The 55,479-nt window shown below is 72.2% G+C and carries 53 protein-coding genes (2 of these 53 running past the window's edge); 26 read left to right on the top strand and 27 right to left on the bottom strand.

The features are described 5' to 3' along the window. On the bottom strand, positions 1–853 hold the 5' portion of the coding sequence (locus EFL26_RS14755; RefSeq protein ID WP_123223588.1) for a glycine hydroxymethyltransferase. Its footprint begins 629 nt before the window's first position; only the first 853 of its 1,482 coding nucleotides appear in the window; the start codon lies at positions 851–853; its stop codon lies off the left edge, out of view. A 285-nt stretch (positions 854–1,138) separates the two neighbouring features. Between EFL26_RS14755 and EFL26_RS14750 the strand changes: the two genes are divergently transcribed. The 3 genes from EFL26_RS14750 (at position 1,139) to EFL26_RS14740 (ending at position 4,450) form a co-directional block, all read left to right on the top strand. Next, a complete protein-coding gene (locus EFL26_RS14750; RefSeq protein WP_123223587.1) occupies positions 1,139–2,872 on the top strand; it encodes a nitrite/sulfite reductase in 1,734 nt (577 codons plus the stop codon). Beyond that, complete coding sequence (locus tag EFL26_RS14745; protein WP_123223586.1) at positions 2,869–3,615, top strand: phosphoadenylyl-sulfate reductase; 747 nt, start codon at positions 2,869–2,871, stop codon at positions 3,613–3,615. The genes EFL26_RS14750 and EFL26_RS14745 overlap by 4 nt, the downstream gene beginning before the upstream one ends. Positions 3,616–3,706: 91 nt before the next feature. Continuing rightward, positions 3,707–4,450, top strand: a complete 744-nt coding sequence (locus tag EFL26_RS14740) for a sirohydrochlorin chelatase (RefSeq protein WP_123223585.1) — start codon at positions 3,707–3,709, stop codon at positions 4,448–4,450. A 316-nt stretch (positions 4,451–4,766) separates the two neighbouring features. Here EFL26_RS14740 and egtD read toward each other — a convergent pair whose 3' ends face one another. After that, entirely contained in the window at positions 4,767–5,771 is a 1,005-nt protein-coding gene (gene egtD, locus EFL26_RS14735; protein WP_221176961.1) for an L-histidine N(alpha)-methyltransferase, read from the bottom strand. Then, positions 5,768–7,099: an ergothioneine biosynthesis protein EgtB gene (gene egtB / locus EFL26_RS14730; RefSeq protein WP_123223584.1), complete on the bottom strand. Its 1,332-nt coding sequence runs from the start codon at positions 7,097–7,099 to the stop codon at positions 5,768–5,770. Before egtB ends, egtD begins: the two co-directional genes overlap by 4 nt. 87 nt (positions 7,100–7,186) lie before the next feature. Here egtB and EFL26_RS14725 point away from each other — a divergent pair, with 87 nt between their 5' ends. Then, positions 7,187–8,368 (top strand): aminotransferase class V-fold PLP-dependent enzyme, encoded by a 1,182-nt coding sequence (locus EFL26_RS14725; RefSeq protein WP_221176960.1) that lies wholly within the window; start codon positions 7,187–7,189, stop codon positions 8,366–8,368. A 1-nt stretch (position 8,369) separates the two neighbouring features. Here EFL26_RS14725 and EFL26_RS14720 read toward each other — a convergent pair whose 3' ends face one another. Genes EFL26_RS14720 through EFL26_RS14705 form a run of 4 tightly spaced genes read right to left on the bottom strand, consistent with a single transcriptional unit; the run spans position 8,370 to position 12,218 of the window. Beyond that, positions 8,370–10,190, bottom strand: coding sequence for a M1 family metallopeptidase (locus EFL26_RS14720; RefSeq protein ID WP_221176959.1), 1,821 nt, complete (start codon positions 10,188–10,190; stop codon positions 8,370–8,372). Further along, entirely contained in the window at positions 10,187–10,570 is a 384-nt protein-coding gene (locus tag EFL26_RS14715; protein WP_123223837.1) for a DUF3037 domain-containing protein, read from the bottom strand. The genes EFL26_RS14720 and EFL26_RS14715 overlap by 4 nt, the downstream gene beginning before the upstream one ends. A 2-nt stretch (positions 10,571–10,572) precedes the next feature. After that, on the bottom strand, positions 10,573–11,355 hold the full coding sequence (locus tag EFL26_RS14710) for a HipA family kinase (RefSeq protein WP_123223582.1): 783 nt from the start codon (positions 11,353–11,355) through the stop codon (positions 10,573–10,575). Next, positions 11,352–12,218 carry a PPK2 family polyphosphate kinase gene (locus EFL26_RS14705; RefSeq protein ID WP_123223581.1) on the bottom strand — a complete coding sequence of 289 codons (867 nt, stop codon included), beginning with the start codon at positions 12,216–12,218 and terminating at the stop codon, positions 11,352–11,354. Before EFL26_RS14705 ends, EFL26_RS14710 begins: the two co-directional genes overlap by 4 nt. 53 nt (positions 12,219–12,271) lie before the next feature. On the opposite strand from EFL26_RS14705, the gene EFL26_RS14700 reads away from it, so the two are divergent. After that, on the top strand, positions 12,272–13,396 hold the full coding sequence (locus EFL26_RS14700) for an ATP-dependent DNA ligase (RefSeq protein ID WP_123223580.1): 1,125 nt from the start codon (positions 12,272–12,274) through the stop codon (positions 13,394–13,396). Then, positions 13,396–13,932: a hypothetical protein gene (locus EFL26_RS14695; RefSeq protein WP_123223579.1), complete on the top strand. Its 537-nt coding sequence runs from the start codon at positions 13,396–13,398 to the stop codon at positions 13,930–13,932. Before EFL26_RS14700 ends, EFL26_RS14695 begins: the two co-directional genes overlap by 1 nt. A 15-nt stretch (positions 13,933–13,947) precedes the next feature. On the opposite strand, the gene EFL26_RS14690 is transcribed toward EFL26_RS14695, so the two are convergent. From EFL26_RS14690 to EFL26_RS14675, 4 genes are all read right to left on the bottom strand, one after another. Next, complete coding sequence (locus EFL26_RS14690; RefSeq protein WP_148046724.1) at positions 13,948–14,313, bottom strand: DUF6221 family protein; 366 nt, start codon at positions 14,311–14,313, stop codon at positions 13,948–13,950. A 122-nt stretch (positions 14,314–14,435) separates the two neighbouring features. Then, the gene (locus EFL26_RS14685) at positions 14,436–14,954 is read right to left on the bottom strand and encodes a mycothiol transferase (RefSeq protein WP_123223577.1); all 519 of its coding nucleotides are present in this window, start codon (positions 14,952–14,954) and stop codon (positions 14,436–14,438) included. Between the two features lie 6 nt (positions 14,955–14,960). Then, entirely contained in the window at positions 14,961–15,347 is a 387-nt protein-coding gene (locus EFL26_RS14680; RefSeq protein WP_281273745.1) for a YchJ family protein, read from the bottom strand. Beyond that, positions 15,344–16,429, bottom strand: coding sequence for a DNA polymerase domain-containing protein (locus EFL26_RS14675; RefSeq protein WP_123223576.1), 1,086 nt, complete (start codon positions 16,427–16,429; stop codon positions 15,344–15,346). The genes EFL26_RS14680 and EFL26_RS14675 overlap by 4 nt, the downstream gene beginning before the upstream one ends. 95 nt (positions 16,430–16,524) lie before the next feature. On the opposite strand from EFL26_RS14675, the gene msrB reads away from it, so the two are divergent. Beyond that, positions 16,525–16,932, top strand: a complete 408-nt coding sequence (gene msrB / locus EFL26_RS14670) for a peptide-methionine (R)-S-oxide reductase MsrB (protein ID WP_123223575.1) — start codon at positions 16,525–16,527, stop codon at positions 16,930–16,932. An 89-nt stretch (positions 16,933–17,021) separates the two neighbouring features. Here msrB and hemQ read toward each other — a convergent pair whose 3' ends face one another. After that, positions 17,022–17,732, bottom strand: a complete 711-nt coding sequence (hemQ, locus tag EFL26_RS14665) for a hydrogen peroxide-dependent heme synthase (RefSeq protein ID WP_123223574.1) — start codon at positions 17,730–17,732, stop codon at positions 17,022–17,024. Positions 17,733–17,754: 22 nt separating this feature from the next. After that, positions 17,755–19,173 (bottom strand): protoporphyrinogen oxidase, encoded by a 1,419-nt coding sequence (hemG, locus tag EFL26_RS14660; protein WP_246000202.1) that lies wholly within the window; start codon positions 19,171–19,173, stop codon positions 17,755–17,757. A 67-nt stretch (positions 19,174–19,240) separates the two neighbouring features. Here hemG and EFL26_RS14655 point away from each other — a divergent pair, with 67 nt between their 5' ends. Continuing rightward, the gene (locus EFL26_RS14655; protein ID WP_123223572.1) at positions 19,241–20,155 is read left to right on the top strand and encodes a DUF4349 domain-containing protein; all 915 of its coding nucleotides are present in this window, start codon (positions 19,241–19,243) and stop codon (positions 20,153–20,155) included. Between the two features lie 28 nt (positions 20,156–20,183). On the opposite strand, the gene hemE is transcribed toward EFL26_RS14655, so the two are convergent. After that, a complete protein-coding gene (hemE, locus tag EFL26_RS14650) occupies positions 20,184–21,269 on the bottom strand; it encodes a uroporphyrinogen decarboxylase (protein WP_123223571.1) in 1,086 nt (361 codons plus the stop codon). Positions 21,270–21,338: 69 nt separating this feature from the next. On the opposite strand from hemE, the gene EFL26_RS14645 reads away from it, so the two are divergent. Together EFL26_RS14645 and EFL26_RS14640 are read left to right on the top strand one after the other, a co-directional pair. Then, on the top strand, positions 21,339–21,938 hold the full coding sequence (locus EFL26_RS14645) for a DUF3000 domain-containing protein (RefSeq protein WP_246000201.1): 600 nt from the start codon (positions 21,339–21,341) through the stop codon (positions 21,936–21,938). After that, the gene (locus EFL26_RS14640) at positions 21,938–23,248 is read left to right on the top strand and encodes an HRDC domain-containing protein (RefSeq protein WP_123223569.1); all 1,311 of its coding nucleotides are present in this window, start codon (positions 21,938–21,940) and stop codon (positions 23,246–23,248) included. The genes EFL26_RS14645 and EFL26_RS14640 overlap by 1 nt, the downstream gene beginning before the upstream one ends. A 6-nt stretch (positions 23,249–23,254) precedes the next feature. On the opposite strand, the gene EFL26_RS14635 is transcribed toward EFL26_RS14640, so the two are convergent. Then, complete coding sequence (locus EFL26_RS14635) at positions 23,255–24,664, bottom strand: ABC transporter substrate-binding protein (protein WP_183408193.1); 1,410 nt, start codon at positions 24,662–24,664, stop codon at positions 23,255–23,257. A 170-nt stretch (positions 24,665–24,834) separates the two neighbouring features. Between EFL26_RS14635 and EFL26_RS23900 the strand changes: the two genes are divergently transcribed. From EFL26_RS23900 to EFL26_RS14615, 3 genes are all read left to right on the top strand, one after another. Beyond that, positions 24,835–25,581 carry a hypothetical protein gene (locus EFL26_RS23900; protein WP_148046723.1) on the top strand — a complete coding sequence of 249 codons (747 nt, stop codon included), beginning with the start codon at positions 24,835–24,837 and terminating at the stop codon, positions 25,579–25,581. Positions 25,582–25,645: 64 nt separating this feature from the next. After that, entirely contained in the window at positions 25,646–26,266 is a 621-nt protein-coding gene (locus tag EFL26_RS14620; RefSeq protein WP_123223565.1) for a hypothetical protein, read from the top strand. A gap of 187 nt (positions 26,267–26,453) precedes the next feature. Then, entirely contained in the window at positions 26,454–26,897 is a 444-nt protein-coding gene (locus EFL26_RS14615) for a type II toxin-antitoxin system PemK/MazF family toxin (protein WP_123223564.1), read from the top strand. On the opposite strand, the gene hrpA is transcribed toward EFL26_RS14615, so the two are convergent. Continuing rightward, positions 26,888–30,664 carry an ATP-dependent RNA helicase HrpA gene (gene hrpA / locus EFL26_RS14610; RefSeq protein WP_123223563.1) on the bottom strand — a complete coding sequence of 1,259 codons (3,777 nt, stop codon included), beginning with the start codon at positions 30,662–30,664 and terminating at the stop codon, positions 26,888–26,890. The two genes, EFL26_RS14615 and hrpA, sit on opposite strands and share 10 nt — an antisense overlap. A 112-nt stretch (positions 30,665–30,776) precedes the next feature. After that, entirely contained in the window at positions 30,777–31,244 is a 468-nt protein-coding gene (locus EFL26_RS14605) for a hypothetical protein (protein ID WP_123223562.1), read from the bottom strand. A 129-nt stretch (positions 31,245–31,373) separates the two neighbouring features. On the opposite strand from EFL26_RS14605, the gene EFL26_RS14600 reads away from it, so the two are divergent. From EFL26_RS14600 to EFL26_RS14585, 4 genes are all read left to right on the top strand, one after another. Beyond that, positions 31,374–32,123 (top strand): response regulator transcription factor, encoded by a 750-nt coding sequence (locus EFL26_RS14600; RefSeq protein WP_123223561.1) that lies wholly within the window; start codon positions 31,374–31,376, stop codon positions 32,121–32,123. Continuing rightward, positions 32,120–33,577, top strand: a complete 1,458-nt coding sequence (locus EFL26_RS14595; RefSeq protein ID WP_246000200.1) for a sensor histidine kinase — start codon at positions 32,120–32,122, stop codon at positions 33,575–33,577. The genes EFL26_RS14600 and EFL26_RS14595 overlap by 4 nt, the downstream gene beginning before the upstream one ends. A gap of 166 nt (positions 33,578–33,743) precedes the next feature. Continuing rightward, entirely contained in the window at positions 33,744–35,834 is a 2,091-nt protein-coding gene (locus EFL26_RS14590) for a mannosyltransferase YkcB-related protein (RefSeq protein ID WP_123223560.1), read from the top strand. Beyond that, complete coding sequence (locus tag EFL26_RS14585) at positions 35,831–37,096, top strand: bifunctional glycosyltransferase family 2/GtrA family protein (RefSeq protein WP_123223559.1); 1,266 nt, start codon at positions 35,831–35,833, stop codon at positions 37,094–37,096. The genes EFL26_RS14590 and EFL26_RS14585 overlap by 4 nt, the downstream gene beginning before the upstream one ends. Before the next feature lie 125 nt (positions 37,097–37,221). Here EFL26_RS14585 and EFL26_RS14580 read toward each other — a convergent pair whose 3' ends face one another. Further along, a complete protein-coding gene (locus tag EFL26_RS14580; protein ID WP_123223558.1) occupies positions 37,222–37,827 on the bottom strand; it encodes a TetR/AcrR family transcriptional regulator in 606 nt (201 codons plus the stop codon). 71 nt (positions 37,828–37,898) lie between these two features. On the opposite strand from EFL26_RS14580, the gene EFL26_RS14575 reads away from it, so the two are divergent. From EFL26_RS14575 to EFL26_RS14560, 4 genes are all read left to right on the top strand, one after another. Then, positions 37,899–39,446: a flavin-containing monooxygenase gene (locus EFL26_RS14575; RefSeq protein ID WP_123223557.1), complete on the top strand. Its 1,548-nt coding sequence runs from the start codon at positions 37,899–37,901 to the stop codon at positions 39,444–39,446. After that, complete coding sequence (locus tag EFL26_RS14570) at positions 39,443–40,294, top strand: SDR family NAD(P)-dependent oxidoreductase (RefSeq protein ID WP_123223556.1); 852 nt, start codon at positions 39,443–39,445, stop codon at positions 40,292–40,294. Before EFL26_RS14575 ends, EFL26_RS14570 begins: the two co-directional genes overlap by 4 nt. 219 nt (positions 40,295–40,513) lie before the next feature. Next, positions 40,514–41,551, top strand: a complete 1,038-nt coding sequence (locus EFL26_RS14565) for a hypothetical protein (RefSeq protein ID WP_123223555.1) — start codon at positions 40,514–40,516, stop codon at positions 41,549–41,551. 31 nt (positions 41,552–41,582) lie between these two features. Then, complete coding sequence (locus EFL26_RS14560) at positions 41,583–42,125, top strand: DUF402 domain-containing protein (protein ID WP_123223554.1); 543 nt, start codon at positions 41,583–41,585, stop codon at positions 42,123–42,125. Here EFL26_RS14560 and EFL26_RS14555 read toward each other — a convergent pair. From EFL26_RS14555 to EFL26_RS14545, 3 genes are read right to left on the bottom strand one after another with little or no spacing between them, the layout of a single operon-like run. Continuing rightward, on the bottom strand, positions 42,091–42,777 hold the full coding sequence (locus EFL26_RS14555; protein WP_123223553.1) for a VOC family protein: 687 nt from the start codon (positions 42,775–42,777) through the stop codon (positions 42,091–42,093). The genes EFL26_RS14560 and EFL26_RS14555 overlap by 35 nt on opposite strands. Before the next feature lie 9 nt (positions 42,778–42,786). Further along, positions 42,787–43,455 carry a response regulator gene (locus EFL26_RS14550; RefSeq protein ID WP_123223552.1) on the bottom strand — a complete coding sequence of 223 codons (669 nt, stop codon included), beginning with the start codon at positions 43,453–43,455 and terminating at the stop codon, positions 42,787–42,789. Between the two features lie 7 nt (positions 43,456–43,462). Beyond that, positions 43,463–44,632: a sensor histidine kinase gene (locus EFL26_RS14545; protein ID WP_148046722.1), complete on the bottom strand. Its 1,170-nt coding sequence runs from the start codon at positions 44,630–44,632 to the stop codon at positions 43,463–43,465. Positions 44,633–44,779: 147 nt separating this feature from the next. Here EFL26_RS14545 and EFL26_RS14540 point away from each other — a divergent pair, with 147 nt between their 5' ends. Next, positions 44,780–45,451, top strand: a complete 672-nt coding sequence (locus tag EFL26_RS14540) for a hypothetical protein (RefSeq protein ID WP_123223550.1) — start codon at positions 44,780–44,782, stop codon at positions 45,449–45,451. A gap of 49 nt (positions 45,452–45,500) precedes the next feature. Then, positions 45,501–46,613 carry a glutamate--cysteine ligase gene (locus tag EFL26_RS14535; protein ID WP_123223549.1) on the top strand — a complete coding sequence of 371 codons (1,113 nt, stop codon included), beginning with the start codon at positions 45,501–45,503 and terminating at the stop codon, positions 46,611–46,613. A gap of 53 nt (positions 46,614–46,666) precedes the next feature. On the opposite strand, the gene EFL26_RS14530 is transcribed toward EFL26_RS14535, so the two are convergent. The 3 genes from EFL26_RS14530 to EFL26_RS14520 are packed head-to-tail and all read right to left on the bottom strand — an operon-like array spanning position 46,667 to position 50,872. Continuing rightward, positions 46,667–47,797, bottom strand: a complete 1,131-nt coding sequence (locus EFL26_RS14530; protein WP_123223548.1) for an FUSC family protein — start codon at positions 47,795–47,797, stop codon at positions 46,667–46,669. Then, complete coding sequence (locus EFL26_RS14525) at positions 47,775–49,295, bottom strand: aldehyde dehydrogenase family protein (RefSeq protein ID WP_123223547.1); 1,521 nt, start codon at positions 49,293–49,295, stop codon at positions 47,775–47,777. The genes EFL26_RS14530 and EFL26_RS14525 overlap by 23 nt, the downstream gene beginning before the upstream one ends. Further along, positions 49,292–50,872: a GMC family oxidoreductase gene (locus tag EFL26_RS14520; RefSeq protein WP_123223546.1), complete on the bottom strand. Its 1,581-nt coding sequence runs from the start codon at positions 50,870–50,872 to the stop codon at positions 49,292–49,294. The genes EFL26_RS14525 and EFL26_RS14520 overlap by 4 nt, the downstream gene beginning before the upstream one ends. 125 nt (positions 50,873–50,997) lie before the next feature. Here EFL26_RS14520 and EFL26_RS14515 point away from each other — a divergent pair, with 125 nt between their 5' ends. Beyond that, a complete protein-coding gene (locus EFL26_RS14515) occupies positions 50,998–52,404 on the top strand; it encodes a WS/DGAT/MGAT family O-acyltransferase (protein ID WP_123223545.1) in 1,407 nt (468 codons plus the stop codon). A 39-nt stretch (positions 52,405–52,443) separates the two neighbouring features. Here EFL26_RS14515 and EFL26_RS14510 read toward each other — a convergent pair whose 3' ends face one another. The 3 genes from EFL26_RS14510 to EFL26_RS14500 all read right to left on the bottom strand — a co-directional run bounded on the left by EFL26_RS14510 (position 52,444) and on the right by EFL26_RS14500 (position 54,223). Further along, positions 52,444–52,752 (bottom strand): helix-turn-helix domain-containing protein, encoded by a 309-nt coding sequence (locus tag EFL26_RS14510; RefSeq protein WP_123223544.1) that lies wholly within the window; start codon positions 52,750–52,752, stop codon positions 52,444–52,446. Positions 52,753–52,909: 157 nt separating this feature from the next. Further along, entirely contained in the window at positions 52,910–53,407 is a 498-nt protein-coding gene (locus EFL26_RS14505; protein WP_123223543.1) for a flavin reductase family protein, read from the bottom strand. A gap of 24 nt (positions 53,408–53,431) precedes the next feature. Beyond that, positions 53,432–54,223 (bottom strand): lysophospholipid acyltransferase family protein, encoded by a 792-nt coding sequence (locus tag EFL26_RS14500; RefSeq protein WP_123223542.1) that lies wholly within the window; start codon positions 54,221–54,223, stop codon positions 53,432–53,434. A 130-nt stretch (positions 54,224–54,353) separates the two neighbouring features. Here EFL26_RS14500 and EFL26_RS14495 point away from each other — a divergent pair, with 130 nt between their 5' ends. Further along, a complete protein-coding gene (locus tag EFL26_RS14495) occupies positions 54,354–55,121 on the top strand; it encodes an alpha/beta hydrolase (protein ID WP_123223541.1) in 768 nt (255 codons plus the stop codon). Next, a protein-coding gene (locus EFL26_RS14490) for a hypothetical protein (protein WP_123223540.1) crosses the window boundary here: on the top strand, positions 55,118–55,479 show its 5' portion. The gene runs 130 nt beyond the window's last position; only the first 362 of its 492 coding nucleotides appear in the window; its start codon is at positions 55,118–55,120; its stop codon lies beyond the right edge, outside the window. Before EFL26_RS14495 ends, EFL26_RS14490 begins: the two co-directional genes overlap by 4 nt.

The following is a 55,479-nucleotide window of genomic DNA, read 5'->3' as shown; positions in this document are numbered from 1 at the left end:
TCGTGGTGGTGATGTGGGCGAACGGCACGGGGTTCTCGTCGCCGGTGAAGACCTTGCCGGCGACCAGACCGGCGAAGTGCGCCATGTCGACCATCAGCGTGGCGCCCACCTCGTCGGCGATCTCGCGCATCTTCGCGAAGTTCACGCGGCGCGGGTACGCCGAGTAGCCGGCCACGAGGATCGCCGGCTTGAACTCACGCGCCTTGGCAGCGACCAGGTCGTAGTCGAGCAGTCCGGTCTCGGGGTCGGTGCCGTACTGCTGCTGGTGGAACATCTTGCCGCTGATGTTCGGCCGGAAGCCGTGGGTGAGGTGGCCGCCCGCGTCCAGCGACATGCCGAGCAGGCGTTGGTTGCCGAACTCGTGGCGCAGCGTCTCCCAGTCGGCCTCGGAGAGCTCGTTGACGTTCTTCGCCCCGAGCCGCTCCAGGGTCGGCGTCTCGACCCGGTGGGCCAGGATCGACCAGAACGCCACCAGGTTGGCGTCGATACCGGAGTGCGGCTGGGCATAGGCGTACGGCGCCCCGAACAGCTCGCGCGCGTGCTCGGCGGCGAGCGACTCGACCGTGTCGACGTTCTGGCAGCCGGCGTAGAAGCGGTGGCCGACCGTGCCCTCGGCGTACTTGTCGGAGAACCATGTGCCCATGGTCAGCAGCACCGCCGGCGAGGCGTAGTTCTCGGAGGCGATCAGCTTGAGCGAGGCCCGCTGGTCGGCGAGCTCCTTGCGTGTGGCCTCCGCCACACGCGGCTCGACGGAGGCGATCACCTCGAGCGCCGCGTCGTACGCGGTGGAGGCGGTCTTGGCGAGGGTTTCCGCGCCTGACGCGGGGGGATTCGCGGGGTTCACGTCGCTCATGCGCCCAGCCTAGAGCCGGGCCTGCGCCGTGTCCGGGCCACCTCACCGTGTACCAAATCGCGGACGGCCGTCTCATGACATGAGATTCCGGTTTGTGGAAGCGGTGTCCGGAACCTGAGACTTGTCCGCATGATCAGCGCTGCCACCTCGACCTGGCTCGTGACGCGTCGTCACGTGGACCTCGGTCGTACGCGCAGCATGATCTGTTGGCCCCGCTGAACGCCCGCCCGTTCACCTCGCGCGCAGCGTCGCACGCGACCCCTTCAGCGAAGGACCACCCCACCCATGCCTGATCTGCGCTTCCAGTCCGAGCCCCCGCGTCACACCGACGTGCCCCGTCCGCGGCGGGCCGAGGGCCAGTGGTCGTTCGGCTACACCGAGCCGCTCAACAAGAACGAGCAGTCCAAGAAGGACGACGACCCGCTCCACGTCCGCGACCGGATCGTGCACATCTACTCCAAGCGCGGGTTCGACTCGATCGACCCGGCCGACCTGCGTGGCCGGTTCCGCTGGATGGGCCTCTACACCCAGCGCAAGCCGGGCATCGACGGCGGCAAGACCGCCGTGCTCGAGGAGGAGGAGCTCGACGACCGCTTCTTCATGATGCGGGTCCGCTCCGACGGCGCGCTCCTCGGCGCCCCCCAGCTGCACGCCCTGGGCAGCATCTCGACCGACTTCGCCCGCGGCACCGCGGACATCTCCGACCGGGAGAACATCCAGTACCACTGGATCGAGATCGAGAACGTCCCGGAGATCTGGGAGCGGCTCGACGCGGTCGGAATGACCTCGCTGGAGGCCTGCGGCGACAGCCCGCGCCCGTTCCTCGGCTCCCCCGTGGCCGGAGTCGCGGCGGACGAGATCATCGACGCCACGCCGGCCCTGCAGGAGATCAAGCGCCGCTACATCGGCGACCCGGCGTTCTCGAACCTCCCCCGCAAGTTCAAGACCTCGGCCAGCGGACACCCGAGCCACGACGCGGTCCCGGGTATCAACGACGTGTCGTTCGTCGGCACCGTGCACCCCGAGCACGGCCCCGGCTTCGACCTCTGGGTGGGCGGCGGCCTGTCGGTGAACCCGCGCTTCGCCGAGAAGCTCGGCGTCTGGATCCCGCTCGACGAGGTGCCCGACGCGTGGGCCGGTGTCGCCGGCATCTTCCGTGACTACGGCTACCGCCGGCTCCGCTCGAAGGCGCGGCTGAAGTTCCTGGTCGCCGACTGGGGCGTCGCGAAGTTCCGCGAGGTCCTCGAGAACGAGTACCTCGGCAAGAAGCTCGTCGACTGCCCCTCCCCCGAGCCGACCCTGCGCGGCGCCGACCACGTCGGCGTCCACCCGCAGAAGGACGGGAAGTTCTACATCGGGGCCGCCCCCGTCGTGGGTCGCGTCAACGGTGAGATCCTCACCGGCCTCGGTGACCTGGTCGAGCGGTACGGCGCGGCCGGCGTACGGCTCACCGCGCACCAGAAGCTCGTCGTGATCGGCGTGGCCGAGGCCGACGTCGAGGCCGTCGTCGCCGGTCTCGGCGAGCTCGGTCTCGAGACCGAGCCCTCCAACTGGCGCCGGCTCACGATGGCCTGCACCGGCATCGAGTTCTGCAAGCTCGCGATCGTGGACACCAAGGACCGCGCCCGCTCGCTCGTCGCGGAGCTCGAGGAGCGCATCCCGGACCTCGACACCCCGATCACCATCAACGTCAACGGCTGCCCGAACGCCTGTGCCCGCACCCAGGTCGCCGACTTCGGCCTGAAGGGCCAGCTCGTCCTCGACGACCACGGCAACCAGGTCGAGGGCTTCCAGGTGCACCTCGGGGGCTCGATCGGCTTCGAGGGCGAGGTCGCCGACAACTTCGGCCGCAAGCTGCGCGCCCACAAGGTCACCAGCGTCGCGCTGGGCGACTACGTGACCACCGTGGTCCGCAACTACCTCGTCGACCGCAGCAGCAGCGCCGAGACGTTCGCGCAGTGGGTGGCGCGCGCCGAAGAGGTCCTTCTCTACGGCGACAAGCAGCTGGACCCCGCATGACCGCCCCCAACACCCTCGCCGCGCGGGCCCGCCGGGGCTCGCTCACCGAGGGGCGCAGCACCGAGGAGCTCAAGGAGATCGTGCTGCACGTCGGGGCCGAGCTCGAGCTCGCGCCGGCCGAGGACATCATCGAGTGGGCGGTGGCCACGTTCGGCGCCCGGTTCTGCGTGACCTCGTCGATGGGCGACGCGGTGCTGTCCCACCTCGCCTCCACCGTCGCGCCCGGCGTCGACGTGGTCTTCCTCGACACCGGCTACCACTTCGCCGAGACGATCGGCACCCGCGACGCCGTCGCCGCGACCCTGCCGGTGAACCTGCTCACGATCACGCCGGTGCAGACCGTGGCCGAGCAGGACGCCGAGCACGGCCCGGAGCTCTACAAGCGCGACCCCGACCTGTGCTGCGCGCTGCGCAAGGTCGCGCCCCTCAAGGACGCTCTCGCCGAGTACGACGCGTGGGCGACCGGCCTGCGACGGGCGGAGACGCATAACCGCGTGATCGCACCGGTCGTTGGGTGGGACGAGAAGAAGCAGAAGGTGAAGGTCTCGCCGCTCGCCCGCTGGAGCGACGAGGAGGTCGAGCGCTACATCGTGGAGAACGGCGTCCTCGTCAACCCTCTGGTGTACGACGGCTACCCCTCGATCGGCTGCTGGCCCTGCACCCAGCGGGTCGCGCCAGGCGAGGACCCCCGCAGCGGACGATGGGCGGGAACCAACAAGACCGAGTGCGGCATCAACCAGTAACCAGGAACAGACACAGCTCCGACCACAGCGACACACACCCATCGCAAGCGACAACGGCGTCAGCGCGATCGAAGAGAAGGGAGGCCGGTCCATGACCGCCCCAGCCCTCATCGCCCTTGCCCACGGCAGCCGCGATCCCCGATCGAAGGCGACCATCGAGGCGCTCGTCGCCGAGACCCGCCAGATGCGTCCGGACCTCCGGATCGAGGTCGCCTTCCTCGACCACGTCCGGCCCTCCTTCGAGACCGCGGTCAACAAGCTGGTCCGCGCGCGGTTCGAGGAGATCGTGGTCGTGCCGCTGCTGCTCAGCGAGGCCTTCCACGCCCGGGTCGACGTGCCCGACGCGATCGCGCAGGCCACCGCGCGGCACCCCGGCCTCCAGATCCGCGCCACCAAGGTGCTCGGGCTCGAGCACTCCTTCCTCGAGGTGCTCGACAAGCGGCTCCGGGAGGCGCTCCGCGCTGCCCGCGTGCGCGAGCTGGACGCCCTCGTGCTCGCCGCAGCCGGCTCCTCCGACCCGCTGGCCAACCAGGCGGTCGGCCGCCTCGCCCGCGTCTGGGGCGCCCACCACCGGCTCCCGGTGACCGCGGCGTTCGCCTCCGCGACGCCGCCCGCCACCGGCGAGGCCGTGCGGGCGTTCCGCGCCGAGGGCCGTCGGCACGTCGCGGTCGCCTCGATGTTCCTCGCCCCGGGCTTCCTGCCCGACCGGGCCGCGGAGCTCGCGCTCGAGGCCGGTGCGGTCGCCGTCTCCGAGCCGCTCGGCGCCGACCCCGAGGTCGCCCGCACGATCCTGGCCCGCTACGCCGTCGGAGCCGTCGAGCTCGTCCCGGTCTGACGCGAGCGGGCACTCCAGCTGGTTCCAAGGACGCCGAGCGGGCACTCCTGCTGGGAGCAAGGGCGCCGAGCGGGCACTCCCGCTGCGACCTAGGACGCCGAGCGGGCACTCCCGCTGGATCCAAGGACACCGATCGGGCACTCGCGCTCACCGCACCCCGCGCCAGTAGCGCTGCCCGCTGACCGGACGCCACGCCAGCAGCGCTGCCCGCTCACCGCATCCCAGGCCAGCATCAGTGCCCGCTCGCGGCGTACCAACCCAGCTTCAGCGCCCGCTCGCGGCGTACCAACCCAGCTTCAGTGCCCGCTCGCGGCGGTCACTTGGTCGCGAGCGTGAGCGCGAAGTCGCCGGGGTCGTCGGTCCAGACCCGAGTGACGCCCAGGCCGGCCGCCTCGAGCTCGGCGGCGACGGTGCTGACCCGGAACTTGGTGGAGATCTCGACGCGGATCTCCTCGCCGCTGGCCAGGTCGAGGACCAGGTCGGCGCCCGGGATCGACACCCGCTGCGGCATCTCCGAGCGCAGCCGCAGGTCCATCCGCTCCATGTGGGCGTCCCAGAACGGGATGTAGGAGAACCCGTCCAGGTCGAAGTCGGCGTCGAGCTCACGGTTGAGCACGCGGAGGGCGTTGAGCACGAACTGCTCGGTGACCCCGGCCTCGTCGTCGTACGCCGCGATGAGGCGGTCGGCGCTCTTCACCAGGTCGGTGCCGAGCAGCACCGAGTCGCCCGGCTCGAGCACGTCGGCAAGCGCCCCCAGGAAGGCGCGGCGCTCCTCGAGGTAGAGGTTGCCGATCGTGCCGCCGAGGAAGGCGACCATGCGGCGGCCTCCGCGAGGGAGCTCGGCCAGGTGCAGGGTGAAGTCGCCGACGACCGCCTCCACCGCGAGGCCGGGGTAGCGCTCGGCGAGCTGGAGGGCGGCGTCGCGCAGCGTGCCTTCCGAGACGTCGACGGGCGTGAACCGGGTGAGCTGGCCCGAGCCGGTGAAGGCGTCGAGCAGGAGCCTGGTCTTCTCGCTCGTGCCGCTGCCGAGCTCGACCAGCGTGGTCGCGTGGCTGGCAGCGGCGATCTCGTCCGCGTGGGCCTCGAGGATCGAGCGCTCGGCCGCGAACGGGTAGTACTCCGGCAGCCGGGTGATCTCGTCGAAGAGACCGGACCCGACGTCGTCGTAGAGCCACTTCGGCGGGAGCGTGCGCGGGTGCGAGGCCAGTCCGCGCCGCACGTCGTCGACCAGGCTGCCGCTCGCCCAGTCGGGGTCGAGCAGCACGGAGACCACCGGCTCCCGGACGCCGTCGGCGCTCCTGCGCGCCTCGTGGGCGCTCACGCGCTCGCCCCGGTCGTCGGTGCGCCGCCGTCGGCGAGCCGCACCCCGGACATCGCCCAGCGGGCACCCGGCGGGAAGAAGTTGCGGTAGCTGGCGCGGGCGTGGCCCGGCGGGGTGAGGGCGCAGCCGCCGCGCAGCACCATCTGGTTGGACATGAACTTGCCGTTGTACTCCCCGATCGCCCCGGCGGCGGGGTGGAACCCCGGGTAGGGCAGGTAGGAGGAGCTGGTCCACTCCCAGCAGTCGCCGTACGCCTGCCGGATCCGCGCATCACCCGCACCCGTCGCCGACGCGGCCGTCGGGTGGAAGGTCTCGGTGTTCGCGAGGTTGCCGGTGACGTCATCACCCTGGCCGTCGGAGCGTACGGCGTGCTCCCACTCGGCCTCGGTCGGCAGTCGCTTGCCGGCCCAGCTCGCGAACGCGTCGGCCTCGTAGTGGCTCACGTGGGTGACCGGCAGCGACGGGTCGACCGGCCAGGTGCCGTGCAGCGTGTGCTCGAACCACACCCCGTCGACCTCGGTCCAGTAGAACGGCGCCCGCCAATCCTCGGCGTTGATCCTGGCCCAGCCGTCGGAGAGCCACAGCTCGTGGCGCCGGTAGCCGCCGTCGGCCATGAACTCCAGCCAGTCGCCGTTGGTGACCAGCCGGTCGGCCAGGCGGTAGGGCTCGAGCCAGACCTGGTGGCGCGGCAGCTCGTTGTCGAAGCTGAAGCCGTCGCCGTCGTGGCCGATCTCGACGAGCCCGCCCTCGACGTCGACCCAGCCCAGCGGCCCGGGGTCGGGGTCGCCGGCGGCGCGCGCCGGACGGTCGACGTAGGCCGGCTGGAGGGGGTTCAGCGAGAGCACGTGCTTGATGTCCATCAGCAGCAGCTCCTGGTGCTGCTGCTCGTGGTGGAACCCGAGCTCGATGGTCGGCGTGACCTTCTCCAGCGTGCCGCCGTCGAGCGACCCGATCAGGTCACGCATCCGCTCGTCGACGTTGCCGCGGTAGACGCCCACGTCGTGGGCCCCGGGGCGGCTGATCACGCCGCGCTGCGGACGCGAGAAGCGCGGGCCGACCGCCTCGTAGTAGCTGTTGAAGAGGAACCAGTACGTGTCCTGGAACGGTGCGAAGCCCTGCTCGTGGTCGGCGAGCACGAAGGTCTCGAAGAACCAGGTCACGTGGGCGCGGTGCCACTTGGTCGGCGAGACGTCCGGCATGGACTGGACGGTCTGGTCCTCGGGCGAGAGGGGGGCGGCGAGGGTCTCGGTGTGCGACCGGACCTCGGCGTAGCGATCGACGAGCGTTTCTGCGTCCCAGACGGGTGTGGCCCCGGATGTGGTCGTCATGGACACCGAGCCTAGGCACGTGCGCCGACAGTTCCGAGGGCTGCGCCCGACCGGTCAGCAAATGTTCACATTCGTCGATGCGGCACGATGAGCCCCGTGATCGACCTGTCCGCGGCGCGCGCCGAGACACCGGGCTGCCTCGACCGTGTCTTCCTCGACAGCGCCGGCTCCTCGCTGCCGACCACCCGGGTGCTCGAGACGGTCGTCGGCCACCTGCGGCGCGAGGCGGAGGTCGGCGGCTACCGCGCGGCCGCGGAGCGCGAGGCCGAGCTCGCCGCGGTGCCGGAGTCCGTGGGTCGGCTGCTCGGGTGCGACCCCGACCTGGTCGCGCTCACCGACAGCGCCACCCGCGCCTGGGACCTCTTCGTCACCGCACTCCCCTGGTCGGCGGGCGACCGGGTCCTGGTCTGCGGCACGGAGTACGCCAGCAACGCGATCGCGCTGCTGCAGCGGGCCCGCCTGGACGGCTGCGTCGTCGAGATCGTCCCCAACGACGACCGTGGCCTCGTCGACCTGGCTGCGCTCGAGGCGGTGCTCGACGAGCGTGTGCGCCTGGTCTCGCTGGTGCACGTGCCGACCAACTCCGGCCAGGTGGCCCCGGTGCGCGAGGTCGTGGAGCTCGCGCACCGGGCGGGTGCGCTGGTGCTCCTGGACGCCTGCCAGTCGGTCGGCCAGCTGGCGGTGGACGTCGAGGAGCTCGGGGTCGACGCGCTCTCCGCGACGGGTCGCAAGTGGCTGCGCGCACCTCGCGGCACCGGCTTCCTCCACGTCCGGCGCGAGGTGCTGGAGGCTCTCGAGCCGGCGAGCGCGGACCTGCGCGGCGCCAGCTGGACCGGCAGCCACGACTACGAGCTGGCGCCGGGAGCCCGCCGCTTCGAGCTCTGGGAGTACGACGTCGCGGCCCGGCTCGGGCTCAAGGTCGCCGTCGACCAGCTGCTCGACCTCGGTGTCGCCGACGTCGAGGCAGCCGTGCGCTCGCGGGCCGACGACCTGCGTCGAGGCCTCGACGACCTCGAGCGGGTGACCGTGCGCGACGTCGGTCCCGACCTCTCCGGGATCGTGTCGTTCACCGTCGACGGTCTCCGCGCCGAGGAGGTGCGCGACCGGCTCGCCGACCAGCGGGTCACGGTCACGGTCAGCGGCGCGGCCTCGACTCGGCTCGACATGGCCGAGCGCGGCCTGGAGGCCGTCGTACGCGCCTCGCCGCACTACTTCGTCAGCCCCGGCGACGTCCAGCGGGCGGTCGAGGCGGTCGCCGGGCTCGCTTGAGTCAGGACCGGTCGAGGATCCGGTCGACGACCCCGGCGGCCACCGCGTGGTAGCCCGGACGCGCGACCGCGTAGATCTCACGCGCGCGGGCCCGTCCCGCGTCGGTCTCGACGAGCGCCGTGTAGAGCGGCCGGAGGAACTTGATCCGCCCCTGGCGCCGCAGGAAGTCGGCGAGGGCGCGGTCGGCCCGCAGGGAGTCGAAGACGTGACCCGACTCCACGGCGTACCGGAGCCAGGTGAAGAGGATCTCGGAGTTCCGGCTCTCGCTGAGCCCGAAGGTCTCGTCGAGGTCGGCGAGCAGGCCGGCGCCCGGGTCGTCGGGCAGCGCGCGCAGCAGGTGGATCCACTCGTGCGGGCTCCAGCCGGAGACGTCGACCTCGGCCGCCACTCGCCCCGCCACGAGCGCCTCGACCGCCCGGTCGACGTCCGCGAACGCCTCCGAGTGCCACACCGGTGCGTTGTCCGGGAGCCCCGGTCCGTGCAGCCACGCCTCCAGCTGCACCTGCTCGGGCGTCACGCCGGCCGGATCGAGGAGCTCCGCGCGCAGGTGGCCGACGAAGGTCGGCGTGTCCATCGACCGGAACGCGTAGCGGTCGAAGTACGCCGTCAGGAACGCGTCCAGCCGCTCCCGCCCGACGACCTGCTCGAGCATCGAGAGGAAGAGCGAGCCCTTGTGGTACGCCACAGGGCCGGCCGCGTCGTCCGCGTCGCGGCCCGCGAGGTCCTGCTCCAGCCAGGTGTCGCGAGGGTCCAGCCGCGGCAGCGCGGAGAGCAGCTCCTGGCGGTACAGCTGGAGGATCATCGTCGCGAACCGCTCGCCGTACACGTCCTCGACGATGCGGGTCTCGAGGTACTCGGTGAACCCCTCGTTGAGCCACAGGTCGTTCCAGGTCGCGTTCGTGACCAGGTTGCCCGACCAGGAGTGCGCCAGCTCGTGGGCAACGACCGACACCAGGGAGCGGTCGCCGGCAAGGAGGGTCGGGGTCAGGAAGGTGAGCCGGGGGTTCTCCATGCCGCCGAAGGGGAAGCTCGCCGGCGCGACCAGAAGGTCGTAGCGGTCCCACCGGTAGCCGCCGAAGCGGCGCTGCACGGCGTCGATCATCTGCTCGGTGTCGGCGAACTCCCAGGCCGCGGCGTCGACGACGTCCGGCTCGGCGTACACCCCGCTGCGCGGACCGGTGCTGCGGAACTCCAGGTCGCCGACCGCGAGCGCCATCAGGTACGACGGCACCCGCTGCGGCATCGAGAACCGGTGGACGCCGTCGCCGTTGCGCGCGGTCGGGTTGCCGGCACTCATCAGGGCCAGCAGCTGCGGCGGCACCCGGACGGTCGCGTCGTAGCTGAAGCGGACCGCCGGGCTGTCCTGGAGCGGCACCCAGCTGCGCGCGAGGATCGCCTGCGACTGGGTGAACAGGAACGGGTGCCCCGAGCTGGTCTGCTCCGCCTCGAGCCACTGCAGCGCGCGCGCCTCGGGGTGGGTGCGGTAGTGCACGACCACGGAGTCTGCGTCGCCGATCCGGACGCGGAGCGGGCTGCCGAGGAGCGGGTCGTGCTCGCCGAGCTCGTACGCCGCGCGGCTGCCGTCTCCCAATGTGACGTCGCCGACCTCGAGCTGCCAGGTGTCGAGCACCAGCTCGGACGCGTCGGGCGCGTGGCGGTCGAGGTCGAGCCGCACCGAGCCGGCGAGGCTCCGGGACTCGAAGTCCACCTCGAGGTCGAGGCTCAGGTGGCGCACCGCGACCTCCCGTGCGCGGGAGTACGAGTGCGGGTCGTCGGGGAGGAGCGGCTCCTCGGCTTGACCCACCGGCTGCGTCCCGGTCACCGGACCAGCACGTCGAGCAGGCGCCCGAGCTCGGCCGAGGGATCGTCGGTGAGACCGCCGTGCACCGGACCCGGCTGGACGACGGTCGAGCGCGGTGCCTTCAGGAAGCCGAACCGCGTGCCGAGGTCACCGGTCGCCGGATCGCCCAGCGACGCATCGCCCCGGCAGACGCCTTCGACGAACGCCAGCGCGTGCCGGACCGCCGCAAGGTCGATCGCCGGCGACAGCGTGCGCAGCCGCTCCTCGTCGACGTGGCAGTCGGCCCCGAGGAAGTCGGCGGCCTGGCAGTACGCCACCACCCCGACGTTGACGAACTCCTCGCGGTCCACGCGCGGCACGCACCGCAGCACGACGTACTGGTAGGGAAGACGCTCGCCCATGCTCACGCCACCCGTCGCGTCGGGAGCCACGAGCGCGAGCCGTCGAGGCGGGCACGGAGGAACGCGCGGTACGCCACCCGCAGGTCGTCCGGGGAGAGGTCGGCCGGCGCCTGGGGGCCGACCAGCCAGTCGTCCGGCACCAGCCCCGTCACCCGCTCGAGCAGCTCGTCGGTGACGCTCGCGGCGAGGTCGTCGGCGACGAGGGGCACGGCGTCGAGGTGGCCGCGCAGCACGTGGTCGTCGGCCGACCACGGCTGCTCGGCGAAGCGGGCCGGGTCGGTCAGCCCGGAGGACCAGGCATGGTGGAAGTACAGGGCGGCGCCGTGGTCGATCGCCCAGACGTCGCCGTGCCAGACCAGCAGGTTGGGGTTGCGCCAGCTGCGGTCGACGTTCGCGACGAACGCGTCCAGCCAGAGGATCCGTCCGGCCGTCTCCGGGTCGATCTCGACCGACGGGTCGAACCCGAACGAGCCCGGCAGGAAGTCGACGCCGAGGTTCAGACCGAGGCTGGCCCGGAGCAGGTCCTGCACCTCCTCGTCGGCCTCGTAGCGCGCGATCCCCTCGGCGAGCTCCACCGTCACCAGGTCGGGCGTGCGGATGCCGAGGGCGCGGGCCAGCTCGCCGACGATGACCTCCGCGACGAGCACGCCGAGACCCTGTCCGGCGCCGCGGAACTTGCAGACGTAGGTGCCCAGGTCGTCGGCCTCGACCAGTCCGGGCAGCGAGCCGCCCTCGCGCAGCGGCGCGACGAACCGGGTGGCGGTGACGGTCGGGAGCCCGCTCATGCGGACCCGAGCCGGGCCCGCTGCTCGGCCACGTCGTAGTCCGGCGTCGGCCACTGCAGGTCCAGCGCACGCAGGTGCTCGAGCAGCAGCTGGGCGATCGCCCAGTTGCGGTACCACTTGCGGTCGCTCGGTACGACGTACCAGGGTGCGTTCTCCGGGTTGCACCGCTCCAGGGCGGTCTCGTACGCCGCCTGGTACTCCGCCCAGTGCCCGCGCTCGTCGACGTCGCCGGGCTTGAACTTCCACTGCTTCGTCGGGTCGTCGAGGCGCGCGAGGAACCGCTTGCGCTGCTCGTCGGCCGAGACGTGCAACATGCACTTGACCAGCGTCGTGCCGGTGTCGGTGAGCTTGCGCTCGAAGACGTTGATCGCGGTGTAGCGCCGCTCGATCTCGTCGGGCTCCGCCAGCCCGTGCACCTTCACCACGAGGACGTCCTCGTAGTGCGACCTGTCGAAGATCCCGATCTCTCCCGGCGCGGGGAGCGCGCGCTCGATGCGCCACAGGAAGTCGTGCGCCAGCTCCTCCTCGGTCGGCTTCTTGAACGACTTCAGCGCCAGCCCGGAGACGTCCAGCAGGCCTGCTGTGTGGCTGAGGATGCCGCCCTTGCCGGAGGTGTCCATGCCCTGGAGCACCAGCAGCAGCCGCTGACGAGACGCGCCGGTGTAGGCCTGCGCGAACAGGCGCTCCTGCAGCTCGGCCAGCTCTGCGCCGAGCGCGGCGAGGGCCTTCTTCCCCTCGGCCTTCCCGTCCTCGAACCCGGGCTTGCCGTTCGTGTCGATCGCCGACAGGTCGACGGGACCGGGCGGCAGCCTCAGCAGCTGGCCGATGCTCGACCCCAAGGGTCCCTCGCTGCGCTTGCTCATGCCCCGACTCTAGTGAGACGCAGGCGTCGGGGCCCGTCAGTAGGCTCCGCTCCATGGACCTCCCCGTGATGCCGCCCGTCCAGCCGATGCTCGCGAAGTCGGTCAAGGGCATCCCGGACCCGGCGAAGTTCGACGGCGGGCTGAGCTTCGAGCCGAAGTGGGACGGCTTCCGCTGCATCCTCTTCCGCGACGGCGACGAGGTCGAGCTGACCTCGCGCAACACCAAACCGCTGACCCGCTACTTCCCCGAGGTGGTGGCCGCGGCGAAGGAGCAGCTGCCCGAGCGCTGCGTGCTGGACGGCGAGCTGTTCGTCGCGCTGGGCACGCGACTGGAGTTCGAGACGCTCCAGGAGCGGATCCACCCGGCCGCGTCGCGGATCAACCTGCTCGCCGAGCAGACCCCGGCCAGCTTCGTCGCCTTCGACGCGCTCGCGCTCGGCGACGACGACCTCACCGCGCGACCGTTCTCCGAGCGCCGGGCCCGGCTCGAGGAGGCGCTCGGGCACCTGACCCTGGACGGCATCCCCGGGCGCATGCACCTCACCCGGACCACGCTCGACCCCGCCGAGGCCGAGGAGTGGTTCGACCAGTTCGAGGGCGCGGGACTGGACGGCGTGGTGGCCAAGCCGATGACCGCGCCGTACCAGCAGAACGCGCGCACGATGCTCAAGATCAAGCACGCGCGCACCGCCGACGTCGTCCTGGCCGGCTACCGGCTGCACAAGAACTCCACGCCCGAGCGGCCGCTGCTCGGCTCGATGCTGCTCGGTCTGTACGACGGCGGGAAGCTCCAGCACGTGGGGGTCGCCGCGTCGTTCACCGAGAGCCGGCGCGCCGAGCTGCTCGAGGAGCTCCGTCCGCTCGAGTGCGACCTCTCGGACCACCCCTGGGGCGAGTGGGCCGAGTGGGCGATCGCCAACCCCGACCGCGTGCCCGGCACCCAGAGCCGGTGGAGCCAGGGCAAGGACCTCTCGTTCACCCCGCTGCGTCCGGAGCGCGTGCTCGAGGTCGGCTACGAGCACATGGAGGGCCGGCGCTTCCGGCACACGGCGCAGTTCAAGCGGTGGCGTCCCGACCGCGACCCGGAGTCGTGCGGATACGAGCAGCTCGAGGAGCCGGTGAGCTACGACCTCACTAGAGTGTTGGACGTGGACTCCGACCGTGAGCAGGAGCTGTGATGAGTGACTATGACGTGGTCCTGCTCGTGGAGCAGACCCTGAGCGCCCAGGACGCCGCACAGGTGCGGGGGCTCCACGAGTCGATCGAGGAGCCGGTGACCTACCACGTGCTCGTCCCGGTGGAGGACAGCGCGACCCAGATCGAGACCGGCATGGGAGCACTCGCCGGCGGTGAGGTGCTCGCCACCCCGACGATGTTCCTCGAGCCCGAGGACGCCGACGAGATCCGGCGCGAGGTGCTCGACGACGCGCGGAGCGCCGTGCGCGACTCGGTGGCCGCGCTCGCGAAGGTCGGCGGCAAGGCCGTCGGCGACGTCGTGAGCGTCGACCCGATCCAGGCGCTGGCCAAGAAGGTCGCCGAGGTCGACGCGCGCGAGGCGATCATCCTGACCCGGCCCCACGTGGTGAGCGAGTTCTTCCACCTCGACTGGACCTCCCGGGCCCGGCGCAAGCTCGGCGTGCCGGTGCTGCACCTGCTCGAGCACGAGACCTTCGACGAGCAGGCGGGCGAGGGCGAGGGGATCAGCGGCTTCTGACGGCCGGTGCGGGCGTCAGGCGCTGCGGGCGGCCTGCAGCGGCACCGGGTGCGCACGCCACTCGGGCCGGTAGTCCGGGTGGTCGGCCCACTCCAGGGCTACGGCGCGCAGCGTGTGGCAGGGCGGGTACGCCGACCCGGCACTCGCGCACGGGCACGGCGTCGCGTCCCGGCCGCTGACCCGGTGGCTCTCGACGAGAAGCCGGCGCGCGGTGCACAGGGCGAGCACGCGCTGAGGGCTCCACGAGCCGGACCCGGCCCAGGCGGCAGGTCCCTCCCCCGGCCCCCTCCGGGGCGCGCAGCGCGCGACCATGAGGCCGGCCAGGAAGGCGTCCTCGTCGACGCGCGCGAGGATGAACGCACCGATCGTGACCACGCGCACCGTCCGAGGCTGCTGACCGGTCGGTCCCACTACCTCCGGTCCTCGGAAGGATCGTATTCACAAACCGGACAATTTCGCCGGAAATCGGGAAATCCGGCCTGCCGGATCCCGAACGGCCGGGGTCACTCCCCCGTCGGACCGCCGGCGATCTCCACCGCGACGTCGAGATGGCCGACGTGCCGGGCGTACTCCTGGAGCACGTGGAAGCAGATCCACCCGAGCGGAGCGGCCGGACGCGGGTAGGACGGCGCCGGCGTACCCATCTCCGCGAACCCGTGCGACGCCAGCACTTCGTCGGTGCGAGCACCGCCCTCGCGCAGCAGGGTGGCGACCAGGTCGAGAGTGACCTCGTCGCGGACGTGCCAGCGGTCGTCGCTCCGGTCTCCCCACGGCTCCTCGACCTCGTCCCCGAGGAAGTGCCAGCTCAGCCAGCGTCGCTCCATGTAGGCGAGGTGCTGGAGCAGCTCCAGCGGGGTCCAGCCGCTCGGCAGCCGCGACGTGCGCTGCTCGGCCTCGGGCAACGACGCCACCTTCGCGATCGCGGTCTCCCGGTAGAAGCGCAGGTACGCCGGGAACAACGCGACCGGGTCACCCGTCGTCGCCGCCGGCTCCTCGCGGTCGCCCCTGCTCGCCTCGCTCATCGCTGCTCACTCCTCACTCGTGATCCCGTCCAGGTAGACCCAGCGTCCGGCGCGCCGGGTGAAGCGGCTGCGCTCGTGCAGCACCCCGCCGGCGTACGACGCCCGGAACTCCACCACTCCATGGTCGTCGCCCGGGCCGCCGTCGACCGTCTCCACGATCTCCAGGCCCGTCCAGTCGAGCCGGGGCAGCTGGTCGAGCTCGTCGGGACGCGTGGCCGGGTGCCAGCTGCGGAACACGTGGTCGACGTCGCCGAGCGCGTAGGCGGTGTAGCGGGAGCGCATCAGCTCCTCGGCCGTGTCGGCGGGGCGCTCGTTGCGGACGACCGGACCACAGCACTCGTCGTAGGCGAGCCCCGACCCGCAGGGACACCCGACCGGACCCACGGCCGTCACGGCGCGATCCTGTTGCCGTCCTCGTCCCAGTGCTCGGCCACCTTCTTCGACGGCTGCACGCGCGGCGGCTCGCCGGGCATCTTCGGGTAGTCGGGCGGGTAGTTCAGCTCGACCGCACCCTGCTCCTCGAACAGTCCGAGCAGCGGCTCCAGGGAGCAGGCCCGGTCGTCGATCGTGGCCCACGGGTCGCCGTCGGCGATCCGGTCGGGCACGGTGAACAGGTTGTACTCCCGCGGGTCGGTGACGCCGGCCAGCTCCTCCCATGTCATCGGTGTCGAGACCGGGGCGCCGGGTATCGGCCGCAGCGAGTACGCCGAGGCAATGGTGCGGTCGCGGGAGTTCTGGTTGAAGTCGACGAAGATGCGGCTCCCCCGCTCCTCCTTCCACCAGGCGGTGGTGACGCCGGGGTCGCGCCGCTCGAGCTCGCGGCCGAAGCCGATCGCCGCGTGGCGCACGTCCACGAAGTCCCAGCGCGGCTCGATCCGCACGTAGATGTGCACACCGCGGTTGCCCGACGTCTTCGGGAAGCCGACCAGACCGAGGTCCTCGAGGAGCTCACGGGCGACGCCCGCCACCCGGACCGCGTCGGCGAAGTCGGTGCCCGGCTGCGGGTCGAGGTCGATCCGCAGCTCGTCGGGCCGGTCGACGTCGGTGCGGCGTACCGGCCACGGGTGGAACGTGAGCGTGCCCATCTGCGCGCACCAGACCGGGACCGCCGGCTCGGTGGGGCAGATCTCGTCGGCGGTGCGGCCGGAGGGGAACGTCACCTCGACGGACTCGAGGTAGTCGGGCGCACCCTTCGGGACCCGCTTCTGGTAGAACGCGTCGGCCTTCTCCCCTGGCCTGCCCGTGGCCAGCTTGATGCCCGGCAGCACACCGGCGGGCCAGCGCTCCAGCGCCGTGGGCCGGTCGCGCAGCGCCCGCATCAGCCCGTCGCCGACGGACGCGAAGTACTCGGCCACCATCAGCTTCGTGACCTCGGGGGTGCGCTCGGTCGCGGGGTAGATCACCCGGTCGGGGCTCGACACCCGGACGGCGCGGCCGCCGGCGACGACCTCGGCGGCAGGAGCGGTCTTGGCCATGCGGACCAACCTAGGACACCGACCACCGGCCGACGTCACTCATTTGTCATCGCCGGCGCTGGGGTGGGCTGCTCGGCCCGACTACCGTTGCCGGCATGTCCTACGCCGTGGAGAAGACCGACGCCGAGTGGCGCGAGCAGCTGAGCCCCGAGGAGTACGCCGTCCTCCGCAAGGCCGGCACCGAGCGCCCGTTCACCGGGGAGTACACCGACACCAAGACCACCGGCGTCTACCGCTGCCGTGCCTGCAACGCCGAGCTCTTCCGCTCGGACACGAAGTTCGACTCGCACTGCGGGTGGCCGTCGTTCTACGCGCCGCTCGCCGAGGACCGGGTCCAGTACCTCGAGGACCGGTCGTTCGGCAGCGTGCGCACCGAGGTGCGCTGCGCGAACTGCGGCTCGCACCTCGGCCACGTGTTCGAGGGCGAGGGCTACGGTACGCCGACCGACCAGCGCTACTGCATCAACTCGATCAGCCTGACCCTGGAGCCCGCCGAGGGCTGAGCCGGTCTCGGCAGGCTCGACCACCGGAGTGCAGGCTCGACCACCGGAGTGCAGGCTCGACCACGGGTGGTTGAGCCTGCCGAAACCCCTCAGGGCAGCGCGTCGATCAGCTCGGTCGGGCTGACCTTGCGGCCGGTGTAGAACGGGATCTCCACGCGGACGTGGCGCCGGGCCCCGGAGGCGCGCAGGTCGCGCATCAGGTCGACGATCCGGTCGAGGTCGTCGGCCTCGAAGGCGAGGATCCACTCGTAGTCGCCGAGGGCGAACGCGGGCACGGTGTTCGCCCGCACGTCGGGGTAGCCCCGGCCCATCTGGCCGTGCTCGACCAGGAGCGCGCGGCGCTCCTCGTCGGGGAGGAGGTACCACTCGTACGAGCGGACGAACGGGTAGACGCAGAGGTACCGGCGCACCTCCTCGTCGGCCATGAACGCCGGCACGTGGCTCTTGTTGAACTCCGCCGGGCGGTGCAGCGCCATCTGCGACCAGACCGGGTCGAGCCGGCGGCCGAAGCGCGTGCGACGGAGCCGGTGGTAGAGCTCCTGGAGCTGGTCGGAGGACGCGGCGTGCGACCAGACCATGAGGTCGGCGTCGGCGCGCAGGCCGGAGACGTCGTAGACACCGCGGACCACGACGTCGTCCGCGTCGAGCTCCTTGAAGAGCGTCTCGACCTCGGCCGCCTCGGTCTCCCGGTCGGCGTCGCCCAGCGGGTCGCGCAGCTTGAAGACCGACCACATCGCGTAGCGAATGGTCTCGTTGATCTCCCGGGCCGACTTCCCGGCCGGCTTCCCGCTCGTCGTCATGACGCCATTGTCCCAGCGGCCGTCAGCGCTCGGGCGCCGGGGCGGCCAGCGCGGCCAGGACCTCGTCGGCCGCCCGTCGGCCCGAGGCGATGCAGGCCGGGATGCCGACCCCGTCGTACGCCGCGCCGCACACCGCGAGGCCCGGCTGCCGGGCGACGTCGGCCCGGATCGCAGCGACGCGCTGCAGGTGCCCGACGGCGTACTGCGGCAGGCCCCCGCCCCAGCGCTGCACGTGCGCGTCGACCGGCCGCACCGAGAGCCCGATCGCATCGGCGAGGTCGTGCAGCGCCACCTCGACCAGCTCCTCGTCGGGGCGCTGCAGCTGGTGCTCCTCGCGGTGGCGACCGAGCGAGCAGCGCATGAGCAGCAGCTCCCCGCCGCCCGCGTCGCGCACCCAGTCCCACTTGGCGAAGGAGAACGTCGCGGCCTTCACCGCCCGCTTGTCGACGGGAGGAACGAGGAACCCGGAGCCGGCGACCTCGGGGAAGTCGCGCAGCCGAAAGGCGAGCGTGACCACCGCGACGGAGGCGTACTCGATGCGGGCGAGCTCCAGCGCGGCCGCCGGGGCGACGTCGCTGAGCAGGCGAGCGGCCGGCGGCGCGGGCACCGCGAGCACCACCGCGTCGGCCTGGACCAGCCGCGGCTCGCGGGTGGACCCGACCACCAGGGTCCAGCCGCCCTCGGAGCGGCGGGCCAGGTCGCGCACCGTCGCGTCGGTCTCGACCCGCGTGCCCGACGACGTGACGACCGCGGCGGGCAGCCGCCCGACTCCGCCGGTGATGCCGGCGAAGATCGGGGTGTCGCTGGCCGGGCCGCTCATCGCGCGGGCCGCGGCCTTGGTGAGGGAGCGGTCCCGGTCGAGCAGCGCGACCACCTGGGGCACCGCAGCACGCGCCGAGATCTCCCGGGCGTGGCCGGCGTAGACGCCGCCGAGCAGCGGCTCCACGAGCCGGTCGACGACCTCCTTGCCGAACCGCTCCTCGACCAGTCCGCCGATGCTCGCGTCGCGGCCGTCGAGCGACGAGGCGGGCAGCACGGCGTCCATCGCGGCGCGCGCGAGGCCGGCCTTCGAGATCACCTTGCTGTCGGCCAGTCCCTTGAGGTCGGTGGGGATGCCCATCAGCGTGCGCGGCATCGGCAGCAGCTCGCCGCGCGACCAGAGGTTGGCCGCGGTCGTCGCGGGGTGGACGATCGCGTCACCCAGCCCGGAGGCCTGGGTGAGCTCGACCGCCTCGGGCCGGCGGTTCAGCATCGCCTCGGCACCGACGTCGACGACCACGCCGCCGACCTCGCCGAGCCGCAGCTTGCCGCCGATGTCGGGAGACGACTCGAGGAGCACGACGTCGACGTCGGGCCGCTCGGCGCGCACACGGGCAGCCGCGGCCAGCCCGGCGATCCCGCCGCCCACGACGGCGACGGTCGGCCGTTCGGTCTTCTCCACGTGCCCACTGTCCCAAACCTGCCGGGCCGCCGGGGAACCGGCCCCCGCACGTCCACGTCCAAGCGCCATGGAGCTCCGACACCGCCTCGCGCTCGCCCTGCTGACCCTGCCGCTCGCCGCGGCGCTGACCGCCTGCGGTGGCGGCGCCGGCTCCGACCAGAAGACCTCCGGGAGCTCCGGGTCGACCGCGTCCGACGTCGGTGGCTCGTCCGACGCGGCGCGGACCCCGCAGGACGCCCGGGCAGCCGACGGCGTGGCGGCCAAGCCGGCCGTCGACCGTGCACTCCAGCGCGCGGTGATCGCGAACGGCAACGTGCGGCTCAGCACGGAGGACCTCGCCGGCGTCCGTCAGGACGCGATCAACCTGGTCACCGGTCTCGGCGGTCACCTGGCTGACGAGCACTCTCTCTCCGACACCCGCGGCCGGCTCGAGCGGGTCGACCTCACCGTCCGGGTGCCCGCCGACTCCTTCGAGCGTGCTCTCGACGGCCTGGCCGCGCTCGGCACGGTCCGGCACCGTCAGCAGACGGTCGAGGACGTGACCACGCAGGTGATCGACATCAACGCCCGGGTCAAGGCGCAGAGCGACAGCGTCGACAGCATCGAGCGCCTGCTCGCCCGCGCGAACACCATTGCCGAGATCATGTCGGTCGAGCGGGAGCTCAGCACCCGGCAGGCCGAGCTGGACTCCCTCGTGCAGCAGCAGAAGTACCTCGCCGACCAGACCTCCCTGTCCTCGATCCAGGTCACCCTGACCCGCCCGCCCCGGCACCACGAAAGTGCACCGGCGCCCGGCTTCCTCGGCGGCCTGGAGGGCGGTTGGCACGCGTTGGGACAGACCCTGGTCGTGATCGGTACGGCGATCGGAGCGGTGCTGCCCTTCGCCGTGGTCGTGGCGCTGCTCGGCGGTCCCGTCGTGTGGCTGACCCGCCGTCGTCGGCTCGTGGCGGCTCCCCCGCCGGCGCCGGCGCCGGAGCCCTAGCGGCCCCGGTCCGGACCACCCCGGACGATCAGCGGCTGCTGACCTCGTGCACGTGGTCGGTCAGCCGCTTGAGCTGGTCGGGATCGGTGGAGGGGATCACGCCGTGGCCGAGGTTGAAGATGTGGCCCGGCGCCGCCCGACCGGCCGCGAGCACCTGGTCGGCCCGCTCGAGCATCACCTCGGTCGGGGCGAAGACCAGGGTCGGGTCGAGGTTGCCCTGGACGCAGCGACCCCCGACCCGGCGTACGCCCTCGGCGAGCGGGACGCGCCAGTCGACGCCGACCACCTCGGCACCCGCGGCGCCCATGAGGTCGAGGATCTCCCCGGTGCCGACGCCGAAGTGGATGCGGGGCACGCCGTGCCGGCCGACCGCCTCCAGCACCTGGCGGGAGAACGGGAGCACGTGCTGCTCGTAGTCGGCACGAGTCAGCGCCCCGGCCCACGAGTCGAAGAGCTGCACGGCGCTGGCGCCGGCCTCGACCTGGACACCGAGGTACGCCGCCGAGATGCCGGCGATCTTGGAGAGGAGGGCGTTCCAGACGCCCGGGGCGCCGAACATCAGCGCCTTCGTGCGGGCATGGTCCTTCGACGGCCCGCCCTCGACGAGGTACGACGCCACGGTGAACGGCGCGCCGGCGAAGCCGATCAGCGGGGTAGCACCGAGCTCGGCGACGAGGAGCCGCACCGACTCGGTGATGTAGGGGACGTGCTCGGGCGTGAGGTCGGGGATCGCGGCGACGTCGTCGAGCGTCCGGACGGGCCGCGCGACCACCGGGCCCACGCCGGGCACGATGTCGAGGTCGACGCCGATCGCCTTCAGCGGGAGCACGATGTCGGAGAAGAAGATCGCGGCGTCCACGGCGTACCGGCGGACCGGCTGGAGCGTGATCTCGGTGACCAGGTCGGGCCGCATGCAGGAGTCGAGCATGCTCACGCCCTCGCGGATCGCGAGGTACTCCGGCAGCGACCGCCCGGCCTGCCGCATGAACCAGACGGGCGTGTGCGGGACGGGCTCGCCGCGGGCCGCGCGCAGGAACGCCGAGGCGGCCAGCGGGGTGCTCGGCGGGGCCACCTGTCCCCCGGCGAGAGGTGGTGACTGGGCCGCGTCCGACATGGGTCGATCTTCGCAGGTCGGGCGGCGAGTCGGGGACGCGGGACCCCCCGATCCGCCTAATCTGAGGCCATGCCTGCACCCCGGGAACGCCACCGCGAGCCTCCGCCGATGCCGGCCGAGTTCGTGCGCGCCGTGGAGCAGCTCCGGTCCGCGCGGTTCCGCCCCGAGGTGCTCACCGAGGAGATGCCCGCGCCCCAGCGGATCGCGCCGTACGCCTCGGCGCTGTCCGCGGACGTGACGTCCGACGGAGTCGACATCGGCACGGGCCGGATCGTGGTGCTGCACGACCCCGCCGGCAACGACGCCTGGGAGGGCACCTTCCGCTGCGTCGCCTACGCCCGCGCCGACATCGACCCCGAGCTGGTCACCGACCCGCTGCTCGCGGAGGTCGGGTGGACCTGGCTCACCGAGGCACTCGAGGCCCACGGCGCCACCTATGCCGCGCCCTCCGGCACGGTCACCACGGTCGCCTCCGAGAGCTTCGGAGGCATGGCGACCGAGCCCGGCACGGCCCAGATCGAGATCCGCGCCTCGTGGACGCCGGTCGGCGAGCTGACCCCGCACGTCGAAGCCTGGGGTGAGCTGCTCTGCACGGCCGCGGGGCTTCCGCCGGTGCCCGAGGGTGTCGTCACCATGCCGAGCCGACGGGGACAGCGCGGCACAGACTGATGACCACGGACACACCTTCGCCCACCGGCGAAGAGCCCCCCGACGAGACCGCGCCCCTGCTCACGCTGCGTGACGGGCTCCCCGAGATCACCGACACGCCCGAGGGCCTCGCCGCCGTCGTCGCGCGGGTCGCGGCCGGCACCGGGCCGATCGGCCTGGACGCCGAGCGAGCCTCCGGCTACCGGTACTCCGCGCGGGCCTACCTCGTGCAGCTGCGGCGGGAGGGGGCCGGCACCGCCCTGATCGACCCGGTCGCGTTCCCCGACCTCACCTCCCTCAACGAGGCGATCGGCGACGCCGAGTGGATCCTGCACGCGGCCAGCCAGGACCTACCCTGCCTGCGCGAGGTCGGGCTCCGTCCGGCCGCCCTGTTCGACACCGAGCTGGCCGCGCGCCTGCTCGGCTACCCGCGCGTCGGGCTGGCCACGCTGGTCGAGTCGATCGTCGGCAAGTCGATGCGCAAGGAGCACTCCGCCGCCGACTGGTCGCAGCGACCGCTCCCGACACCCTGGCTCGAGTACGCCGCCCTCGACGTCGAGGTGCTCCTCGAGCTGCGCGAGGTGCTCGGCCGTGAGCTGGAGGAGACCGGCAAGGCCGAGTGGGCGCGCCAGGAGTTCGAGCACCTGATCAGCTTCGAGCCGTCCCCCCGGCTCGACCCGTGGCGGCGCACCTCGGGCATCCACAAGGCGAAGGGCCGCCGTGCCCTCGCCGCGGTCCGCGAGCTCTGGACCGTGCGCGACGAGCTGGCCGAGGAGCTCGACACGACCCCGGGCCGCCTGATCCCCGACGCCGCCGTGATCGCCGCGGCCAACGCCCTGCCCACCAACGGCAAGCTCTTGATGAGCACCCCCGGCTTCCACGGGCGGGGCGCCCGGCGCTACCTGGACACCTGGGTGGAGGCGCTCAAGCGCGCTCGTGCGCTCCCGGATGCCGAGCTGCCCCCGCTGGCGAACCGGTCCGACGGGCCACCGCAGGTGCGGTCGTGGGCCGACCGCGATCCTGTGGCCGCGGCCCGGCTCAACGCCGCCCGCACGGCCGTCACCGCCCTCTCCGAGGAGCGCAACGTCCCGATCGAGAACCTGCTCACGCCCGACTACATGCGCCGGGTGCTCTGGAGCCCGCCGAAGGTGGCCGAGGCGCAGCTCGAGGAGGCCGTGGGCGCCGAGCTGCTCCGGCTCGGAGCGCGGCAGTGGCAGGTCGACCTGATGGCTCCGCTCATCGCGGAGGCGATCCGGCATCCGGCCGAGCCCGCCGCGCCGGAGGAGCAGGTCGAGGCAGCCGCGCCGGACGATCGGCCCGAGGCGGACTGACGTCGGTCAGCCCGCGGGCGAGGGCGGGCTGGAGGACGGGCTGGAGGACGGGGCGCCCGGCGACGGGGACGCGGTGGGCACCGGTGTGAACAGCGGCGCCGACGCGGCGTCGATGGCCTTGAGCCGGTCCTCGAGCGGGTCGATCACCGGGTCGTAGAAGAGCCCGCTCAGCAGGTTCGCGGTGCTGGTGGCCACGGAGTCCCACGTGACCACGTGCGGCTCCGCGTGGATCGCGCGGATCGTCGAGGTGAACACCGAGGCGCTGGCCGGCATCTCGTCGGTCTGGAGGAAGGCCTCGGAGTTCTCCACGTCCAGGTTGGTCGGTACGACGTATCCGGTGCCGGCGAGCAGGGCCATCGCGTCGTCGGACACGGCGTAGGCGAGGAAGTCGGCGGTCTTCTCCGGGTGCTCCGACGCGCTCGACAGGCACAGCCCGGAGCTCTCCCCGCTGGTGGCGCGGGTGCCGACCTTGGGCAGCGGCATCACGTCGAAGCGCAGGTTCACCTGCGACCGCAGCTCGGGAGTCAGGTTGCGGTAGCCCAGCATCATCGCGAGCGACCCGCTCTTGAACCGCTGCAGCGCCGAGCGGCGGGCCAGCTGGGCCTGGTTGAAGGTGATGTGGGGGTCCCGGACCACCTCGAGCAGCTTCTCCAGACCGGACGCGCTGGCGGTGTCGGACAGCGTCAGCGTGGTCGGCTTCTCGAGGTCGTCGACGACCTGACCACCGGCGGACCAGACGAACGGGGCCACCTGGTCGAGGTCCGGCGCGACGTACACCCCGCGGATGCCGCCCCGCGTCGCCTGCCGCGCAGCAGCCGCGAACTCGTCGACGTTCCAGCCGCTGTCGGCGGTGATCGGGCGCTGCCCCGGGCCGGTGAGCCCGGCCAGGCTGATCAGGTCGGTGTTGTAGTAGACGACCAGCGGCGAGACGTCGACCGGCATGCACTGCAGCGCGTTGTCGGAGCTGAACGCCTGGAGGGCGTCCCGCTGGAAGCCGTCACCGAAGTCGACGTGCCGCGCGCCGAGCAGCTCGTCGAGCCGGCGTACCGCCTTCGCCTGCACGAGCGACGGCACCTGGTCGAGGCTGGTCAGGAACGCGTCCGGGGGGTCGCCGGCCGCCTGCTCCTTCGCCAGCGCTTCCTCGGCCTGCTGCGCGGAGTCGTAGGGGCGGACGTTCACGACGGTGTCGGGGTGCTCGGCGGAGAAGTCCGCCGCGATCTTGGTGTACGCCGTGATCACCTGCGGCGGGCCGTACACCGCGAAGGTCAGCAGCGTGGGTCCGGTGGGGGTCGCGGTCGTGGTGGTCACGGCCTTCGGCTCCGCGCCCGACGACGAGCAGGCGGCAGTGACGACCAGAGCCGCGAGGACCACCAGGGACCCGAGCACGGACTTCCTGATCCGGCGACTGCCGAGCACTGCACCCCTCCTCACTGCACCTGCGGTCTCCCTGGCGAAGGCGTCGTGCCCGGCCGGCACACCGACATGCTCGTGGGCCGGGCGTTCGCCCAGGGCACCGTCACGATAGCGGGACACGCCGCCCCGACCGGTGCCCGGCGATGTGATGCTCGTCCCCCTACCGTGGCTCCATGCGTCTGCACCGCCCGTCCCGCACCCTCGCCGCCCTGTGCCTGCTCCCCGCGCTGGCGGTGGTGGCCGGGTGCGGCGGCACCCCGGACGCACCCGCGTCACCGGACACGGTCGGCTCCACCTCGCCTGCGGAGTCCCCGACCTCGCCGGCGACGCCGCCGAGCAGCACGCCGCCGGCGTCCCCGACCGCGGTCCCGCTGGCGGACCGGCTGCTCGCGACCGACCAGGTCCCGGCGCTCAACGCGCAGAGGCCGTGGCAGGACGGCGAGACCGGGCCGGCGACCACAGACCCGTTCGGGGTCTGCGCGAAGGCAGACCTGGCGAGCATCGGCGCGACCGACGTCGTGACGAGGACCTTCTTCCCGGCCGACGACAGCGACGACCTCGCGGCCGAGCAGGTCGCGGAGTTCCCCGACGCCAGGACGGCAGCCACCGCGTGGACCGTGCTCAAGGCCTGGCACGACCGCTGCAGCGGCGCGATGGACACCGCCGCGCGGCTCCAGGTCGGCCCGCTCACGACCGCACCGGTCCCGACCGGCTCGGCCCGGTGGTACATCGTGTCCTGGACGCCTGCCGGCGAGGAGACCGGGCGGTTCGAGACGTTCGGCACGGTGCTCGACGGCACCCGCATCGCCGTGCTCCGGATGGCCCACAGCGGGCCGGATCATCGCTATCCGCCCGGCAAGGACCCGATGGTCGGCATGGTCGTCGCCGCGGCCGGCAGGCTGTCCGGCACCTCGGGCTGAGGACACGTCTTTCGCCGGCACCTCGAAGCGCGCCACAGCAGGACACGCCGCCTATCGTGGTCGGATGAGCGAGCGTCAGCATCACCGCCCGGCGATGCCCGGGTCGGCCAGCTTCGAGGCGATCGAGACGACCGACCACGGCGCCGACCCCGCGCTCCTCGCCGAGGCGGCCGACCGTGCCGCCACAGCCCTCGTCCGCGGCGCGCGTGACCAGGCCGACGAGGCGCTGGTCTCCCGCGTGGTCCACCTCGCCGACACCGAGGGCCTCGAGACCCTCGCGGAACTGTGGGCGGGCGCACCCGCCGATTCGCTGGCCGGGGTCCTCTGGCGGCTCTACGTGCTGCGCAGCTGGGTGTACGCCGACCCGGGCACGGCCGCCCGCGAGTTCGACCGCGGCCGGGCGCTGGCTCCCGTCGCCGAGGCGATCTCCGGGGTCGAGGAGCCACCGGGTCCCCCCGAGGTGCAGGCGCTCGTCGACGCGGTGCTGGGCGGCGTGGTCGTGGGCGACTTCGCCGACACGGTCTTCCGGGCGGCTGCCTTCGCGCGCGTGGCCGCGGCCGGACGCGCCCTGGCCGAGGCCGACGGCGACTCGTCGTACCACTCCGACCTGGCCGCCGCCCGGCTGTTGACCCTCGCCGACCAGCTGGAACGCGCGGGCCACCTGGAGCTCGAAGGCAAGCTGTGACGGGTTGTGTGGAGATCCACCGCTGCTCACCGGCCAGCGGTTAGACTCTCCGAGTGCGCCGGACCGCGGCAGCCCCGGGTCCCAAAATCAGCCGCTTCGAGCGGCCACGCGCCGTGAGGCGCTCCCGGTCCGGTGCACACCAACTCTGACCGCACCAACGTGGCGAGTTGGGTACCGTCCTCGCACGATGGCATTTGGTCTCCCCCGGTTGCGCCGCCTGTTCAACCCGAGCACCCCGCGGCTCAGGTTGCACTACGCCCCGCGTCGCAACGGCCGGCCCGACCCGGGTGAGGTGGTCTGGGCGTGGGTGCCGTTCGAGGACGACCCGACTCAGGGCAAGGACCGCCCGGTGCTGGTGATCGCCTGCAACCGCACGACGGTGATCGCCCTTCCGCTGACTTCCAAGGACCACGACCACAACAGCGACTACGAGGCTCGTGTCGGCCGGTTCTGGATGGACATCGGCACGGGAGACTGGGATGCCCAGCGACGGCAGAGCGAGGTCCGGCTGAACCGCGCACTGGTCCTCGACGTCAAGGTCGTGCGCCGCGAAGGCGGTGCCCTGCCGAAGCCCATCTTCGACGCGGTGGTCGAAGCCGCGACCCCGTACCTACCCACGCCTCAGAGCTGAGCCACCAGCTTGCGCAGGCGCGTGTCGGAGACGGGGGCGGCCGTCCCCAGCTGCTGGGCCCACAGCGAGACCCGGTACTCCTCGATCATCCAGCGCAACCGCTCCAGCCCGGCTCCGGGCGGCCGGCCCGGCGGGAGGGCGGACATCCGCTGGTCCCAGGCCTGCTGGAACTCGGTCACCCGGCCGAGCAGCTCCAGGTCGCGGGCCGGCGACGCGTCGAGCTGACGCCGCCGCTCGCGGAGGGCGGCCAGGTAGCGCGGGTAGCTGCGCAGCGCCACCACGCCGGCGTCGGCGACGAAGCCACGGCCCACGAGCCGACCGAGGTGCTGGCGCATGTCGTTCATCGACGGCAGCACGGCGAGGTCGACCCGGCCGTGCAGCAGCCGGTCGACCTCGCGCCAGTCGGCCAGCACGCGAGACGTCTGCTGCAGCACTGCCGCCGCCCGCTCCGGGAGCTCGCGCCGCGCCTGCTGCAGCAGGGCGTCGAAGGCTCCCTCGTCCCAGACGGGTCCGGCGAGCTCCACCAGCTCGCCGAGTGCGGCGAGCACGCAGTCGTCGACCAGCTCCTTCACCGAGGCGTACGGCGAGCCCGCGAGGCCGAGCTTCGCGGCGTTGTCGAGCCCCGACAGCAGGTCGGGGGCGGTGGTGCCGAGCTGCAGCAGCCGGCGTACGCCGCGCCGGTGGTGGGCATCCTGCTCCTCGGCCGTGGCGTGCACCTGCAGGCCGACCGTGGTGCCCTCGTCGACCAGCCCGGGGAATCCGACCACCTCGTGGCCGGCCCGGACCTGCCGGAAGGACGGCTCGATCGTCCCGAAGGTCCACGCCGTCTGGCCGGTCCGGGCGACCCCGGAGTCCGCGGCCGCCGACGCCACGGCCTCCTCGAAGGCCGGGCGCAACGGTGCCTTCAGCGCGTCGAGGTCCTTGCCCTCCGCCACGACGGCGCCCGTCTCGTCGACGACGCGGAAGGTGGGCCGCAGGTGGTCGGGCACCTTCGACCAGTCCCAGGTGTCCTCGGGCACGTGCACGCCCGTGGTCGCACGCAGGTGCCGGGCCAGCGCGTCCGTGATGCTCTCCTCCCCCGGCGGCACCGCGGCCAGGAACGCCCGGGCGACGTTCGGCGCCGGCACGAAGCTCACCCGCAGCCGCTTCGGCAGCGAGCGCAGCAGGGCCACCACCAGCTCCTCGCGCAGTCCCGGGACGTGCCAGGTGAACGACGCTCCGTCGAGGTGGTTCAGGGTGGCGAGCGGTACGTCGACCCGCACGCCGTCCTCCACCTCACCCGGCGCGAACTGGTAGTGCAGCGGCAGCGCGAGCGCGTCCTCGTGCCACGCGTCGGGGAAGTCCTCGGGCCGCACCTCGGCGGCACGGTCGCTGAGCAGCATCTGCGGGTCGAAGGTCAACAGGTCGGGACGGTCGCGGCGGGCCTGCTTCCACCAGGCGTCGAAGTGGGCACCGGAGACGACCTCGGGAGGGACCACCGAGTCGTAGAAGTCGAAGAGGGTCTGCTCGTCGACGACCAGGTCGCGCCGGCGGGCGCGGTGCTCGAGCTCCTCGGCCTCCTCCAGCAGCTGCCGGTTGGTGGCCAGGAACCGGTGTCGGGCGTGCCACTCGCCCTGCACGAGCGCGTGCCGGAGGAACAGCTCACGGGCGAGCTCGGGATCGTGCTTGCCGTAGTTGACGAGGCGGTCGGCGACCAGCGGCACGCCGTACAGGGTCACGCGCTCGCGGGCCATCACTGCCGCTCGTTTCTGCGACCAGTGCGGCTCCGACCAGGTGCGCTTGACCAGGTGCTCGCCGGCCCGCTCGGCCCAGAGCGGGTCGATCGCGGCGCACTGGCGGCCCCACAGCCGCGAGGTCTCGACCAGCTCGGCGGCCATCACGAACTCCGGCTGCTTCCGGAACAGTCCGGAGCCGGGGAAGATCGAGAACCGTGTGCCGCGGGCGCCCAGGTAGTCGCGCCTCTCCGCGTCCCGCAGACCGATGTGCGAGAGCAGCCCGGTGAGCAGCGCCTGGTGGACCGCGTCCTCGTCGAGGCTGCCCTCGCCCGTCGAGCCGATGCCGCCCTTGGGGACGGTCAGGCCGACCTCCTTGCAGACCTGGCGCAGCTGGCGCTCGAAGTCCTGCCACTCGCGCACCCGCAGGTAGTTCAGGTGCTCGTCGCGGCACATCCGCCGGAACGCGCTGGACCCGAGCTTCTCCTGGTGCTCGCGGAGGTGGCGCCAGAGGTTGAGCCAGGCCAGGAAGTCCGAGCGCTGGTCGCGGAACCGCGCGTGCATCTGGTCGGCACGCGCCTGCTGCTCCACCGGACGCTCGCGCGGGTCCTGGATCGAGAGCGCCGCGGCGATCACGAGCACCTCGCGCAGGCAGCCGAGCCGGTCGGCGGCGAGCAGCATCCGTCCCAGCTGCGGGTCGATCGGCAGCCGGGCGAGCGTGCGGCCGACGCCCGTGAGCCGGGTCCGCCCGCCGCGCCCTTCCTTCGTGGTCACGCCTTGGGTGGTCGGGCCGGCCAGCGCGCCGAGCTCCTCGAGGAGGAGTACGCCGGACCGGACGTTGCGCGCGTCGGGAGGGTCGACGAACGGGAACCGTGCGATGTCACCGAGGCCGAGCGCGGTCATCTGCAGGATCACGCTGGCCAGGGTGGTGCGCAGGATCTCGGGGTCGGTGAACTCCGGCCGCGCGAGGTAGTCGTCCTCGGAGTAGAGGCGGATCGCGATCCCGGCCTCGACCCGGCCGCAGCGTCCGGACCGCTGGTTCGCCGAGGCCTGGCTGATCGGCTCGATCGGGAGCCGCTGGACCTTCGTGCGGACGGAGTAGCGGCTGATCCGCGCTACACCGGTGTCGATCACCGCGGAGATCCCGGGCACGGTGAGCGAGGTCTCCGCGACGTTGGTCGCGAGCACGACCCGCCTGCGCGTGTGGCGCTCGAACACCCGGTGCTGCTCGGCGGCCGAGAGCCGGGAGTAGAGCGGCACGATGTCGAACCCGCGCGGACCTTCGGCCCGCCTCTTCAGCGCGTCCGCCGTGTCCCTGATCTCCCGCTCGCCGGGGAGGAAGACCAGGACGTCGCCGGGCGTCTCCGCTCGCAGCTCGTCGACCGCCGCGACGATCGCCTCGGTCTGGTCGCGGACGAGCACCTCCCCCTCCTCGTCGCTGTCCGGGACCTGCACCAGCGGGCGGTAGCGGATCTCCACGGGATAGGTGCGCCCGGAGACCTCGATGATCGGCGCCGGGGTGCCGTCGGAACCCGCGAAGTGCCGGGCGAACTTCTCGGGGTCGATGGTCGCGGAGGTGATGATCAGCTTGAGGTCGGGCCGGCGCGGCAGCAGCTGCTTGAGGTAGCCGAGCAGGAAGTCGATGTTCAGGCTGCGCTCGTGCGCCTCGTCGATGATGATCGTGTCGTAGCGCTTCAGCTGCTTGTCGCGCTGCAGCTCGGCCAGCAGGATGCCGTCGGTCATCACCTTGACCCGGCTGGACCTCGAGGTCCGGTCGGTGAACCGCACCTGGTAGCCCACGACGTCGCCGAGCTCGGTGCCGAGCTCCTCGGCGATGCGCTCGGCGACGCTGCGCGCGGCGATCCGGCGCGGCTGGGTGTGCCCGATCATGGCGTCCTGCCCGCGACCCAGCGCCAGGCAGATCTTCGGCAGCTGCGTGGTCTTGCCGGACCCGGTCTCGCCGGCGACGATCACGACCTGGTGGTCACGGATCGCCTCGGCGATGTCCTCGCGGCGAGCCGAGACCGGGAGCTCGGCGGGGAACTTGATGTGCACGACCCGGCCAGTCTGACGAACGCCGACAAGCGCGCGCCACCCGGCCGGGTGCCAGGTCGCGGGAAGGGTGCCGGGTCAGGCGCGGGACCGGGGGCTGCCCGCGCCCGTCCGGTCAGCCGGTGGGGCTCGACGACGGCGGCGCCGGGGACGGGCTCGTCCCGCCGTACGGCGTCAGCGGGCCGCCCTGCGGGGGACCGTCGTTCCACCGCCAACCAGGACCGCCGTCGCCTCCGAACCCGCGGCCGTGCTTGCGCCAGCCGGGAGGCATCCCCATGCCGGGACCCCCCGGGCCCATCTGGTAGCGATCGTTGTCCTCGTGTCCGGCCGCCGCACCGATGACGCCACCGGCGACGCCGCCGATCACCAGCGAGGCCGCGGCCACGGCCAGCATCGCCCGGAAGGTCCAGGCCCGGTCGCGCCAGCGGGTCTTCAGGACGGGTGCCGGGGCAGACGCGGCGGGCTCGGTGACAGCCGTCCGGTCGACGGCGGTCTCGTCGCCGGGCGTCGGGCCGGGAGGCGGGCCCGGCTCGGGCGGCACCGTGGGGTCAGGGCTTCCCGAGACGCTGTCGTCGTCTGCCATGCCTCCAGCGTGCACCCGGAACCTGTCACCGCGCTGTGAAGTCGCCACGAAATCCCCCGACCGGCCCTCACAGGCTTTTCACAGCGAACCCATGGTCAGCCCATCACCGTGTGCACGAGGCTGGGGCACATGGCAGCACACGCACCTGGTCGAGGCCCCGAGATGACCCGCCCCGACGGCACCCCGCTCAGGGTGCTGGTCGTCGACGACGAGCCCAACATCGCCGAGCTCCTCAGGATGGCCCTGCGCTACGAGGGGTGGGACGTCGAGGTGGCGCTGACCGGGAGCCAGGCGGTCAGCACGGCCCGCAAGCTCGGACCGGACTCCGTGGTGCTGGACATGATGCTGCCCGACTTCGACGGCATGGAGGTGCTCCGCCGGCTGCGCACCGAGCAGCCGGACGTACCGGTGCTGTTCCTGACCGCCCGCGACGCCGTCGAGGACCGGGTCGCCGGCCTGACCGCCGGCGGGGACGACTACGTGACCAAGCCGTTCTCCCTGGAGGAGGTCGTCGCCCGGCTCCGCGCGCTGATGCGCCGCGCCGGCGCACAGCAGACCGCCGAGCACTCGATCCTCACCGTCGGTGACCTCGTGCTCGACGAGGACAGCCACGAGGTCTCGCGCGACGGCGTGCCGGTCAACCTGACCGCCACCGAGTTCGAGCTGCTCCGCTACCTGATGCGCAACCCGAAGCGGGTGCTGTCCAAGGCGCAGATCCTCGACCGGGTCTGGAACTACGACTTCGGCGGCCAGGCGAACGTGGTCGAGCTCTACATCTCCTACCTGCGCAAGAAGATCGACGCCGGCCGGGAGCCGATGATCCACACCATGCGCGGGGCGGGCTACGTGCTCAAGCCGGTCGAAGCGATGGCTCCGTGAACCTTCGGCCCGAGCGCCTCCTCCCTCGCACCCTCACCGCGCGGCTGGTGGTCACCGCGGTCGCGCTGGTGGCGCTGGTGGGCATCCTCGTCGCGGCGAGCGCGACCATCGCGATGCGGAGCTACCTCACCGACCAGCTGGACGGGAGGGTTCGCGACGCGCTCGAACGGGCCGACCGCACCGCCCGGGGGATCCCCGACGGTCCGGGTGACGGCGCGGACCGCTCCCTGGGACAGATCCCCGGAACGCTCAGCGTGATCATCCCGGCCGACTCGTCGGTCGCCCCTGTCGGCGGGGTCCTCACCGAGCGGCTGGGCGTCACCTCCCTGCCCACATCCACGATCACGACGCTCCGCGCCCTCGACGGCGGGGTGGACGGGCAGACGGTCAAGATCTCCGGAACGAGCTACCGCGCCATGCTCCGCGAGGACAGCGCCGGTACCAAGCTCGTCGTCGGTCTGCCCACCTCGGACGTCGACCGCACCATCAACAGCATGCTGACCTGGTTCGCGCTGCTCACCCTGCTCGGGGTCGGCATCGCCGGTGCTGCGGGCACGCTCCTGGTCCGCCGGCAGATGCGCCCGCTGTACGCCGTGGCCGAGACCGCCCGCGCGGTCTCGACGCAGGAGCTCTCCACCGGCGAGACGGCGATCGAGACCCGCGTGCCGCAAGAGCTCACCGACGAGCAGTCCGAGGTCGGCAAGGTCGGCTTCGCGCTGAACACCCTGCTCGACCACATCGACGAAGCCTTGGCCGCCCGGCACCGCAGCGAGCAGCAGGTGCGCCAGTTCGTCGCCGACGCCTCGCACGAGCTGCGCACCCCGCTGGCCACGATCCACGGGTACGCCGAGCTGTCCCGCCGCCAGCTCTCGGGAGACACGGCCGACGACGCAGCGGCCCTCCTGCTGGCCCTCAACAAGGTCGAGACCGAGGCGGACCGGATGGGCGACCTGGTGGCCGACCTGCTGCTCCTGGCTCGTCTCGACTCCGGGCGGCCGCTGGCGCGCGCCGAGGTCGACCTGACCCGGCTGCTGCTCGAGGCCGTCGCCGACGCCCGCGTCGTCGCACCCGACCACAAGTGGCAGCTCTCCCTGCCCGACGAGCCGGTGACCGTCGTCGGTGACGACGCCCGCCTCCATCAGGTGATCACCAACCTGCTCAACAACGCCCGCAGCCACACCCCGACCGGCACGACGGTCACGGTCGGCGCCGCGGCGTACGACGACCACGTGACCGTCACGGTCCACGACGACGGCCCCGGTCTCCCGCCCGACCTCGTCGGCGAGGCCTTCGACCGCTTCACCCGCGGCGACTCCAGCCGCACCCGCGCGTCCGGCGGCGCCGGCCTCGGTCTGTCGCTGGTGAGCGCCATCGCGGAGGCCCACGGCGGCTCGGCCGCGGTGACCTCGACGCCGGGCGACACGACCTTCACGGTCACGTTGCCGCGCCGCTGAGCCGCGCAGAATTCACTACTTGGGTAGCGAATTCGCCGCTTCTCACACCGGATTCCGTGTGGGAAGCGGCCAATTCGCAACCCGGGTTGCGAATTCGCCCGAGCCTCACAGACGCCGCACAGACGTGCCACACGGTCCCCGCAGCGGCCCCCGACATCGTCGAGACATGGACCTGACCCAGACCTCGACACCCCGCCCCCTCGCCTTCCTCGGCGCCCGCGCGAGCACCGTGCGACGCGGCCGGCGTACCGCCGCACCACCGGGACAACAGGCCGACGGCCGAGGCGTCGGGGCCGACCTCGGCCGCCCCGCGTGGGCACGTCCGGCGCTCGTCGGGCTGCTGGTGGCGACCGGCCTCCTCTACCTCTGGGGCCTCGGCCAGTCCGGCTGGGGGAACTCCTTCTACTCCGCCGCCGTGCAGGCCGGCTCGGAGTCGTGGAAGGCGTTCTTCTTCGGCAGCTCCGACGCCGCCAATGCGATCACCGTCGACAAGACACCGCTGGCGCTCTGGCCGATGGAGCTCTCCGTGCGGATCTTCGGGCTCTCCAGCTGGAGCATCCTCGTGCCGCAGGCGCTCGAGGGCGTGGCCACCGTCTACCTGCTCCACCGGATCGTGCGGCGCAGCACCGGCTCCGACGCCGCCGGCCTCCTCGCGGGAGCCGCCATGGCGCTGACCCCGGTGGCCGTGCTGATGTTCCGGTTCAACAACCCCGACGCGATGCTCGTGCTGCTCCTCGTGGCGGCCAGCGGCGCCACCCTGCGCGCCGTGGATCAGAGCGGGCTCGAGAAGGGCCATCCCCTGCGGTGGCTGCTGCTCGCGGGCGCCTTCGTGGGCCTGGCGTTCCTCGCCAAGATGCTGCAGGCGTTCCTGGTGCTCCCCGCCCTGGGCCTGACCTACCTCCTCTTCGCGCGGGCCTCGTTCGGCAAGCGGGTCCTGCACCTGGTCGGCGCGTTCGGCGCGATGGTCCTCGCCGGCGGCTGGTGGGTCGCGATCGTCGAGCTGTGGCCGGCCGGCAGCCGCCCCTACATCGGCGGCTCGCAGAACAACTCGATCCTGGAGCTGACGCTCGGCTACAACGGCCTCGGCAGGCTGAGCGGTGACGAGACCGGCTCCGTCGGCGGCATGGGCGGCCAGGCCGGCCGCTGGGGCGCCACCGGCATCGGCCGGCTGTTCAACTCCGAGATCGGCGGCCAGGTCGCCTGGCTGGTCCCCGCGGCCCTGGTCCTCGGCGGCGCAGCGTTGTGGTTCGGCCGCTCCGACCGACGCATCCGGGCAGCGACCACCCTCTGGGGCGTGACGCTCCTGGTCACCGGCCTCACCTTCAGCTTCATGGCCGGGATCTTCCACGCCTACTACACCGTTGCCCTCGCGCCGCCGATCGCCGCCCTGGTCGGCATCGGTGCCTGGCTGCTCTGGCGTCGACGAGACGACGTCGTCGCCCGCGCCGGCCTGGCGGCCGCCCTCGTGGCCACGGTCCTCCTCGCGTTCGTGGTCCTCGGTCGCACGCCCGACTACCTGCCCTGGCTGCGGTACGCCGTGCTCGTCGCCGGCCTGATGGGCGCGGCCCTGCTCGTCGGGCTGGCCTGGTTGCCACGACGGCTCGTCGGCGTCGCCGCGGCGGCGGCCCTGGCCTCGGCGGTCGCCGCCCCCGCGGCGTACTCGCTGAGCACGGCCGGGACCGCGCACACCGGCTCGATCCCCACGGCCGGCCCGGCGTCCGCCGGACGGATGGGCATGCCGGGCGGCGGGCCGGGTGGCCGGTTCGGCGGCATGCCTCCCGGCCAGATGGGCGGGGCCCCACCGGCGATGCCCGGCACGACCGGAACCGCCCAGGGCACCCAGGGCACCCAGGGAATGCCCCAGGGCATGGGTGGCGGCGCCGCCGGCGGCCTGCTCAACGGCAGCACCCCGAGCAGCGAGCTCACCGCCCTCCTGAAGGCCGACGCCGGCTCCTACACCTGGGTGGCCGCCGCGGTCGGGTCGAACACCGCCTCCGGCTACCAGCTCGCAACGCAGGACCCGGTGATGGCGATCGGCGGGTTCAACGGCTCCGACCCGAGCCCGACCCTCGCCCAGTTCCAGGCCTACGTCGGCGCGGGCAAGATCCACTACTTCATCGCCGGCGGTGGCATGGGTGGTCCTGGCGGATCGGGCAGCAGCACCAGCTCGGCGATCACCGCGTGGGTCGAGGCGAACTTCACAGCGCAGACCGTCGGTGGCGTCACGCTCTACGACCTCTCCGGAGGTGCGGCATGAGCGCCGTCGCCGACCCCACCCCGCTGCCCGAGCCGTCGGGCGCCCGGGCAGCCGCGGCCACGGGGATCGCCCCGCCGGTCATCGACGTGGTGATCCCGGTGCACAACGAGGAGGCCCAGCTCGCCGCCTCGGTACGCCGGGTGCTGGACGCCCTCGACCGGCTCCCGTGGACCTACCGGGTGACGATCGCGGACAACGCGTCGACCGACCAGACCTCGGTGATCGCCCGCCGGCTCAGCCACGAGCACCCCGAGGTCCGCGTCGAGCACCTCGCCGAGAAGGGCCGCGGACGCGCGCTCAAGCAGGCGTGGGGCCGGTCGGGCAGCGACGTGCTGGTCTACATGGACGTCGACCTCTCCACCGACCTCGACGCCCTGCTGCCGCTGGTGGCTCCGCTGATCAGCGGGCACTCCGACCTCGCGATCGGGTCGCGCCTGGCCGGCTCGTCGCGGGTGCAGCGCGGGCTGAAGCGGGAGCTCATCTCGCGCAGCTACAACCTCATCCTGCGCCGGACGCTGCGGGTCGGCTTCAGCGACGCCCAGTGCGGCTTCAAGGCGATCCGGCGCGACGCCGCACGCGAGCTGCTGCCCCTGGTGCACGACCAGCAGTGGTTCTTCGACACCGAGCTGCTCACGGTGGCCGAGCGCGCCGGCCTCCGGATCCACGAGGTGCCGGTCGACTGGGTCGACGACCCCGACAGCCGGGTCGACATCGTCCGCACGGCCCTGGACGACCTGCGCGGCGTCGTGCGCCTCGGCGCGAGCCTCGCCCGAGGCCGGCTGCCGCTGCGCGAGGTCGGCGAGCGCCTCGGCCGGGTCTCGGCCGAGGCCGGCACCGGCCGCCTCGGCCTCCAGGTCGCGATGTTCCTCGTGGTCGGCGTGCTCTCCACGATCGCGTACGCCGCGCTCTACCTCGGCCTGCGCCAGGTCACCGGCGCGATGGAGGCCAACCTGCTGGCGCTCCTGTTGACGGCCGTGGCGAACACCGCGGCCAACCGCCGGTGGAGCTTCGGCGTCCAGGGCCCCGAGGGCCGCCTGCGCCACCAGCTCCAGGGCTTGGCGGTCTTCGCGCTCGGCCTCGGCTTCACCAGCGCGGTGCTGTGGGCGATGCCGCGGACCCACCCCACGCTGGAGGTGGTCGCCCTGACCGGCGCCAACCTGCTCGTCACCGTGCTGCGGTTCGTGGCGATGAAGGCGTGGATCTTCGTCCGTCCGAGCCGCGACACTGCGAGGCACGAGCAAGGTCGCGACGCGAGGAGGTAGAGCGAGCCTGGGTGCTCGTCCTGAGGTGCGAGCGCAGCGAGCCTCGAAGGGAGGTCGCGAACCCGCAAGGGCGGGTCGAAACCCGAGCCGCGACGTTGCGAGGGGCGGGTCGAAACCCGCTGCGGTCAGCGGGTGACGATCGCCGGCAGCACGAGCGCGAGCCGCTGGAGGAGCTCGTCGCGCGACAGGCCGGCGGGGTCCTCGACCCAGGCGACCACGACGTTCTCGACCAACGCCGCCCACCCGTCGACCAGCAGGCGGGTGGCGGCGGAGTCGACCACGCCGAGCTCCGCGAGCTGCTCGGCCCCCGCGATCTCGAAGATCCGGTCGGTCAGCGCCCGCCGTGCCTGCTGGTAGATCGCGCGCAGCTCCTCGTTGCCCCCGGCGGCCGCGCGGATCAGCGAGACGTAGCCGGTGTAGTTCTCCTTGACGTAGTCGACGTACGCGCCCAGGGAGACCGCGAGCTGCTCGAGCGGGTCCTCGATGCCGCGGGGCGCCGTGATCGCGTAGATGTCCTCGACCGCACGGCGCACGACCGCCGCGTGGAACTCCTGCTTGTTGCCGAAGTAGTGGTACAGCAGCCCCCGCGAGATGCCGGCCTCCTCGGCGAGCAGCTCGATCGAGACCTCGTCGAGGGTCCGGGTGGCGAGCAGCCGCGTGCCGAGATCGAGCAGCTGCTCGCGGCGGCTCTCCGGGGACATCCGCACCCGGCCGGTCGACGGCGTGGTCATGTGCGCCAGATTACTGAATTGCCGTCAACAACGCTATTGACGTCTGTTCAACAGCGGCTAGGGTTCTGCCCATGGCCACGACGACCTCCGCCGGCGAGCGCGCCGCGCAGACCCCCTCCCTCCCCGACCGGGTCCGGATCTTCGTCCTCGGTGCCGGCTTCGCCGGGCTCGGGGCCGCGATCAAGCTCGACGAGGCCGGGGAGCGCGACTTCCTGGTCGTCGACAAGGGTGACAGCGTCGGCGGCACCTGGCGCGACAACACCTATCCGGGCGCGGCGTGCGACGTGCCGAGCCAGCTGTACTCCTTCTCCTTCGCCCCCAACACCGAGTGGTCCCGGTCGTTCTCGCCGCAGCCGGAGATCCACGCCTACCTCCAGCGGGTTGCCGAGGAGTCCGGCGTGCTCGACCGGTTCCGGTTCGGCGTCACGGTCGAGGACGCGAGCTGGGACGAGCAGGACCGGGTCTGGCAGGTGACGACCAGCGCCGGCACGGTGACCGCCGACGTCCTGATCAGCGGCTCGGGCGGGCTCTCCGAGCCGAAGCTGCCGGAGATCAAGGGCATCGAGGAGTTCACCGGCGAGATCTTCCACTCCGCGCGCTGGAACCACGACTACGACCTCACCGGCAAGCGGGTCGCGGTGATCGGCACCGGCGCCTCGGCGATCCAGATCGTGCCCGAGATCGCGCCGAAGGTCGCTCACCTCGACGTCTACCAGCGGACCGCGCCGTGGGTCATCCCCCGCAACGACCGCACCTACACCCGGCTGGAGCGGCTGGCGTTCCGCCACCTGCCGTTCGTGCAGAAGGCCTACCGCAGGGCGATCTACTGGGGTCGCGAGGCCTACGTGCCGGGCTTCACGCTCCAGCCGAAGCTCGCCGCACCGGCACGGGCCATGGGCCTGGCGAACATCGCCAAGGGCATCTCCGACCCCGCGCTGCGCGAGGCGGTCACGCCGCACTACCAGATCGGGTGCAAGCGGATCCTGATCTCGAACACGTACTACCCCGCCCTCGACCGCGACAACGTGGACCTGGTCACCGACGGCATCGTCGAGGTCACGCCCACCGGCGTCGTGACCGCGGACGGCACGGAGCGCGAGATCGACTGCCTGATCGTGGCCACCGGCTTCTACACGACCGACCAGCCGATCGCCCACCACGTCAAGGGTCGCGACGGCCGGACCCTTGCCGACGTGTGGGCCGAGCACGGCATGGCGTCGTACAAGGGCACCACGACGGCGGGCTTCCCGAACCTCTTCCAGATCGTCGGCGCCAACACCGGGCTCGGCCACTCGAGCATGGTGTTCATCATCGAGAGCCAGATCGCCTACATCCTCTCGGCGCTCGAGCAGATGAAGCAGCGCGACATCGTCGCGGTGGAGCCCACCCCGCAGGCGCAGGCAGCCTGGAACGCCGATCTGCAGCGGCGGATGCGGCGTACGGTCTGGAGCACCGGAGGCTGCGCCAGCTGGTACCTCGACGAGCACGGCCGCAACACCACGCTGTGGCCGCGCTCGACGTTCGCCTTCCGCGCGCTGCTGCGCCGCTTCGACCTCGAGAAGTACGTCGTGACGACCGCGTCCGACGCCCCCGCCACCAAGGAGCAGATCGCGTCATGAGCGCAGCGTCGAAGAAGTCCCTGGACGACAAGGTCGTCGTGATCACCGGCGCCGGCTCGGGCATGGGCCGGGAGATGGCGATCCTCGCCGCCACGCGCGGCGCCGTGGTCGCGATCTCCGACTGGAACCCCGAGGGTCTCGCCGAGACCGTCGACCTGGTCAAGGCGGCCGGCGTGCGCGAGCTGCGCAGCGACGTGCTCGACGTCTCCGACCGCGCCGCGATGGCCGCTTACGCGACCGCGGTCGCCGAGCAGTTCGGCCGGGTCAACATGATCGTGAACAACGCCGGGGTGACGGTGACCGGCGACTTCGAGGACATGGAGTACACCGACTTCGACTGGATCGTCGGCGTGAACTTCCTCGGTGTCGTGAACGGCACCAAGGAGTTCCTGCCCCACCTGATCGCGTCGGGCGACGGTGCGGTGGTCAACATCTCCTCGCTCTTCGGGCTGATCTCGATGCCGGGCCAGACGGCGTACAACGCGACCAAGTACGCCGTCCGCGGCTTCACCGAGGCGCTCCGCGAGGAGATGCTGATCAACGGACACCCGGTGACGGTCACCTGCATCCACCCGGGTGGCATCAAGACCGGCATCGCCCGCAACGGCCGGAAGACCAAGGGCCAGGACGCCACCGCGATCGACCGGCTCTTCGACGAGAAGCTGGCCCGGATGCCCGCGGACAAGGCAGCGCGCATCATCCTCGACGCCGCCGCCGCCGGGAAGGCCCGCCAGCTGGTCGGCATGGACGCCCACCTGATCCACCACTTCGCCAAGTTCACCGGCTCGCGCTACCAGGACGTCGTGGCGCGCATCGCCGGACGGGTGATCCCGCACAAGTCCGTCTGAGGGTTTCGGCAGGCTCAACCACCCCCGTGGTTGGGCTCGACCACCCCGTGGTTGGGCTCAACCACCCCGTGGTTGGCCTCGACCACCCGGATGGTTGAGCCTGCCGAAACCACCAGAGCCCGACGCCGCCCAGGTGGCGCAGGGTCCGGGCTCGTCTGCGGGTCCGGTTCGATCCGGGATTCGCCCGACCGGCTGATCGTTCGCGCCTACGATCGGCCGATGACGGATCCCGGGACGCCTGTCACCTACCGCTACGTCTCCGACGGTCAGATGCCGACTGTCCTGGACCGGGACACCATGGCGCGGGTCAACCGTCCACTCGCCTGGAGTGCGACGGCGTTTGTCGGCTTCGGACTCGGGTCCACCCTTCTCCTCGGCGCCAACCGTGCATCACTGCCGTACCACCCGGGCGAAGTCGTGCTGCTCTCCCTCCTCTCGGGAGTGGTCATGGCATTGGTGACGGTCATCGCCGGCCTGGTCGGCATGATCATCGGCCGAGCCGTGAGCCGCGCCCGCATGCGACGCCTTTTCCCCACCGGATCGGTCACGGAAGTTCGGCTCGAACAGGACGCCTTGGTGCTCACCCGTCCGGCCAGCACACGGACGGTTCCCTACGACCGCGTCCGTCGGGTGCGTCGGTACGAGCACACGCGCTGGGTCGTCGTACGGGCACGACCGTTCGTCGAGGTGCTGCCGGCGAGCCTGTTGCCGGACCAGGCGGTCGAGACCCTGGAGGCACGCGCGGCCGGCGCCAGGCCACCCGCCTGGTCCCCGGCGCCGACCGGACCCGTGCGGGACCTGGTCGTCCCCGAGGGGTGGGCAGCACACGTCGCCGCCGTGAGCGTCCGGGCCACGCTCCGCTCGCCACGGTTCTGGGCGCGGCTGGGTCTGGCCTTGCTGGTCGCGGGCGTGGCAGCGCACGCCGCCGGGCCCCTGTGGCTCGCGGTGGGTCCCGCACTCGCCCTGATCGCCGTGACGGTCGCCTACCTGCGCACGCGCGAGGCCATGGCACGCGCGACGCCGAGCGGATCGGTCGCGAGCATCGAGACGCTCGACGACCGGCTCGTCTCGCGGACCGCGCGCTGGACCCGGGACATCCGGTTCGACGAGGTCCGCGCCGTGGACGTCCACGGCGACGTCGTCTTCCTCGCGATGACCTCTGCTCCTCGGCGGCTGGCGCTGGCGCGGGCGCTCCTGCCGGACGCGATCCTCGAGCGGCTCCGCTCGGGTGGGACGTCTCCGGAGGTGCACCGATGAGGGCCCCCTCCTGCGTCCGTATCGTTGCGGCGTGACCGACCGGCGCACCGTGCGCGTGCTGACCCGCAAGTGGCCCGACCTTCCGCACTGGGAGTTCGACGCGGTGCGGCTCGGGGTCGACGGGCACGGGCACTGGGTCGGCGTACCGGCCGGCACGTGGCTCTCCCGGCCCGAGCGCGGCTTCCATGCCTGGTGCGACCACGTCGTGCTGGTTCCCCACGACGCCTGGTGGGTGGCGACGATGTACGGCGACGACGCCGACCGGCCGGTCGACGTCTACGTGGACATCAGCACACCGTCGACGTGGTCGGAGGCGGACGCGTCCGTGCGCACGGTCGACCTCGACCTGGACGTGATCCGCGATCCCGACGGACGAGTGTGGGTCGACGACGAGGACGAGTTCGCCGAGCACCAGCACTCGCTCGGCTACCCCGCCGACGTGATCGCCGCGGCCGAGGCGAGCTGTGCGCAGGTGCTCCAGGCGGTCACCGACCTGACCGGACCGTTCGCCGGCGTGCACCTCGACTGGATAGCGCGGCTCAGGTCGGGTCGGCCGACGGCACGCGACCGGTGACGCAGTAGACCGGACCGGCGGGCGGCCGCATCACCGTCCAGCCCTCGTGGACCCGATCGACCTGCGCGCCGAGCCGTTCGTGCCGGCGCACCTCCGCCGCGCGGTCGTCGGCCGACAGGTCGAGATGGGCCCGCACCGGGCCGTCCGGCTCGTCGAGCCGCTGCAGCAGGATGTTCAGCGGCTGACGGGCCGGCCGCCGCAGCCTCCGGAACTCCGGCCGGCCACCCTGGACCAGCTCCCAGCCGGTCGCCGACGCCCAGAACGCGCACTCGTCGTCCCAGAGCGCCGGCGGGATGTCGATGCACACCTGGTCGACCTGCGAGCGGTTGCCGTCCTCCCAGGTGGTCGGCGCGGGCCGCTCGGACTCCGTGCCGGACACGAGGCAGTACGCAAGGCCGCCGGGCGACCGGCGTACCTCGAACACCTGGTCCGGGGCATGCAGGTCGAGGTGCACGCCCGCCGGCCCGGACTCGACGCTCTGCACGCGCAGGAAGGCGTCGCCCGCCGCGGGAAGCAGCGTCGCGAACTCCTCGCGCTCGCCGCGGTACGCCGACAGCGAGTAGCCGGTCACCGCCTGCCAGAACGCGACGGCCGCGTCGAACTCGTCGGCCGGGAGGTCGAGGAACGCCGTGAGCCACGTCGGCGGGTGCATTCCACGAGCCTAGTGACCCGCGGCTCCGTCCTCCGGCGCGACGAGCCCGCACCGGTACGCGAGCACGGTCAGCTGCACCCGGTCGCGCAGGTCGAGCTTGGTCAGCAGCCGCGAGACGTACGTCTTGACGGTCGCCTCGCTCAGGAACAGCTCGCCCGCGATCTCCCCGTTGGAGCGGCCCTGCGCGACCAGGCGCAGCACGTCGACCTCGCGGTCCGTCGCCGCGGCCAGCGGGTCGGGCCGGGAGCCCGGCAGCGGCCGGGCGACGTACCGGTCGAGCAACCGACGCGTCAGGGCGGGGGCCAGGAGGGCATCGCCTCGCGCGACGACGCCGACCGCGTGCACGAGGTCGGCGGGCGAGATGTCCTTGAGCAGGAACCCGCTGGCGCCGGCCCGCACCGCCTCGTAGACGTACTCGTCGAGGTCGAACGTCGTCAGCGCGACGACCCGCGTCTCCGGTCGTCGGGCGACGATCTGGCGGGTCGCCTCGATGCCGTCCATCCGCGGCATCCGCACGTCCATGAGCACCACGTCGGGGGCGAGGTCGTGGGCGAGACGCACGGCCTCCACGCCGTCGGCTGCCTCGGCCACGACCTCCAGTCCGCTGCGCTCGAGGATCATCCGGAACCCGGCGCGCACCAGCTCCTGGTCGTCGACCACGAGCACACGGAGGCTCACCGGCGGTTCACCGTCCGCTCGTCGGGGACAGCGGCAGGGTCGCCCGCACGGCGAAGCCTCCCGAGGGCATCGGCCCGGCGACCAGCTCCCCGCCGTACAGATCGGCTCGCTCGCGCATGCCGATCAGCCCGTGCCCTGAGCCACTGGTGTCGTCGGCTCCCCCGGGGCCGTCGTCCACGACCTCGACGCTGACCGCGTCGGGGCCGTAGTGCAGGCAGACCTCGCAGCGACTGGCGCGCGCATGACGACGCACGTTGGTGAGGGCCTCCTGGACGATCCGGTAGAGCGCAAGGTCCACCCCCGCGGGCAGCTCGCCGGCTTCGCCGCTCACCTTCAGGCGGGTCGGCGTCCCTTCGGCGGTGGTGCGCTCGACGAGCGCCGGCAGCGCCGCCAGGCGTGGCTGCGGGGCGAGCGGAGCGTCGTCCGTCACCCGGAGCACCGAGACGAGGCGACGCATCTCCGCGAGCGCGTCGTTCCCGGTCGAGCGGATGCTCGCCAGCGTGCTCCGCACGTAGTCCGCGTCGTCGGCAGCGGCCTCGGCAGCACCGGCCTGCACGACCATCGAGCTGACCGAGTGCGCCACGATGTCGTGGAGCTCTCGGGCGATCCGGGCGCGCTCGTCGACCACCGCTCGCATCGCCAGCTCGGCCGCTCCCACCTCGGCGTCGATCGCCCTCCTCATCGATGCGTGCGCCCGCCGCTCCAGCGTCCGCAGGCCGAAACCCGCGCTCCACACCAGCGCGGTCACGGTCCAGTGGAAGGTGATCTCCCCCGGGTCCTGCATGAGGCTGACGAACAGGTCCAGCCCCAGCAGGGACGCGGCGGCGACGGCGGCGGCGTACAGCGGCGTGCGCCCGCGACCGAACCGTGCCGCCATGAACACCGCGATCTCCAGCGGCACCATCGCCCCGTAGAAGAGCAGGTACGTCGGGGACAGGAGACCGACCAGCCCCCACACCACGGGGAAGCCGAGCACCGCGAGCAGGGGCTCGCGCCGGCTCCAGAGCAGGGCGACCGCCACGAGGACGACACCCACGGTCGCCGCGATCCCCGAGCCGGACCCCTGCCGCGAGCTGAACGGGACCCAGACCTCACCGGTCCCGAGCACGACGACGCCGCCTGCCAGCACCATCTCGGTGCGGGTCGGCCGGGTACGGAGTGCTGCCCTGTCGAGCACACCCGCACCCTAGATCGCCGGGTGACGATCCCGCAGTCATCGGAAGTTGACACCTTCGACCACCTCGGGCCGATGCCGCGAGGCGGTGCCGCGCGGTCCTCTGGAGCCGGCCCGGACGTGCCGGGTCTCGACCACAGGAGGACCTCGATGTACCCCGACACCCGTGCCCGTCTGCTCGCCGCCCGCTCCTCACTGGTCCTCGGACCGGTCCTGGCCGGCGTCTCGGTGATCCTGCAGCCCGACCTCGGCGGCTCGCCGCGCGACCAGCTCGCCGCGCTCGCCGACTCGCCCCTGGCGGCGGTGTCCGCGGCCGCCTTCCTCGTCAGCCAGCTGCCGATCCTGGTCTCCGTGCTCGCGATCGGGCGGCTCCTCCTGCCTCGTGCGCCGCGGCTCTCGGCATGGGGCACGGCCCTCGGTGTCCTGGGCTGCTTCGGCCACACGGTCTTCGGAGGAACGTCGCTCGTGTACGTCGCGATGGCGAACGACGAGGCCCACCGCGACGTGTACGCGGACCTGATGACCACGATCCAGGGCTCGCCGGTGATGCTCTTCTCCGTCGTCGGGCTGGCCGGCACGGTGCTGGGCCTGCTGCTCCTCGGCATCGGCCTCTTCCGGACCCGCACCGGCCCGGTGTGGGTCGGCCCCGCCGTGTGGGCGTTCCTGGTGGTCGAGTTCGTCGGGTCGTCGATCAGCGGGTACGCGTCGTACCTCTCGGTGCTGCTGCTCGCGGCCGCGTTCTGGGCGCTCGCCGCGGAGCTGGGCCGGACCCCGACCACCCGCGACCTCGCCGACCGGTCGCACGCATCCGTGCCGGCATAGCGGCACTCGATGGCCACACGACGCGTCCCCCGTGTGGAACGATCGCCGTGTGGCCATCGACTTCCCCGACTCGCCCGCGCCGACGCTCGGGGTGGAATGGGAGTTCGCCCTCGTCGACAAGGTCAGCCGCGACCTTGTCAACGCGGCCTCGGAGCTGTTCGACCTGGTGAAGGCCCGACACGGCGCCGAGCCGCGCCTGCACAAGGAGCTGCTCCGCAACACCGTCGAGCTCACCACCGGGATCTGCACGACCGTCGACGACGCGATGAGTGAGCTCGCCGAGATGATCGCCAAGGTGCGGCCGCTCGCCGACGAGCTCGGTGTCGACCTGTACAGCGCCGGCACGCACCCCTTCGCCGCCTGGTCGCACCAGCTGCTCACCGAGGGCCACCGCTACGAGGAGCTGATCGCCCGCACCCAGTGGTGGGGTCGGCAGATGCTGATCTGGGGCGTGCACGTCCACGTCGGCGTACGCCGGGACCAGGTGATCCCGATCGTCAGCGCGCTGCTGAACTGGTACCCGCACCTCCAGGCGCTGTCGGCCTCGTCCCCGATCTGGGCGGGCACGGACACCGGCTACGCGAGCAACCGGGCGATGATGTTCCAGCAGCTGCCGACCGCGGGCCTGCCGTTCCAGTTCGACACGTGGGCGGAGTTCGAGCACTACGCCGACGACCTGCTGAAGACCGGCGTGATCGAGGTGATCGACGAGATCCGCTGGGACGTCCGGCCGGCGCCCCGCACCGGCACCGTCGAGGTGCGCATCTGCGACGGTGTGCCGACGCTGTGGGAGCTGCGCGCGCTGGTGGCGCTGACCCACTGCCTGGTCGTCGACCTGGCCGACCGGCTCGACCGCGGCGAGACGCTCCCGACGATGCCGCCGTGGCACGTGCAGGAGAACAAGTGGCGGGCGGCCCGCTACGGACTCGACGCCTGGATCATCCTCGACGCCGACTCCAACGAGCGACTGCTGCTCGACGACCTCGAGGACCTGCTCGACCGGCTGCAGCCGGTGGCCGAGCGGCTGCGCTGCGTCGACGACCTCGCGCTGGTCCGGGAGATCCCGCGCCGCGGCGCGTCGTACCAGCGGCAGCGGTCGGTCGCCGAGGCCAACGCCGGCGACCTGGTCGCAGTCGTGGACTCCGTCGTCCGGGAGCTCTGAGCGACGGCGGCTCGAAACCCGAGGCGGACGGCGGCTCGAGAGCCCGCCCGTCCTCAGGAGGTCGCCAGCGGCGGGATCTGATCGGTCGCGGCGAGCGGGTCGAGCCCGGTCACCGCGAGCAGGTCGGCGAGGATCGAGCGCATCTGGGCCAGCACCACCTCCGCCGAGAGCACCGGAGTGCGCGGCAGCTCGCTGGAGGCGTGCGCGAGGGCGGACAGCCGGTCGCGAGCGCCGCTGGCCATCCGGTCGGCCTTCAGCTCCTCCGCGATGCCGTCGGTGACGTCGGACAGGTCACGGAGGAACCCGGCGTACTCGCGCGGAATCGGCTCGTCGCGGTAGTTCGCGACCGCGACCCGACGGGCCAGCACGCGGGTGTTGCGCAGCGCGAAGTCCAGCGGCTCGACGAGGTCGGTGAGCCGGCGCAGGCCGCCGCGGTGGCTCCGCCGGAAGGGTGACGACGCCACCACCGAGAGCCCTTCGTCGGCGGCCGCGCGCAGCTCGGCGACCAGGCCGTCGGTGGTCCGGGCGTCGGCGAGCGTTCGCATCGCCCGGTCGACGTCGCCGTCCTCGATGCTCTCCGCGCTCGCCCGCAGCAGCGCCGAGATCCGCCGGACGACCACCGCGGCCTGCTCCCGCGGACGGCGCAGCGGCGCGGCCGGTACGACGGCCGCGGCGAGCAGTGCCACCCCGCCGCCGATCACCGCGTCCGACCACCGCAGGAACGCCTGCCCGGGGTCGGGAAGCAACGTGCTCACGACGATGCTCTGCACCGCCGCCTGGGTCACGAAGATCGCGCCTGCGTCGAGGAGGAGCGCCGAGGTCATCGCGAGACCGACGATGACAGCGACCTGCCACCCTCCCGAGCCGACCAGCTGGGTGAAGAGATCACCGAGGAAGACCCCGATCGCGACCCCGAGGGTCACCTCGGCGACCCGGCGCAGCCGCTGACCGTAGCTGGTGCCGAGGCTCACCACCGCCGCGATCGGGGCGAAGAACGGCGTGCGGTGCCCGAACACGTCTGCCGCGATGAACCACGCGGCGCCGGCCGCCACGGCACACTGACCCACCTGCCAGGACTTCGAGCGCAGCCGGGCCAGGCGAGCCCGCACGGAGGTCCGGCCCCGCGCGACGACCAGGTCGACGTACGGGCCGGGATGCGGCCTACTTGGGAAGCGTCGATCCACGCCCGTGCAACATCGTGATCATCTTGCCCAGCTGCTGCTCGGCCTTCTCGGTCCGCTTGAACGTGGTGAGGGCGAGCAGTGGCTTCATCCGCTGGCGCGCGATCGCGTGGGCGTAGGTGAACTCCTTGAGTCCGTCGGGACCGTGGATCCGGCCGAACCCGGAGTCCCCGATGCCCCCGAACGGGAGCGAGGGCACGCCGGCGAACGTGATCACGCCGTTGATCGAGGTCATCCCGACCCGGAGCCGCTCGGCGATCTTCATGCCCCGGGACTTCGAGAACACTGCGGACCCGAGCGCGTAGCGCGAGTCGTTCGTCAGCGCGACCGCCTCGTCCATGTCCTTGACCTTGGCGACCGTCATGGTGGGACCGAAGGTCTCCTCGGTCCAGGCGGAGGAGTCCTGGGGCACGTCGACGAGGATCGTCGGCTGGACGAACCGCTCGCCCACCGCCTCAGGCCCGCCGACGAGCGCCCGACCGCCCTTCGTGATCGCGTCGTCGATGTGCCGGCGGATGATGTCGAGCTGGCCGGGCATCGTGATCGGGCCGATCTTCGCCTGCGGGTCGTCGGTCGCGTCGATCTCCTGGGCCGCAGCCACGACCTTGGACAGGAACTCGTCGTACACCCGCTCGTGCACGTAGACCCGCTCGACGCCCGCGCAGGTCTGGCCGGCGTTGGCACACGCGCCCCACAGGGCACCGTCGACGGCCGCGTCGAGGTCGGCGTCCTCGTCGACGATCAGCGCGTCCTTGCCGCCGGCCTCGATCAGCACCGGGGTCAGCGACTCCGCGGCAGCAGCCATCACCTTCTTGCCGGTGCCGGTCGACCCGGTGAAGGCGATCTTGTCGACCCCGGCCCGGCACAGCGCCGCGCCGGTGTCGCCGAGCCCCGTGACCACCTGGAGGACGGGCTGGTCGATCACCTCGTGGAACGTGTCCGCGAGCCAGACGCCCACGCCCGGGGTGTACTCGCTGGGCTTGAACACCACGGCGTTGCCCGCGGCGAGGGCGTAGGCGATCGAGCCCATCGGCGTGAACACCGGGTAGTTCCACGGGCCGATCACACCGATGACACCGAGCGGGCGGTACTCGACGGTGGCCTTCTGGTTCGCCATCACGAGTCCGCTCGGCACCTTGTGCCGCTTGAGCACCTTGCCGGCGTGCTTGGCCGCCCAGGCGAGGTGGTCGATCGCCAGTGCGCACTCGAGCATCGCGTCGCCGTGCGGCTTGCCGGTCTCCTGGTGCATCACGTCGGCCAGCTGCGCGATCCGGCGCGTGACCACGCCCTTCCACGTGGTCAACCGGTCCTCGCGCTCGTCGAACGAGAGAGAGCCCCACCACGCCGATGCCTCACGCGCACGGGCGACGGCTGCGCGCACGTCGGCCTCACCGTGCACCGGGTAGGTGCCCGCGACGTCGCCGGTGCGCGGGTTGAGGGAGTCGAAGGTCGCCGGGCGGGCGACGGCACCCTGGTCGGGGGCGTTGTCGGTGAGGGTCATGAGCTCTTCCTGATCTCGTCGGCCGCCTTCTCGGCGATCATGATGGTCGGTGCGTTGGTGTTCCCCCGGGGAACGACAGGCATGACGGACGCGTCGACGACGCGCAGGCCGGTGACTCCGCGCACGGCGAGCGACGGGTCGACCACGGCGTCCTCCCCGGTCCCCATCGCGCAGGTGGCGACCGGGTGGAAGAGGGTCTGCGCGCGGCGACGCACGTGCTCGAGCAGGTCGTCGTCGGTCGGCTCCGCCGGCAGCTCCCACGGCCGGTCGAGGAAGCGCGCGAGCGGACCCTGCCGGCAGGTGTCCCAGGTGCGGCGCATGCCGGCCAGCATCGCGTCCAGGTCGACCTGGTCGTCGAAGTACGCCGGGTCGATCGCCGGGTGGATGGCCGGGTCGGCGGACCGCAGCCGCAGGGACCCCCTGCTCGCGACCGAGACCAGCGTGACGCCCGCGGTGAACATCCGCGACGTCGGCTCGTGGAAGCCGTTGTCGTAGAAGCCCGACGGCGCGACGTGGATCTGGACGTCCGGGGCGGACAGCCCCTCGCGCGACCGGAAGAACGCCCCGCCCTCGCCGACGTTCGAGGTCAGCGGCCCGCTCCCCCGCGCCATCCAGCGCAGCAGGCCGCGGACGTTGTTGAAGTCGGCCAGGTCGGTGGTGCCGGTCGTGTGCCAGATCATCGGCACGACGGGATGGTCCTGCAGGTTGGCTCCGACGCCGGGCAGGTCGACGCGGACGTCGATCGCGTGCTCACGCAGGTGCGTGGCCGGGCCGATCCCCGAGAGCATCAGGAGCTGCGGGCTGTTGATCGCACCACCGCAGAGCAGCACCTCACGCCGCGCCGAGACCGTGTGCTCGCGGCCGCCCTGGCGGAAGGTCACCCCGGTGGCCCGGTCGCCGTCCAGCTCGATCCGCGTCGCCAGCGCGAACGTCGTGATCGTCAGGTTCTCCCGTGCCTGCGCCGGCCGCAGGTACGCCTCGTACGTCGACCACCGTCGACCCTTGCGGCACGTGACCTGGTAGAGGCCGGCACCCTCCTGCTCGACGCCGTTGAAGTCGTCGTTGCGCTTGACGCCGTCGCTGACCGCGCTCTCGACGTACGCCGTGGTCAGCTCGTGGGTCCAGCGCCGGTCCTCGACCCAGAGCGGGCCGTCCTGACCGTGCAGCGGAGCCCCGAAGCGGGTGTTGTGCTCGGCCCTGACGAAGAACGGCAGCACGTCGTCGAAGCCCCAGCCGGTCGCGCCGTACTGGTCGCGCCAGGTGTCGTAGTCGGCGCGGTTGCCGCGGATGTAGATCATCGCGTTCATCGCCGAGCAGCCGCCGAGCGCCTTCATCCGCGGCCAGTAGGCCCGCCGGCCGTGGAGCTGCTTCTGCCCGGTCGTGGAGTAGTTCCAGTCCCACTTGGTCTTGAACAGGGACGCGAAGGCCGCCGGGATGTTGACCTCGTCGGCGTCGGAGTCACCGCCCGCCTCGAGCAGCAGCACGGTGACGCCGGGATCCTCGGTGAGACGCGCCGCGAGGACCGCGCCGGCGCTGCCGGACCCCACCACCACGTAGTCGTACGTCGCCTCCGTCACACTGCGCAACCTACTCCGCGGCGACGAGCCGCGGCAGGGCAGACCGCGGGTTCGGACAGCGTGTCCGGACGGCGGGTTCGGACACCGACTTCCCAACTCCTCGGTCCAGACGCGAGGATCGGCCAATGCCCGCGATCATCGACCCCACCTCCCTCGGCTTCCTCCTCGCGGAGACGCGCAGCCAGCCGATGCACGTCGCCGGGCTGCAGCTGTTCGAGAAGCCCGACGACGCCGGCGACGACTTCGCCCGACGCCTCTTCGAGTCCGCCCTGGCCGTCGAGGAGATCGCGCCGCTGTTCAAGAAGCGGCCCACGCTGTCGGTCGGCAGCCTCGGTCAGTGGGTCTGGGCCGAGGACAAGCAGTTCGACATCGAGCACCACGTCCGCCACAACGCTCTCCCCCAGCCCGGACGCGTCCGCGAGCTGCTCGAGCTGGTCAGCCGGCTGCACGGCACCCGCCTCGCCCGCGAGCGCCCGTTGTGGGAGGCGCACATCATCGAGGGGCTGTCCGACGGCCGCGTGGCGATGTACACCAAGATGCACCACGCGCTGGTCGACGGCATCTCGGCGATGCGCCTGATGCAGAGCGTGCTCACCACCGACCCCGACAAGCGCGACATGCCGCTGCCGTTCGACGCCCGGGCGCTGAAGCGCACCGCGAAGGCACGTGAGGAGGCGGAGCACAGCCTGGCCGAGGTGCCGATGAGCGCCCTGCGCACGGCGATGGGCCTCACGGCGGAGGCGGCCGGCCTGCCCGCGGCGTTCATCAAGACGCTCACGAAGGGCATCCGCAACGAGACCTCGGCCCTGTCGCTGCACGCGCCGAAGACGATGTTCAACGTCAACATCACCGGGTCGCGCCGGTTTGCCGCCCAGGACTGGCCCCTCGACCGGATCCGCGCGATCTCGAAGGCCAGCGGCACCACCCTCAACGACGTGGTGCTGGCGATGTGCAGCGGTGCCGTGCGGTCCTACCTCCAGGAGCTCGGCCGGCTGCCGAGCTCGTCGCTCGTCTCGATGGTCCCGGTCGGGCTCAAGTCGCGCGGGGCGGACTCGATGTCAGGCGGCGGCGGCAACGCGGTCGGCTCCGTGATGGTCCGCCTGGGCACCGACCTGGCCGACCCGGCCGACCGGCTCAGCTCGATCCACGGGTCGATGAAGGCCGGCAAGGAAGCACTCGGCTCGATGACGCCGAACCAGATCATCGCGATGAGCGCGCTCGGCATGGCTCCGTCGATCGTGATCCCGATGCTGCGGCTCAACGGCATCGTCCGGCCGCCGTTCAACCTGATCATCTCCAACGTGCCCGGGCCGCGGTCGACGCAGTACCTCAACGGCGCCCGGCTCACCGGCACCTACCCGGTCTCGGTGCCGATGCAGGGCATGGCCCTGAACATCACCTGCAACAGCTACGCCGACGACATGTGCTTCGGCCTGACCGGGTGCCGCCGGTCGGTGCCGCACCTGCAGCGGCTGCTGACCTTCCTCGACGAGGAGCTGGACCTGCTGGAGAGTGCGACCGGGGTCGCGTGAGCGGCGAATTCGCTACTGAAGTTGTGAATTCGCCCCGGGTCAGGCCGCGGACGCGACCACGGCGCCGGCCCGCGCGGGCACGCGCTCGACGGCCGTCTCGGCCGCGACGCGCTGCTCCTCGATCGCGACCGTGTCGCTGACCTCGCGCAGCACCTCGGACAACGGCACCTCGAGCGCCTCGCACAGCGAGAACAGCAGCTCGGAGGAGGCTTCCTTCTGGCCGCGCTCGATCTCGGAGATGTAGCCCAGGCTGATCCGGGCCTCGGAGGAGAGCTCCCGCAGGGTCATGCCGCGACGCATCCGCTCACCGCGGAGCACGTCGCCGAGCTGGCGGCGAAAAAGCACCATCTGCGTCTCCTCTTCCGTCTGCTACCGCAACGCTACCCGTACCCCGGTTCTTCCCGGTGACTTCCCCTCCGAGATGTGGTCGTGTTCCCATCGGCCGAGCCGGTCGCGAGCTGAGGCCGACGGGCCCACGGGACCCGAGCGGGCCCGGCGGCGCGCGCTACGGAGTCAGGTACCGCCCTCGGCGGTGCTCCAGCGGGCGGCGCTCCTCGACCACGACCACCTGCTCCGTCGTCGTCGTGACCAGCAACGACCAGCCGACCTCGACCGCCGACTCCACGGCCACGAGCGCGTGGGTCCGCCCCTCGAGGAGCGGCCCGTGGTCGGTCTCCTGCCAGGTGCCGCCCACGAAGGGACCGCCGGGTGCGGGAGCCACCCCACCGAAGGCGTCCGCCAGGTCGCGGTCGTCCCACTCGAGCAGCTGGACGACTCCGAGGCCGGTGCGGAGCAGCTCCTCGGTGAGCGTCGCATCCGGGTCGAGCAGCCCGAGCAGGCGACCGGGCGAGCCGTTGGCGACCATGACCGACGCGACCGTCAGGCCGGCCCGAGCGGCGCCGGCGCCCGTGGTCCACAGCGAGACCGCCCCTCCGAGCCGGCCGCGGAAGCGGCGTACGGGGTCGGGTTCGGTGGCGAACGGGTTCGACGAGTGGATCGTCATGCGGGGAGCGCGGCAGCCGCGGGGCTACGAGGCCTTGGTCTCGGGGCTGGCGTCGGCGTCCGCGCCGGCTGCCGCCTCCACGACCCCCTCGGCCTGCGCCGCGGTCGCACGCTGCGCAGCGCGGGCGGCGGCCTCCACCCGCTTGGCCTCCTCCTTGGCACGGCTGGCGTACATGTCGACGTACTCCTGCCCGGAGAGCTTCATGATCTCGTACATGATCTCGTCGGTCACCGAGCGGAGGATGTACCGGTCGTTGTCGAGGCCCTCGTAGCGCTCGAAGTCCAGCGGCTTGCCGAAGCGCACGACGGGCCGGGTGAACGACCCGAACTTCTTGCCCGGGGGCGCCACCACGTCGGTGCCCACGACCGCGACCGGGATCACCGGCACCCCGGTCTCCAGAGCCAGCCGCGCGACGCCTGTCTTCCCGCGGTAGAGCCGCCCGTCGTGGGAGCGGGTGCCCTCGGGGTAGATGCCGAAGAGCTCACCGTCGGCCAGGACCCGCTTCGCGGCGGTCAGCGCTCCTTCGGCCGCGGACGCGCCGGAGCGGTCGATCGGGACCTGGCCGGACCCCGAGAAGAACATCCGCTGGAACCAGCCCTTGATGCCCGGCGTGTTGAAGTACTCCGCCTTCGCCACGAAGGTGACCCGCCGCGGGAGCGTGAGCGGCATGAACAGCCAGTCGGCGTAGGAGAGGTGGTTGCTGGCGAGGATCGCCGGTCCCTCCGAGGGGACGTTCTCGGCGCCTTCGACCTGGGGACGGAACACCAGGCGCAGCAGCGGACCGAGTGCGATCCACTTCAGGAACCAGTAGAACAACCCAGACCTCCTCCGTCCCCCGCACCCTAGCCCCTCTGGGGTGCCCGTGAAACGATGAGGACATCCTGCCCAGTCCGTGGGCGACCGGCCCGGCGGAGCCCCGCCGGCTGACCTGAAACGAGGGATCCCGGTGGCACTGGCACCCCACGCCGAGCCGTTCCAGAGCGATGGCACACCGGACGGCTCCGGCAGGCGGGTCGGCGTGCTGCTCAGTCACGGTTTCACCGGTTCACCGGCGTCGATGGTGCCCTGGGGCCGCTACCTCGCCGAGCAGGGGTACGCCGTGTCCGTGCCGCTGCTGCCCGGCCACGGCACCCGGTGGCAGGACATGCTGCCCACGACCTTCGGCCACTACTACGAGGCGATCGAGCGCGAGTTCGAGGCCCTCAGGGCGCGCTGCGACGTCGTGGTCGTGGGCGGCCTCTCGATGGGCGGCTGCCTGGCGATCTGGCTGGCCGCGAAGCACCCGCGCGACGTGGCCGGCCTCGTCCTGGTGAACCCCGCCGTCGCCAGCACGAACAAGCAGCTGCTCGCCCTGCCGGCGCTCAAGTACGTCGTGAAGTCGATGCCCGGGATCGCCAACGACATCAAGAAGCCGGGGGTCTCCGAGCACGGCTACGACCGCACACCGCTGCGTGCGCTGCACTCGATGATCGTCACCTGGAAGGAGGTCCGCGAGGACCTGCCCAAGGTCACGGCCCCCCTGCTCCTCTTCCGATCCGCCGAGGACCACGTGGTCGACCCGTCGTCGGCGCGGATCATCCTGGGCAGCGTCTCGTCGCGTGACGTGACCGAGCGGGTGCTCGAGAACAGCTACCACGTGGCCACGCTGGACAACGACGCACCGCAGATCTTCGAGGAGTCGGCCGAGTTCGTCCGGAGGGTCACCGCACCTTGACGGGCGAGGCGGGCGGCAGCGGCAACGAGGGGTTCACCGGCGGCAGCGGCGACGAGGCGGCCCGCCGGGCGCGCGAGGACGCGGTCTGGCAGTCGATCGTCGACCACTACGGCGACCGTCCCGACGTACCGGCCGCGGACCCGACGCCCGAACCCGCCGCGGACGCGTCGACCGAGCCGCCCGTGAGCCATGAGCTCGCCGCGGAGCTGGGACCGCGGTCGTGGACGCCCGCCGAGGACGAGGAGGGGTTCGTCCCGCCTCCGCCGCCCCCGGTGCCGAGGCCGCACGGGTTGAGGCTGGTGGCCTGGCTCGGGCTCTTCGGCGTGCCGACGGTGGTGCTGGTCTGCATCGTGCTCCA

This window comes from Nocardioides pocheonensis (genome assembly GCF_003725535.1).
In the GTDB taxonomy this organism is placed as follows: Bacteria; Actinomycetota; Actinomycetes; order Propionibacteriales; family Nocardioidaceae; genus Marmoricola; species Marmoricola pocheonensis.
This window is presented reverse-complemented; position numbering and strand designations above follow the sequence as displayed.

What these genes read in the sequence shown, in the direction of transcription:
- msrB (WP_123223575.1), top strand. Translation starts at nt 16,525, where the DNA reads ATGTCCTACGCCGTGGAGAAGACCGACGCCGAGTGGCGCGAGCAGCTG.
- hemE (WP_123223571.1), bottom strand. Translation starts at nt 21,269, where the DNA reads ATGTCGGACGCGGCCCAGTCACCACCTCTCGCCGGGGGACAGGTGGCC.
- EFL26_RS14640 (WP_123223569.1), top strand. Translation starts at nt 21,938, where the DNA reads ATGACCACGGACACACCTTCGCCCACCGGCGAAGAGCCCCCCGACGAG.
- EFL26_RS14675 (WP_123223576.1), bottom strand. Translation starts at nt 16,429, where the DNA reads ATGGCCAAGACCGCTCCTGCCGCCGAGGTCGTCGCCGGCGGCCGCGCC.
- EFL26_RS14615 (WP_123223564.1), top strand. Translation starts at nt 26,454, where the DNA reads ATGGCATTTGGTCTCCCCCGGTTGCGCCGCCTGTTCAACCCGAGCACC.
- EFL26_RS14745 (WP_123223586.1), top strand. Translation starts at nt 2,869, where the DNA reads ATGACCGCCCCCAACACCCTCGCCGCGCGGGCCCGCCGGGGCTCGCTC.
- EFL26_RS14580 (WP_123223558.1), bottom strand. Translation starts at nt 37,827, where the DNA reads ATGACCACGCCGTCGACCGGCCGGGTGCGGATGTCCCCGGAGAGCCGC.
- EFL26_RS14505 (WP_123223543.1), bottom strand. Translation starts at nt 53,407, where the DNA reads ATGACGATCCACTCGTCGAACCCGTTCGCCACCGAACCCGACCCCGTA.
- EFL26_RS14600 (WP_123223561.1), top strand. Translation starts at nt 31,374, where the DNA reads ATGGCAGCACACGCACCTGGTCGAGGCCCCGAGATGACCCGCCCCGAC.
- EFL26_RS14555 (WP_123223553.1), bottom strand. Translation starts at nt 42,777, where the DNA reads ATGCACCCGCCGACGTGGCTCACGGCGTTCCTCGACCTCCCGGCCGAC.
- EFL26_RS14540 (WP_123223550.1), top strand. Translation starts at nt 44,780, where the DNA reads ATGTACCCCGACACCCGTGCCCGTCTGCTCGCCGCCCGCTCCTCACTG.
- EFL26_RS14645 (WP_246000201.1), top strand. Translation starts at nt 21,339, where the DNA reads ATGCCTGCACCCCGGGAACGCCACCGCGAGCCTCCGCCGATGCCGGCC.
- EFL26_RS14740 (WP_123223585.1), top strand. Translation starts at nt 3,707, where the DNA reads ATGACCGCCCCAGCCCTCATCGCCCTTGCCCACGGCAGCCGCGATCCC.
- EFL26_RS14700 (WP_123223580.1), top strand. Translation starts at nt 12,272, where the DNA reads ATGGACCTCCCCGTGATGCCGCCCGTCCAGCCGATGCTCGCGAAGTCG.
- EFL26_RS14525 (WP_123223547.1), bottom strand. Translation starts at nt 49,295, where the DNA reads ATGACCCTCACCGACAACGCCCCCGACCAGGGTGCCGTCGCCCGCCCG.
- EFL26_RS14705 (WP_123223581.1), bottom strand. Translation starts at nt 12,218, where the DNA reads ATGAGCAAGCGCAGCGAGGGACCCTTGGGGTCGAGCATCGGCCAGCTG.
- EFL26_RS14515 (WP_123223545.1), top strand. Translation starts at nt 50,998, where the DNA reads ATGCCCGCGATCATCGACCCCACCTCCCTCGGCTTCCTCCTCGCGGAG.
- EFL26_RS14590 (WP_123223560.1), top strand. Translation starts at nt 33,744, where the DNA reads ATGGACCTGACCCAGACCTCGACACCCCGCCCCCTCGCCTTCCTCGGC.
- egtB (WP_123223584.1), bottom strand. Translation starts at nt 7,099, where the DNA reads ATGACGACCACATCCGGGGCCACACCCGTCTGGGACGCAGAAACGCTC.
- EFL26_RS14710 (WP_123223582.1), bottom strand. Translation starts at nt 11,355, where the DNA reads ATGAGCGGGCTCCCGACCGTCACCGCCACCCGGTTCGTCGCGCCGCTG.
- EFL26_RS14565 (WP_123223555.1), top strand. Translation starts at nt 40,514, where the DNA reads ATGACGGATCCCGGGACGCCTGTCACCTACCGCTACGTCTCCGACGGT.
- EFL26_RS14725 (WP_221176960.1), top strand. Translation starts at nt 7,187, where the DNA reads ATGAGCCCCGTGATCGACCTGTCCGCGGCGCGCGCCGAGACACCGGGC.
- hemQ (WP_123223574.1), bottom strand. Translation starts at nt 17,732, where the DNA reads ATGACGACGAGCGGGAAGCCGGCCGGGAAGTCGGCCCGGGAGATCAAC.
- EFL26_RS14570 (WP_123223556.1), top strand. Translation starts at nt 39,443, where the DNA reads ATGAGCGCAGCGTCGAAGAAGTCCCTGGACGACAAGGTCGTCGTGATC.
- EFL26_RS14655 (WP_123223572.1), top strand. Translation starts at nt 19,241, where the DNA reads ATGGAGCTCCGACACCGCCTCGCGCTCGCCCTGCTGACCCTGCCGCTC.
- EFL26_RS14620 (WP_123223565.1), top strand. Translation starts at nt 25,646, where the DNA reads ATGAGCGAGCGTCAGCATCACCGCCCGGCGATGCCCGGGTCGGCCAGC.
- EFL26_RS14605 (WP_123223562.1), bottom strand. Translation starts at nt 31,244, where the DNA reads ATGGCAGACGACGACAGCGTCTCGGGAAGCCCTGACCCCACGGTGCCG.
- EFL26_RS14695 (WP_123223579.1), top strand. Translation starts at nt 13,396, where the DNA reads ATGAGTGACTATGACGTGGTCCTGCTCGTGGAGCAGACCCTGAGCGCC.
- EFL26_RS14575 (WP_123223557.1), top strand. Translation starts at nt 37,899, where the DNA reads ATGGCCACGACGACCTCCGCCGGCGAGCGCGCCGCGCAGACCCCCTCC.
- EFL26_RS14510 (WP_123223544.1), bottom strand. Translation starts at nt 52,752, where the DNA reads ATGGTGCTTTTTCGCCGCCAGCTCGGCGACGTGCTCCGCGGTGAGCGG.
- EFL26_RS14750 (WP_123223587.1), top strand. Translation starts at nt 1,139, where the DNA reads ATGCCTGATCTGCGCTTCCAGTCCGAGCCCCCGCGTCACACCGACGTG.
- EFL26_RS23900 (WP_148046723.1), top strand. Translation starts at nt 24,835, where the DNA reads ATGCGTCTGCACCGCCCGTCCCGCACCCTCGCCGCCCTGTGCCTGCTC.
- EFL26_RS14715 (WP_123223837.1), bottom strand. Translation starts at nt 10,570, where the DNA reads ATGGGCGAGCGTCTTCCCTACCAGTACGTCGTGCTGCGGTGCGTGCCG.
- EFL26_RS14585 (WP_123223559.1), top strand. Translation starts at nt 35,831, where the DNA reads ATGAGCGCCGTCGCCGACCCCACCCCGCTGCCCGAGCCGTCGGGCGCC.
- EFL26_RS14685 (WP_123223577.1), bottom strand. Translation starts at nt 14,954, where the DNA reads ATGAGCGAGGCGAGCAGGGGCGACCGCGAGGAGCCGGCGGCGACGACG.